A 57,671-nucleotide genomic window follows, 5' to 3' on the forward strand; every position below is an offset into this window, starting at 1 on the left:
GAATGATCCATGCCCTGCATACTGTCGGCACTCATCTTTGAATGGTCCATGCCCTGCATACTCCCTCCTCCCATACTGGAGTGGTCCATTCCCATATCTTCCATGGTCAACAGTGAACGTGGACGAGCATTAGGCATATGAATACCAGAGGCTTTAGGCATCAATTCATTATGCAGTGTTCCAATCGCAAATCCTGAACGGTCAATCGACTCAGCCTCAATTTGATAATGATTGCCTTTAGGTTCAACGATTACATCATAAGTTTCAGCCGTTCCTATGCGGAACTCATCAACAGCAACAGGTTTCACTGGTTGCCCGTCAGCACTGACAACCGTCATTTTTAAATGAGGAATTCTGACATCAAAAAATGACATTGCTGATGCATTCACAAAGCGTAAACGTACTTTTTCATTTGGTTTAAACATACCCGTCCAATTCTGTTCAGGGGTTTTGCCATTGACCAAAAAGGTATAACCCGTCACATCAGACATATCTGTTTTTAACATACGCATCTGATTCCACATTTTCCGATCAGACCACGTGGTCTTTAAACCATCACGCTGTATTTGTTTCCAAACATCAAAAACCGTTTCTCGTCGATTTTGGTAGTATTCCGCTGAGACTTTTAAATTGTTTTGAATTTGATCACTGGTCTGCTTATGAAAGTCCGATAGCATGACCACGTAATCACGTTCTGTTCGTTCATGCGCTGCCAAAGGTTTTCTATCTTTTGGATAAATGACTAAAGAACCATATAAACCGTCTTGTTCCTGTCCTTTTGAATGCGCGTGATACCAGTAGGTTCCACTTTGACGAACCTTGAACTTATATACATATTCTTCGTTGGGTTTAATTCCATTAAAACCATTAAAACCTGGAACTCCATCCATAATTCCAGGAAGTAACAGACCATGCCAATGAACAGAGGAATCCTGATTTTTTAATTTATTGGTGACACGAATAACAGCATCATCACCTTCTTCAAACTCTAAAAGTGGTGCTGGAAACTGACCATTCACAGTAATACGTTTTAAGGGCTTGCCAATAACATTGACCATTCCTTCATCAATCGTTAATCGATACTCTCTCACTGCCGCCATTCCCCATGTTGAGGAAAACAAACACAATGAGACAAGCAGGCTTTTCGCCAAACGTTTTTGAACTAAATAAATAGACATAACTTAACCTAAATTTTAAAAATAAACTTTACGAATAAAAAGTTTCTAAAATCAGGCTAAGCTTTGGGTGGACGTAAGATTTCTTGCCAAAAACCAGCAAGATGCTGTGCTCTGTAAGTTGCTGGATAAGAAGCACTATTTTGAAAATGATCAGGTATGGTCAATTTGGGGATATCACTATTCAACCAAATCACGGTAGATTGACAGGATAACAAGCTACAATCTTGGCACTTAAACGCTTGTGTTGGCTCAGATTGACTCACTTGCTGATGACAATCATTTTGATCCGTTATCGCTTGATCATTATTTGTATGCTGATTTTGTCCATTTTTATTCTTATTTATATCTGTACAAAGATTTTTAAGCTGTTGTACAGACCCATATTCCTTTTTTGTTTGATGCCCATCGATGTGATGAGATGATGACATCATTTGTTGATGCTGCATACTCATCTGCATGACTTTTGCAGATGCAATAGACACACCACTCCACCCTATGGCAAAAACCATAAGACAAACAAACCACAGCTGTTTGCGGAGTTGTATAAACAAAACTTGAACCTTGTTAAGCCCATCATGAGCCTAAAGCATAGCCAATAATCTCGATTTTGGCAAATATCGCACATTTCAATGCATAAGTACTGATTGGATAAATCTTCAGCACGTTATTTTTTATACAATGCTGAATCATTGAGCAGGTCAATAAACAACACATTTCATAAAAAAAGAGCGCATATGAACTCTTTTTAAACGATTCTTGATGAACGACTAAACAATTGACAACTAATTGTTTAATCTATACCCAGCTTATCCATATGCTTATCAACATAGTTATCCATATAGTTAATCACAATGTTATCCACAGGGTATTTTCAATTTTTGTGGAAAACTTCTAAACTGAAACTTGACCTACTTTGGCTAATTCAGCTCGCATTTCATTGATTACCGCTTGATAGTCGGGTTTTCCAAAAATCGCTGAACCTGCCACAAACATATCTGCACCCGCTTCCGCAATTTCACGAATATTGGCAGGTCCAACGCCCCCATCAATTTCTAAACGAATATCACGACCTGAAGCATCGATAATCTTACGTGCCTCACGGAGTTTTTCTAAAGTCTTTGGAATAAATTTTTGACCGCCAAAACCAGGGTTAACACTCATCAATAAGACTTGATCTACTTTATCCAACACATAATCTAAATAATGTAATGGTGTTGCTGGATTAAATACTAGACCCGCTTTTGCGCCACCATCTTTAATCAGTTGCAAAGAACGATCAATATGGTGTGTTGCCTCAGGGTGAAAGGTAATAATATCCGCACCTGCCTCAAGAAAATCACCAATCATACGATCTACAGGAGAAACCATGAGATGCACATCAATCGGTGCTTTGATGCCATATTTCTTTAATGCCTTACACACCCCAGCACCAAAAGTTAAGTTTGGAACATAATGGTTATCCATCACATCAAAATGGACAACATCTGCGCCTGCAGCCAATACATTTTCAACTTCTTCACCTAAACGGGCAAAATCAGCAGACAAAATTGAAGGGGCAATTAGAAATGGCTTGGACATGAAACAACCTAGCAGATATAAAAATTTTTCCTATTATAACAAACTTACCTTACAAGGTTGATTTAAAAGTAGACAGCTTTAATCTTCATCAGTATTTATAAAATAATTCTAATGCAGACCATCGATGAATCCTGTGTAAATTGTTTCCAACTACAATAAATGATACTGCAAACTTAAAATATTTTCTTTTAAGCATTTTGGATAACCAAAAAAATCAAGGGCTTTAACAAGCCCTTGATCAAATCAGTCGTTATCTAAAGATAGAAGATCATTTGGACTGCTGATGCTTCTCTTGCTGTTTTTTCTCAAAATCGCGAACCATTTGAATGCGTTCTTCAGTTGCAGGATGCGAAGATAATGCATCCAGAATTGCTAAAGACTGATTTTTATCCGACTCTTTTTGCGATGAAGGCGAACTAGCGGATGCCTTTTTATCAGCATTGGCAGTTTGACTCGCATTGTCAGCTTTTTCTGAATCTTCTGTTTCATCACTTAAACGTTGTAAGAAATTGGCAAAATGTGAGACTTCAATGCCCTTTCGATCCATCAACTGTAAAGCATATAGATCAGCTTCAGATTCAAATTTACGTGAATAATTTGCACCAATCATTGCAGCAGGTAATGAAGTAAATAAGTCCGAACTATCTCCCGTCATGGCAATATACAAGACGCTAAGCCCTAAACTGGTTAAGCCTTGTTGTAGGCTATGGCGCTGAATTAAGTGACCTTGCTCGTGCGCCAAGACGCCTAAAATTTCTTGATCACTATGTGCCATTTCGATCAATTCATCCGTGATAATGATGGTATTGTTGGGCAATGCCACCGCATTGGCACCCAAGCGCCCTCCTTCACGAAAAACCAATTTGGCAGGTTTGCCTTCAGCCACTGTATTTAAATATTGTTTGGAAATTAAATCCTTTTGACCTTGAGCCAATTGGCTGGGCGCTGTCCAATTATTTAAAACATAGGTTTCGGCTTCATCCCCTAATTTTTTCAAACTATTTTCAGGCAATTGAAAAGCCACATAATGTGAAGCAGCTGGAACGCCCCATTTGACTAAGGCAAACACAAAAGCAACCACAAAAATCACGCTAAAAATGATCAGGCTTGGTGAACGTTCAAGTTTCCAGATTGAATGCTGAACTTTTTTAGTTCCATAATTAAACCATTCAGGTAATGCTCCATGAAACTCGATACGCGCATCGTCTTTTAATTCAATCACAGGATGTAATTGCCCAAGCGCACCAATCAATGCCATATCTGAATATTGATAGCGCCGATGCTGCTCTAAACGATCACCATAGCGAATCAGAACTTCAGACTCAGATTGAGCTGAAATCTGTGCATGGTGCGGTTTAGACACCACACCATCATAGAAAATAATATCTACTGGTTGTGACATAGATTATTCAACTCATATCATTATAAAGAAATATCAATGTCAAAAATGTCACTGATTTCTTCGGCTAAAGCGCTTTGTTCTTGCTGTGCCAAATTCATCATTTGATCTGGATCATCATGCAAAATTAAGCTCATCGACTCAACCTGATATTTGTGAATACGAATCGCAGCCCAAGCAGACATCAATCCTATGCTTAAAATTTTGACAATCCAGTTTGAGGCAATAATCCATGCGTAACGCCACTGATTGCAATCTGTTTTAAACTGGCTATTGCCCACTGTGGTATTGTTCCATGTGGTAATAAAAAGACGTGCAGCAATCAATGGATAAATAAATAATCCAACCACTGCATACATGATAAATATCCCAGTAATAAAAAAGCTTGGTGAGAAACCTGCAACAGTGCCAATGATGCCGAAATAAACCACAGAAAATGCAATAATTACACCAATCGACATAAAAATAGGCACATAGACAGCCGCCATATAAGCAGACCAATCTGCATTTAATTTAAAGTTTAACTGCCCTGCATATAAATGATTGAGATAATATTTTTTATATAGCCATATCGCTACAGGCGAAAAGATACCCAAAGTAAAAATATACACCAATATGCTCAAGAAAAAGACTTTATAAGACTCTTTAGTGGTTCCAGCAAAATAAAATCGGCTGTTTCCGAATTTACTGTTTCGCGCAGTAAAACGCATAGTTGCACGAATCAACCATGGGACTGCAGCATATAACACAACCAACCCAACCACAGTTGCTATCATTGAATAGTGGGATGAAATGGAAAATGCTGCGTAGATCCCCAATGCGATCAAACGCCCTATTAAAATTTTGGTTGGTATACCCGTAAAGTCAAAGCGTCGCTGAAAAAACTCCGTGTTTCCATAAAAATAACGTAAACGACGAACCTTTGCCCAAGGTGCATACAAACTTAAAGTCACAATGGTCAATAGAATATTGACAATCCATATTCCAAAATACTCCATTGCATCACCATGAAACTTAAAGCGGTGAACTTTAGGGTATTGTTGGTCTGTATATTGCGGAATAATGGGTGGTGTGACCTGTTGATCCACATTCAAATGATCAGGAAATGGAGGTGGAATTTGATCTTGCATATTATTCTCTTTATTCAAATTATGATGGTGAACTCAAGTTTTTCATAATAAAAAATATCAGTGCCAGTGTATATTTTTTCTAAACTGAAAGAAATAGAGTAAAAGCAAACAACTATTTACTTTTACTCAGCATCAATTTGCTTTTTTTAATATTTTGAGATAAATCGTATTCTATTTTTGCAATTGTAAAGCATGGAATTGCAAATGATCATCCATAAAACTTTGGATAAAATAATATCCATGATCATAGCCTTCGTGAAATCTCAGGCTGATCTTTTGCCCAACAGCATTACACGCTTGCTGAAATTTCTCAGGATTCAATTGACTATAAAATTGATCTTTTAAGCCTTGGTCTATCAAAACCTCATCAAACAGTGAACCCTTATTAAGCAACAACTGTGTGGCATCATGTTGGCGCCATACTGATTGGTCATCCCCTAAATAATGGGAAAAAGCTTTTTCACCCCAAGGACATTCACTTGGTGCGCAAATTGGCGCAAAGGCAGACACAGATTTAAAATAATGTGGATATTTCCATGCCAATGTTAAAGCGCCATGTCCTCCCATACTGTGTCCAAAAATACCGATCGCATTTGATTGGATTGGGAATGTTTCAAGCGCCCAAGAATAAAGTTCATCGACGATATAACTTTCCATTTGAAAATGTTCAGACCACGGTGCCTGAGTTGCATTGATATAGAATCCAGCACCTTGTCCCAAATCCCATGAATCGCCTTGAGCAACGTCTTGACCTCGTGGCGAAGTATCTGGCGCAATCAATATTAAACCGAGTTGTGACGCCAAGCGCTGGGCATGCGCCTTAATAATGAATGTTTCCTCAGTACAGGTCAGACCAGCCAGATAAAACAATGCTACACACTTTTGCCCTTTTAAAGCTTGAGGTGGCATATAAACAGCAATTTTGCTTGCACCTTTTAAATAATTCGACTGAATCTGATAAATTCGTTGTTCACCATCAAAACAAATCGTGTTACTTAAAAGTTCCATTGCCATCTCTCTCTAAATTTGGATTTACAAATTGTTTAAGGTTTATAGTCTTATATCACTTACCTGATGCCTAAATGACAATAACCATCAAGGTTTAGCTGGATCTAACTTTTCATTCTGACTTTGTGCGGAAGCAATCACACCTTGTTGTGGAAATAAATGCTGCTCCAATTGAGGCAACATCAACTCCATATTTTTTCCAATCACCCACTGCGGCTCAGATGGATCAAATCCTTGCGCATTTTCCCATTTCGCAACTGTTTCAGATGCTTCTTTAAATGCCGCTTTTAATGAGCCTTGTTCACGCATTGCTTGATCAAAGAACGCTCGACCGAAATAAGTATAATCTGCTTCATTTGAACAACCAAATGAGGCACGATCAGCTGCTGAAGCAGTAATAATTAAGGTATCTGGTGATTGCAGTGCTGAAACAAAACTACCTGAATAGCAGGCTGATATAACAATCACTTTCCAACGAATACCCGATTTATCTAAACTTTCTCTGAGCCATTTTGGATCAACATCGCTTAAATCAATCGGTTCATTTTCCAATTCAAAACGATTCGGTAAACCGTGTGATGTCATATACAGAAACAACACATCACTTTCACGATTCATTTGCTGCCCGATACGGCGTAAGGCGAGATCTATACTGGTTTTTGAAGCGATTGGAGTCTCGTTAATACTTGCAGGATTATTCACCAACTCGATAGAGCGCCCGAATGTTCCAAAACGCGTATCGAATTGCTCTTTAATTCGATCGATCTCAAATTTAAATACATCCTGATAACTTGCCCCTGCCACACCTAAAAAGTACCAGTGTGTTTTGGCAAACTCACCAAACTGAATTTGTTCTAGTGCCTTATTGAGTAAACGACTTTGGGCATAGAACGCATTTTCACTGATACTCGGTGGAACCTCTTCTACTTTCCAAATCGGCTGCTCTTTAATAGACACTTGCCAAGTAAACAGCGTCGCAACCGTAGCAAACATGATCAGTGCACGTTCCCACCACGGCCATTTTAACTCTCTCGAAAACACCCAAACCACTGCAAGGCTCTGCCAAATAAATAAAGCAAAGAACAACAGCGGAATCACATCATAAGTGAAATACGGTAACAGATCATGATTGCCCAGATACTGTAAAAGACACTGAAACAACATGATATGCGTATCAAGTACCAACCATAATAGTGCTGGCACCAACATTAAACGTGGATTATTGGTCCGTTGAGAGAGAAATATCCCAACAATCAAAGCAATAAATGGCCACAAAGCATAACTGACTAAGCCTTGACGATTAAATACCCCACCATCACCTGCGACCAACCAACTAAATAAAGTATTGGCACATGCACCCAACAGCCCCCAAAAAATAAGCTGTAAAATTGACGGACGAACAATTTGTAAAGACTTTCGCGAACCCAAGAATAACCAGATCCCTGCACGTTGGTTACTTTTCAAATCATGCCAAAAGTTAATTGAGGGTTTAAGGTCTATCATATAGATTCTGTTAAGGCAGTCGCTTCAATCAGCCTATCTAGTTTAGGCTTGGCTAAAAAATTATCAATGTTTGATTTAACTATATATCAATAATTCGACTATTATTGAAACAGTTACCAAACTACTCAATAAGATTGCTGTTAAAATAAGCATCAAAACGACAAGCATCCCCTTGCCACTGATGATGGGTTGGTTGATCATTTAAAAATACAGCCAATCGAGGACGTTTTACCACAACCCGTTTGGCAATGTGTTGAGCTAAGACTAAAAGATGATCTCCTAAATCCATTTCACCATCTTCTGGAAGCAGCATGTGCAATAACTGCATTTGCTTTTTGACTTGCGCCTGCTTTTTGACTGCCTGCTGATGTTGATCACGTTGCGGAAACATGGGATCTAAATAAACCACATCGACTGTTTGTTTGTCTTGAATCAATTGCTCTAAATAGACGGTAGAATCCGAAAAAATTAAATCAATTCGCGCAACGACTTTTCCTAGAAATGGATCATTTTCAGCCTGTGCTTTTGCATCCTCAAGCAAAGTAAACAAAATTGGATGACGCTCTACCAAGCGAATATTGGCACCCAGATAAGCCATCAACAAGCTGTCATGACCTAAACCTGCTGTGGCATCGACCAATTTTGGTTTTTCTGAAAGATGACAAGCACGAGCAATCATTTCTGATTTTAAACTGGCACGTTTTAGACGTGGTATTTCAGCTTTCCAATCAGGCTGCATTCTCATGCCATTGGCACATAGACTCAAACCTTGCTCATCAACACACAGTGCGAGTTCAGGGTTTAATCTTAAAAAACGCGCGTTGAGTTTTTCAATCACCTCTATATTAACCACGACTCCACGTAAAGAAAGCACAGTTTGATAAGACTGTGCTTTCTCTAAAAAAGTGGATTCTGTAAATAAGCGAATCTCGCTTACCATAATTTCCAACCTGTTAAAGCAAATAATAAAATGATTAAACCTGATGCAATGCGATACCAAGCAAAGACCATAAAATCACGTTTGGAAACATAAGCCACCAAAACACGAATCAGAATTAATGCAGAAACAAACGAAACCATCAAACCTACAAAAAATACCGTCCAATCTTGAGTAGTTTCATAAATATGATAGTTTTTAAAAAGATCTAATAACCCTGCACCGACAATAACAGGAATACCTAAGAAAAAAGAAAATTCAGTAGATGCCTTACGCGATACACCCAACATCATACCGCCAATAATTGTTGCGCCTGAACGTGAAGTACCTGGAATAAGCGCTAAAACTTGAATCAAACCAATATAGATTGCTTCTTTAATCGTAATATTATCGACTTCAACTGCATTAACTTTAGGTGGATTTTTCTCTACCCACCAAATAATTAAACCACCAACAATTAAGCCAATCGCTACTGAAATATCATTAAACAAAAGTTCTTTTACGATATCACCACAAGTCAAACCCACAATCATGATCGGAATTGAAGCAGCAATAATGCTCACGCCTAAATGTCGACCTTTAGGCTCGCCAGAAAACAGGCCAATAGCAGCTCCCCAAAGCTTGCCCCAATATTCATAAATGACGGCAGCAATTGCCCCCATTTGAATCGCAACAACAAATAAGTCGCTCTTTTCTTTGGTCCAGAAATTCATTAATTCAGATGCAAGAATTAAATGCCCTGTACTTGAAATAGGTAAGAATTCGGTAATACCTTCAACGATACCCATAATGGCTGCTTTGAGTAGCAGTAAAAGATCCATGTTAAATCCTAAAAATTAAAGCGAAAAACGATTATGGCTTGCCTTGTTCTGGTATTTTTTTCCATGCATTATCACGTAAATATACAGGTAATGCCTGTTCAGCACTGAGCCATTGCTGTTTCAATGCATGTTGTCTTGCAATCGTCGCAATATCGTTGGCATTTGCAGTAAGCTGCTGAAATTTAGTCGCTTCAGCATCGACCAATGTTGCACCAGAACCAATTAAAGTATATTTTTGATACGCTGCAGCCTGCTGATAGTCTAATAATTTTTCTTCATCTACAAGTTGCATAATGTTATTTTGATCGAGCTTAAAACTCGCCATATAAACTTCATTCATACGTGCATCTAAAACGGCTGTAACTTCTACCAGTTGAGCATGTTGATATGCTGCCTGAGCCAATGCTTGTAATGTAGACACAGGAATGACAGGAATATCATGTGCCCATGCCAATGCTTGGGTCACTGCGGCATTGATACGTACACCGCTAAAAGAACCAGGTCCACGGCTAAACGCAATCGCAGTCAGCGCTTGATTACTGATTTGGTTTTGCTGAAAGCCTTGCTCAATCATTGGCAAAATCGTTTGAGTCTGTGCCTTTGCTCGCGTATCAAGTTGAAAATAGAGTGTTTGAGTTTCATCAACAATCGAAACGGAACACTGCTCATTGGCAGTTTCCAATGCCAGCAATTTCATGCACAACCTTACTGTATTAAAAATGCTGCCTATGATACTCCACTCATTTCATTAGCGCGAGAACTAAGCGCTAAAGCCTGTCAGATAAAATCCATCAGATCAAATTCATCTACAAAAAATCAAGGCAATAGACTTTTTTCCTGAGCAAAAAAAATGTTAACGCTCTCGATGGCAGTGTTCCGTTGAATATCTTTAACGCATGGATACGACTTAAGCAAACTGATTAAATTTTCTTAAAATATAAGGCGATGAAAGCAATTTATTTATGTTATGTAATTTTACTTAATGGGATGAGTATTGAAGCGAGAGTACAGCATGTACCCCTCGCCCGAGAAAAATAAAGCCTTATTCAAAGACATTATTCATTTTTAAATGACGCTATTCACTTTGAAACAACCATGCTAATCAAACTTAAACTCTTCTAAATTGATAAAATCTTTATAGTGTGAGGCATAATGCATTGCACTCATTTTTAATAAATTAGCTGCATTTTCATCTAAAGTTCGAATGACTTTCCCAGGAGAACCCACCACCAACGAATTATCTGGAATGACTTTACCTTCAGGAATCAAGCTATTGGCACCAATAATACAGTTTTTACCAATCACAGCATGATTTAAAACCACTGCATTGATACCAATCAAACTATTCTCACCGATGGTACAACCATGCAGCATTGCTTGATGTCCAATAGTCACATAATCGCCAACGTGTAATTCAATACCTGCATCAGTGTGTAACACTGCGTTCTCTTGAACATTACTGAAATTCCCTACATGAATTTTCGCATTATCCGCACGAATAACGGCACCAAACCAAACACTGACTTGTTGTCCCAACTCTACTTGACCAATTACAGTTGCATTATCAGCAACCCAACCATCAAAAGGCTCATGTAACGCTTTAGGTGCCAGTCCTTTAAATTTATACATCATCGTGTGATATTCCTTTCAATTTTTCCCTGTAACAATACTTTTAAATATAAAACTTATTTTCGATTAAAGATTTGAGATTTAAATGATGGAGAATTCAATAAAAATGGCCAGTTTTTCTGATAATCCAATCCATATTTAAATAATGAAATTAGAATTCTAGCCGTTAAACCCCAAATAATTTCATTTTCGATTCGCAGGCTAGGAAAATATACAGATTGATGTGCCAATCGCACTTCATAAGGAATGGGTTGTGATTCCATCATTTTTTTAATCGGTGCATAAAAAATACGATCGATTTCAGTCGGTTGTGGAATCAATTGAATATCAGGTGGAATTAACCCCACCACAGGTTTCACCGTAATTCCGCTTTTTGCTCGCTCCATGGGTAAATCACCAATCAGCTTGACATCAAAAGGATTTAACGCAGTTTCTTCCCAAGCTTCACGTAAAGCCACAACAATATTACTGGTATCATTCGGATCACGCTTACCGCCCGGAAATGAAACTTCACCAGCATGGTTTGATAGATATGCAGAACGTCTGGTCAACAAAATTTTAGGATCAGCTTCCTGAGTAATTGCAATCAGAACCGCAGCATTGGCAGGAAATGTTCTTCTGCCAAAACGTAATCTGTTTTGCAATACTTGTGTTAACTCATGATCCTGCATGTATCTCACTCAATATTTTTGTTCTCTTTCTATCATATATGAAATTTTATGGATAAGGCTATAAATGATGCGAAAGTAGAATTTTTCAGTTATGCTGAGTTATCTCACATTTTCAATGAAGCTTATGAGTTTTTGCAGTGTTTGTGGTCATTCGACAATCGAAAAAATTCCTTTAGGTGATCAAAAAATCCGTAAAGTTTGTACACACTGTGGCACTATTCATTATGTCAACCCTAAAGTTATTTGCGGCGCACTTGCCCTTTGGGAAGATAAAGTTTTACTTTGTCGCCGTGCAATAGAACCTCGCTATGGGCTTTGGACATTACCTGCTGGGTATATGGAACTGTTTGAAACCATGGAGCAAGGTGCAGCACGTGAAACACGTGAAGAATCAGAAGCAGAAGTAGAAATCGAACAATTGTACTGTATGTATAATATTCCACGCATTGGACAGATTTATGTGTTGTTTAAAACAAAAATTAAAGATGGTTTTTTTGGTGCTGGAGAAGAAACACTCGAAAGCCGATTATTTGAAGAACATGAAATCCCTTGGAATGATTTAGCATTCCCAAGCGTTGAACGTACATTACGTCATTATTTTGAAGATCGGAAAAATAATATCTTCCCAATGCACTTAGAAACATTAGGAACACGTCTCGACCAAACAGGTTGATTAAAAATTATTTTATTGATAGTCAATTATATAGAGAGCTAAAAAAATCCCCCAATCTCAATTGGGGGATTTTTTTAGCACAATAAGATTATTTGGTTTTCACTGTATAACACTGTGGCAAACTTACCGATAGCGTCCCTTGCTGACGCTTCGCTAACTCTTTTTGTTCTGTAGTAAGCTTATCTTTATTAGTATCTGTATTGTTATAGATTGCCTGATAAACCGCTTGTAAATTGACCCAAGTTGCCTGAATTGTTTTGTCTCCATCCCAACTGGTTATATTCACCCCACTAGAGGTATTTTGTTCATTAATTAATCGTTGAAGGTTTAAACGAATACCGCCAGAAGAGACTGAAGCTTTATTTAAGTCATCGTTGGTAGTCCCACTCGTAGGGGTAACGACTAATCTTTCATTCAATCCCACTAAAGCACCATCAAGACTTCCAAAAATAGGATTGGCTAAAATCATACGCAGTGTAATTGATTTTTCAATATCCCCATTAATATAAGCAGTTCCAGTTGTACCCAGTCGATATTGTTGAACACCTGTTTCTTTATCAATGTAAGTGCTTGGATCGACATCCGCACAGGTATTTGAATTTAAAGTACCATTTCGACCAAGATTAGTACGGATATCCCCATTTTCATCAATCACAATACCTAGGGTTTGAGTATTTGGATTAACTTCAGGATTCGTAAACGTAAATGTAATATTGGCATACAGTGGGAAGTAATATTTTTCTCCTGTTTTTACTGTATTTTTCGTCATGAAAACTCTTCGATCTAGATAGTTCGCAGGATTGGTTTTATAAATATCAATACCACCTGAAAGCTGATCCCCATTGAATGTCTGACGCCACTTGCCATAAACCGTCGTATCTGTCGGAGCAGTGGTCGCACCAGTGGCACGTTTATACATATATTCCGTACCAGCTACATTGGTATTGTTCAGTAATGTACCTTGATAAATGCTCAGTTGATCTGTTGTTGTTTGATCTTTTTTGAATATCAATGGATTGCTGATTTTTCGAGTGAATGGACTGATCCAACCTTGCTGTGGATTGACATCTAATTTTTGTGGAACCACTTGATTGAGTAACAGGAACTTTAACAATGAATCAGCAATGGTGCTACCTTCGACTTTTTGCGGAACACCTATCCATTGCATCGCATAACCTGTCGTATAGCCTTGGCGGTCCGTCACGAGATACATATTGGCTATCGATTCGTTCTTCGTATTTAAGTCACTCTTCCCTGTAAAGCCTTGGATATCAACATTTGCTCCACTAAAAATCAGGAAGTTTGTAGAGTAAATATTAACTAGCGACTGTTGAATCAAACGCTGTGCTGTTAATTGTGCCGAATCGTTATCGACCGTTTCAAGATTAAGCCATGGTTTTAATTTTTCTATATAGCTGCCATCAAGAAAATCAGCAACACCAATATCTGCTGGTAAATCTTTCAGGTTATTTTTTAAATTATCAGATAACTCGATTGGCTGAATATCTCCAACTTGGTTGTTATTTTGCTCTACACCAATCGCTTGGAAAACACGAACCAAGCCAACCATGACTTTAAAAGTATCATCATTCATATCCATACTGGCAGGTGTTTTGCCTGTCATGGCACTTGCGATATCAATCAAACCAATCGCAGCAGGTTGTCCCCTCACCTTTAATGGACGAATTTTATTTAAATCTACATCCCCCAAAACAATTTTACGTTCTGATTGAGAACCCTGAATATAAAATTTTGCCTTATCACCAATTAAACAACCGCCAGAAGCCAAACCACCTTCTAATTTGGTGTTGAAATGATTTCGAGTATCTGTACTACAATCAAAATTTAATCCAGTCACTGGATAATCGACATAAAAACCTAAACATTTTTCATAAGATGCATCACAGCCATTGGTATAAGTGACGATACCTTTGTAAGGATCTTCATTGACTGTTGAACTTTCACCACCACAACCAGTAAGTGCTAAACCTAAACTCGTTAAAACGAAAGGGGCTAATACTCTTTTTTTCATAATCTCGTCCTTACTGAATAACACTCAGCTTAATTTGTCCATGATTTGTTAACTGTTTATTTTCAACATCTATAGCTGAGGATAATGGTGTTAAAAATAGATAAGTCGCTTTTTCTGGTTTTCTCAACACACCTTCCATTGCGGCATATTGTAAATTGTTGTCGTGTGATTCTTCATTTTTAAAGCCACTCACACCTTCAATGACACAGCCTTGTTCATCTAAAAATACAACTAAAGGCCAATAGTAGGTTTGTGTCTTAGAAGAGGATGCGTAGGAGGTCAAAAGTATATTTTGTACCTGAGCATCTAATTTCACCACTTCATAAGCAAAATGCGCTTTAATCGGCGCAACAGGCCATAAACCAATCTCTTGATTTTTAAGTGATAAACCTTTTGCTTTAAGTATTTTTTTACCTGTGAAACAAGCTTGTTCTAAATTATGAACCACTTCGTCTTTAGGTAATCGGAAATAAGTTGAAGATAGCACGACTGGTTTTTTTTCGTCAGCATCTGGATTGCCTCGAATACGGTTTAAGAGACTTGTACTCAGTCCCTTTTGTCGTTCAATTGTTTCATAACGCCCATGTACTGCACCAATCTCTGGGGTCATATAAAATCGCTTTTTCCCCTCGAGATTAAATTCACGATCTTCCAGATATTCATTATTTACATACTTTTCACCATCAATGATGGTGAAGTTTTTGTCTTCAGTTTCTTGGATACTCTGCGTTTTAAGCGCAGCTTTGGAAATTTGTGAGTTCTGAGTCGTTAAACTCTTTTGTTGTTTTTCGACTTGTGTAGCTTCATGTTGTGATTTAGCTATTTCAGCAGTTTTAGTTTCTGGAACAACTACAGCTGTTTTTTCTTGTTCATCTGGCTGTACTGATGACGAAACAGTTTTTTGTGGTTGTGGTTGTGGTTGTGGTTGTGGTTGTGGTTGTGGTTGTGGTGAAACCTTAACAGTTTCTTGCGGCTTTGTTTGGATTTCTGATGAATGCTTAGTTAAAGGTATCACAGATTTTTTTGGCTCTGGTGCACTTGTAGGAAAGTGCTCAGGTTGAGTCACATTTTTATTTTGTGTTGTGCTGGATTGAGGTTGAATAGCCTCAATAGATTTTACAGTTTTATTTTCATTCTTTTCATTATTTTTTTGTTTGGTTTCAGGTTTTGTTGATGATTCAGGTTTTTGGATAATCATCGGATGCCCATCAGGTCCGATAATGGTATAGAAACTGGATGCATAGCAAGCTGATGTGGCTAAGCTCATACCAATTACCAGCCACAAAGAAGTCAAAACTATTTTTTTCTCAGCTTTTAAATGCATTACCATCTCGTTCTGTAGTTAATCCCTAGAATTGTGACTTTGGTATTTGTTTTTACATTCAATCCAGCATATGGGTTGAGCAGTAAATTATCTACCCCTGTTTTATTTGCTAAACTACTGGTATTTGCAGGAATATTATCTCGGCTACGTAAGAAGCCCACAGATAAATCAATATCCGTATCTTCATCAAAACGGTAACCTAAACCTAAACCGAATAATTGAGCATTATTGATCGGCACCATAGTATTTCGTTTATCATCCGGAATCGCACTGGCACGAGGTTCATAACCTGCTCGAAGTTTTAAACGGTCATTGGCCGAATACTCAACACCAACTCCCCAGCTCCATGGTGATTTAAAGCCAAGCGGGAAAGCCAATGAAGTATCTGTGACTTGATTGGATAAAAGTTTAGCAATTTTTAATGCTGAAATTTGGCGATCAAACTCAAATTGGAATTTTTCCCACGCTTTAAAGTCTGTCCACCCAACATCGAAATTCACTTGTAAATCAGGTAAAACCTTATATTTTATCCCTGCTTGGAAATGTGCTGGATATTCTAAATCCATTGCGATCAAACCAGATTCTGTTGGTGGTATATAACCTGGAAACCCAAGAATCGCAGCAAGGATCTGCCCCGTCGCAGATGAGTTTAAGCCTTTAATCAGTTCTCTTGGCGCATTGGCATTATCGATGAAATATTTACCTTTCATACGCATTTTTGCCGAGCTTTGATAGACCATACCAAAACCAAAGTTTTCAGTTGGCTCCCACATTAAACCCAAGTTATAGCTTGGACTCAGACTTTGTTCTAAAGAAACCTGCATTTTCCCGAACTGACCAAAAGGATTCATACCCTCATTGGCATTACAAATACCAAATAGCAAAAGATCCGTGATCATATTGGAGTTATTTCGGAATGGTCCACAAACAGACTCATCCACCATTCGTAATACGCCAATCATTTCATTGGGGAAGCGTAAGTCCGTCTTTAATGCCATGGCATTATATGACATCCCAATCGAAGCTCCCAAAGAGAGTTGATCATTGACTTGATATGCAACAGAAGGTGATAAATATGTAATACGTTCAATGGCAACCTGTTGTCCCATAAAGTTACCGGGATTTTTATCTTCTGAACCAAATCCTGCCACCATCGGTGCATAAGCTGCGGTTGCATAGGTTAATTTTGAACCTGGTGGGTTATATGAAACCCCACCAGTAGGCGCCAATACCGGCCATCCGGGTCCCAAATCTACAACTTTCTTTAAAATAGGAATGTATAAACTTGCATATTCAACATCACCACGTACAGAGTCTTTATAGTCTGTACATAAGCTGGATGGATTATCAGGTGCATCATTACAGATTAAAGGATCATCAGAATAACCAAATACGTTATAACCTGGCGGTGCAGAAAACTCTCGTTGAACATCAAAGTTTGCAATGATACCTTGTACGTCTGTCTGTAGACCTTTAAGTTTCGTCAATCCAGCCGGGTTAAAATGAATTGCACTAATTCCTGGAGGGTCTGCAGTGACAGCATTCCCCATCGTCAATGAACGTATATCTACAGATAGGTTAAGCCCTAAATGTGCAAATACTTGAGTTGAACACCCTGTTAATAAAATTGCTGTTACTAATGGGCGCAAACGTATGTTTTTCATACCTTACACTCCTTAGCGAGCTTTTTTCTTACCAAAGCCAATAATATCTAATGGGAAGGACAATCCAAGTGAAATATCCGGTGAATCCTCAGTTAAACCAATTCCCAATGTACCATTCACAATGGTTTCAGGATTTACACGCACACCTAAAGCAATCGAGAACATACCACTTGATTGATTCGCAGCATCATATTTTTCACGCCCCTTTTCAGGGGTTGCTGGATTTGCCTGATATGTAAAGGAGGTATTCATATTAAATGATTGTTGATATGACATGGTCATAGATACATCATAGTTAAATGAATACGCAAAACCGAAAGAGAATCCGCCTGTCACTCCTGGATCAAATTCTTCTAAAACCCGTTGACCGAGCTGCTGACCACCCTGACCATTGGCATTTCCACCACCACGCACTTGGTTTAAACCAGTTTCTTTAAATCCATAGTTAGCCGAAACAGAGGCAAATAATACAACGGGGTCAATATATTTTCGGGTACTTGCACCGAAACCGACAGAATAATAACCCTTACCTGTAGAGAGATCTGTATTCGGATTAATTTCGTATGGGCTATCCCCTGTTTTTGTCGATACACTACCAAATAAAATCAGCGGTAAACGACCAGCTTTAAGTGGGAACGGTTCCCAACGTGCTCCGAAGTTAATATCCCCTAAACCTGCGGCAGTTGCATCTTTTAAACTATCTGATTTTGCGATAAAAGGTAGAGAGGCGGTAAAGGTTAAATTATCTCGAACGCCATATTGCGCTGTAAAGGTATTGGTAATGGTATGACTTGCATCCTCGTCTACACGAAGTTGGTAAGCAGTACCTTCATTAATCCCCAAATTCAGTTGTGAATCACGATAATATGAATAATCCAAATCATAGAAAGTTGATATTTCACCTTTTTTAATTAAGGAATATTGCCGCTCATTAGATGTAAAAACTTCTTGTAAGTTGGTTTCCTGAGAAGCATCACCTTCTTTCTTTTGTAATGCTTCAGCCGCTTGAGAGCCTGACTTTGGTGCTAAAGATTTTGTTTCATCTTTATTAATCTGTACATCTTCTTTAGCTGGAACAGCTTGATCTACTGCTGCTTCAGCACTTGCATCAACCTCAGTATTTGTTTCAGCCGCATATAAACTTCCAATTGCAAACTGAATACTCACTGCAAGTAAAGTTCTTTTCATCCATTGATTATTCATATTATTCCTATCCCAAAAAATCCAATTCAGTTATGTAATTTTTAGTCCATCTTTTACTTACGTTTATAATAGAGTCGAAGGTAAGTTGTAATTGGCTGATTATAGGTTGCTGACTTGGTATCTAGGTCAATTACTTTACGCATGGTTGATGCTTTATCTGCCAATCTATTGACGTAATCTGTTGAATATTGAGCCTCTACCAATGCATAACGATTAATTGTTGCATCATCAACATGACGCATATCTGCCTCTTGTAAAGCCAACATATTACGTTGTTGGTCTTTAGGCGCATTAATCATAAATAAAGTATTATTTTCCCAAACTTGCTTAAAGCGCTCTTGGTCAAAACTAATATTTCCTAATGCAGGGTCAGCCACATAGACTCGCCCATCTTTATACGCTTTAAATACGACAAAATGTTTAAAGCCTGCATAAGAAATAGGCACAATCACAGGTTGATTTTGATTAATTAAGTCTGTGAATTCCCCTTTAAAGCCGCCGCTCTCATAACCAATCGCAGCCACAAAACGTTTCATATCCAACAGAGAAAAACTTCGACGTTCGATAATACGGTTGTATTCTCCAAAACGTAATAAACCTTCCATGGTTTGTTGTTCAGTTAAATTTGTTCCGACATATCCATTAAGCAATGTCGTGAGCGCCGCAGAGCCACAACTATAGTCATATGCCTGACGGACGATCCCACGGAATTGATTTTCTAAAGCAGGTTTAATCTGTACCATCTCACGATGATTTCGTGAGAATGATGGGTCCCGAGAATCCGCAAGCTCAGTATAATAAACAGCATCCTTTGGCTTGGGTTTTACATCAAGTGCGTGGTTGGCAAAATAGTACATTAATGCCGAACCTAAAGTAATTTCTAACATAATTTTAACTATCAAGTATCGGCAGTATTTTGCCTAAAGTGCTGATTTTATTTTTAGAGTGAACACTCTACATCCCTGAAACTAGAAGATACCGTTTTTTGAAAAAAAAAACAGTCTTTTTTTGAACTTTTGTCGTTTTTAGGGCAGTTTTTTGTAAAAAAAAACGCATGCTCTGCATGCGTCTTTTTACAACTAATCAATTCTAACTTAATGACCTGAGATTGTTAGTTTTACACCATTTGCTGTAGCTGAACCACCGTTATAAAATTTCATTCCACTGATTGCAACATCACCAATCGAAGCAGAACCCGTACCTGTACCTGGAGTGCCTGGAGTTCCCGGTACATAACCTGTACCACCACCTAACACAACTCGACTTAAGTAAATATCAGTACCTGTTGTACTTTTCAACGCAGTTACCGCTAAACCTTGTTGAGTTACCGCAATATCAGCATCCATAGCTAAATCAGCACTACCCGTATCATTAAGTTTGATACCGCCCAATACGATATAACCACCGCCGCCAGCAGATGCATCTTTAAGTGCCAAGTTACTAATTGATAAACCACCGATCATTTTACCAGCAAGCTTAATCATTGCACCCTGCGGTGTATTACCCAATTGAATATTGGCTGTACTTGCACCAACATTTACCGTTAAACCGCTTAAAATTTCAGCAGAGCCTGTATCTGGCTTATAAACACCAGCAGTATTAGTAGTATTGTTAACCTCAATTTTACCTAAACTAACACCTAATGCATTAATTGATGCTGCAACGTTTAGAAATGGTTTGCCAGCATTACCAGCTCCTGCACTACCATCTGTATCAATTGACAAAGTTGCCAGATTACTGTTTGCTGCACCTTGGTTAGTGATTACCACATTATTTAAAGTGATTGCACCCGCTTTATTGGTACCACCAAAACCAGCTTGACCAGCTGTTAAAGTACCTGGTGCCAAACCATCTGTATCAAAAATATGTAATTTAGCGATTTCAATTTTAGATGCATTAATTCCAATATCGATACCGTCCTGACCCGTGGTTGCACTCAGTGCAGCATCATCCATTGCTTGCAGAGCCATTGCATTTGAGCTAATCGCAACAGCAGAAACTAAAGCGAGTTTAGTAAATAATTTCATAATCTGTACTCTCCCAAGAGCATTTTTTTTCATTTTTAACCACTCTCCGTAGTTCCCTGTTGTTTTTAGTTGTTTTACAACTTAGAACACCAATCCTTGAGTAGTCCGTTTTGCCCTTTTAAGTTAACTGTATGTTACTTTTTGTTCAACTGCTGTTTATCAAAAAGGTGATGAAACCGATAAACGGTAAGCAGTTTCACTACATCATGTTATTTTTTTGTTCAACCGCTGTTTATCACAAAGTTGATAAAACCGATAAACGGTAAACAGTTTTTTCACCTTGGTTTTCAGGTAGAATATAGCCGAATCAATCAATTTTTCTTTTTTGAGTTCAATCTCCCTATGTTTCGGAAGTTATTACATTTTCCATCAAACAGCATTGCTACAGTATTACATCGACTTCACTCGCTTTTTGGTTGTGTCTATTTAAAAAATTCAGGGCAAGATGTCATCGCCTTCTTACCTGAAAAGTATTGTATTTCAACTTCACAGCAATATCAGACTTATACACGAAGCGACTTTAGCAATTATAAAAAAGATCAAAATACTAATAAGTTCGATCATTTTTTTTCTTTTAATCCACTCTCCTCTTCGGATAGCGTTGAAAATTTTCAAGGAGGTTATATTGGATTTATCGACTACAATTATGCCAGTGCCCAACATATTGATTCAGCAACAAGAACCCAGCCTAATTTTTATATGGGTGAATATCAAACTTTTATTCACATCGAAAATCAACAATTAGTTTTCTGCAGCTTAGAATCTTGTGCAGAAGAATTTTTCACATTCGTACAGAATCTACTACATACAAATCAAGCACCAAGCACATTTAAACTCAACACGCTTTGTCAAGCGATGTGGACAAAACAAGACTATGCACGAGCTTTTACCCAAGTTCAAGAATACATTAAGGCTGGCGATTGCTATCAAATCAATTTGACACAAGAGTTCAGCGCAAAGGCGCAAGGCTTACTTTTAGATACAGCTGAACGTTTTTGGAAACTGACTGATGCACCTTATTCAGGTTATTTAAAACTTGATGATTTTGAGTTACTGAGTTGTTCACCTGAATTATTTATTGATTTTAAAGCGGATCGTAAAATTATCACTAAGCCCATCAAAGGCACGATGCCACGTTATGATGATCCTGATTTAGATCAACAATCCAAAGATCGGTTAATTCATTCTCAAAAAGATCAGGCCGAAAATGTCATGATCGTTGATTTGTTACGTAATGATTTAAGTGTATATGCCGAAACAGGTTCAGTAAAAACACCTAAACTTTTCAATATTGAGTCTTTTAACCAAGTCCACCACATGGTGAGTGAAGTCACAGCAACATTAAAACCTGAAGTCAATCCATTTGATGTACTCTTAACGGCTTTACCAGGTGGCTCAATCACAGGCGCACCAAAAATTCGAGCAATGCAAATTATTGAAGAGTTAGAGTGTGCTCCGCGTGGTGCTTATTGTGGTTCTTTGGGATATTTTAATTTTGATGGTACAGGATCTTGGAATATTTTGATTCGCTCCATTCAAAAACATCAAAATGATATTTCTGTATGGGCAGGTGGGGGAATCACCATTGCGTCTGACTGCGATGCTGAATATCAGGAATGTTTTGATAAAGTTTCCGCAATGCTTGATCTGCTCAATACTTGGTATCAGCCAAAAGACCAATAAACGGAACGAAATTAATGAGCATGATTCACGCAATATAAATAAAATGGCTTTTGTTTCCCTATCAGCCATTTTATCTACATTACAATCGCAAGGCGACATCCATGTCGACCACATGCAACAATTACAGTTATGACAAGATATCCTGCTTTAAAGTATCAACAAGCCGTTGATTTTGCTCATCTGTACCTATCGTAATCCTTAAGAACTGGTTAATACGAGGCTTATTAAAATAACGGACAATAATCCCCCTTTCACGCAACGCCTGTGCAAGTTCACCAGCATCTTTAGACGGTAAAGATGCAAATATAAAATTCGCTTTAGATGGCAGCACTTTAAAGCCTATCGCTTCTAAGTCTGCAACCAGTTTGTCGCGACTGAGAATCACTTTTTGACATTGCGCTTCAAAGTATTCTTGATCTTCAAATGACGCAACGGCAGCAGCAATGGCAAAACGATCAATCGGATAGGAGTTAAAACTATTTTTAACAGCTTCTAATGCTGCAATGAGATGTGGCTGTGCAATCGCAAATCCAACGCGTAATCCCGCTAAAGAACGAGATTTTGAAGTCGTTTGACAGACCACTAAATTCTCATATTTTTCAACCAGCTTTACCGCAGATTCCGCTCCAAAGTCAACATAAGCCTCATCAATCACCACCACAACATCTGGATTGGATTGTAAAACTTCTTCAATAGCATCTAAACCCAATGCAATACTGGTGGGCGCATTTGGATTGGTAATAATAATTCCACCATTAGGCTGTTTATAATCATCCACCACGATTTCAAACTGCTCATTTAGAGGAATGATTTTTGTTTGAGCAGAAAGCCCAAAAAACTGACTATAAACAGGATAAAAACTATAGGTAATATCTGGATATAAAATAGGCTGATCTTGTACGAAAAAAGCCTTAAAAATATGGGCTAGAACTTCATCTGAACCGTTGCCGACAAAAACATTGGCAATATTGACATGCTGTTGTTGAGCAATTGCTTGTTTCAATACAGTTGCATCGGGATCTGGATAAAGTCGTAATGCATCCGCGGAATTTTCCAAAACAGCTTCAACCGCTTCAACCACTTTCGGCGATGGCGGATAAGGGTTTTCATTGGTATTCAGTTTTAATAAATTTTGAATTTTAGGCTGTTCTCCTGGGACATACGGATCTAACTCACGTACCTCAGGACTCCAAAAACGCATTTGTTCAGGACGAATCTTTGACATTTTCTTATCTCTTATTTGTCTCATCTGTCTCTTACACCACTTTAAGTGCAACTCACTAAAAGCGCATTGAGAGAAGGTAATTCAAAGCTATCAAAATAAATGCTTTAGACCCAGCACTCTACTTTAAATAGCTTCCTCTCTTTTGCTTTGAGAGGAATTTGTATTACATGATCAGTGAGGTATTCAATTTAATTACTGGTAACGGTATCGTGCAGATCGTGCATGTGCATCCAAATCCTCTTGCTGAGCAAGAAGATCTGCTGTTTTCGCCAGTGGTTTAACCCCCTGCTCAGAACACATGATTAAACTCGAACGTTTCTGGAAATCATAAACACCCAAAGGTGATGAAAAGCGTGCTGTGCCTGATGTTGGCAATACATGGTTAGGACCTGCACAATAATCACCAATCGCTTCAGGTGTATAACGTCCCATAAAAATCGCACCTGCATGGCGAATGCTTTCTGACATCAATTGTGCCTCATCCAAACACAACTCTAAATGTTCTGGCGCAACTTGATTAATTAAATCAATCGCTTCTTGACGGTTTTTAACCAAAACCAAAGCACCACGATTCGCAATCGATGTTCGCGCAATTTCTGCTTTTGGCAAAGCAGCCAAATGCGCTTCAATTGCCAGCTCCACATCATTTAAAAGCTGCTCATCCGGTGTAATAAAAATTGCCTGTGCAACAGCATCATGCTCTGCTTGTGACAATACATCCATCGCCAACCACTCTGGATTATTTTCACCTTCTGCATACACTAAAATTTCAGAAGGTCCAGCAATCATATCAATTCCCACTTGACCAAAAACCGCACGTTTTGCAGCGGCAACAAAACGATTGCCGGGTCCAGTGATTTTATCCACCTGTGGAATTGTTTCTGTACCATAAGCCAATGCCGCAACTGCTTGAGCACCTCCAATGGTAAATACACGATGTACTCCAGCCAGATATGCAGCAGCCAAGACCAAAGGGTTTAATTCACCATTCGGCGCAGGTACAACCATGATAATTTCTTGTACGCCAGCAACATGTGCAGGTATGGCATTCATCAGCACAGAAGATGGATAAGATGCCAAACCACCTGGAACATAAATCCCAACACGATCTAAAGGTGTTACTTTTTGACCCAAGGTATTGCCCAAATCATCAATATAAGTCCAACCTTCTTGTTTTTGTGCTTGATGAAATGAACGAATACGTTGTGCTGCCATTTCTAAGACGTCACGAATTTCAACCGTTAAGCCCTCAAATGCAGCTTTCAATTGGGTTTGTGACAGTTCTAGATCTGAAAATTGATGCGCTGGATGTCGATCGAACTGTTGAGTGAGTTTTAATACATGTGCATCGCCATGCTGACGCACATCTGCAATAATTTGGTCTACTGTTTTTAAAAGCTCAGGATCACTCACTGTTTCAAAAGCTAACAAGTCAGCAAAGACTTGTTTAAAGTTCTGCTCTTGAGTCGATAAACGTCGCATCAATTTACCCACAAGGTTGTTTAAGAAAGATTTAGTTTACCTTGTTTTGAACATCTTGTGGGCAAAGATCACATGGTCAATTTAACTTAGTTTGATAGGAAAGTCTGATGAGAAACACTGTTGATCATACAAAATCTGATTTAAGTACTTACATCTGGATAATCCCAGTCACTATCTGCCTGAATTAACCAATTCAATGCACCATGTCTTTCAACAACAACCGATGAATTTAGATTTGCAGGTGCTTGCTGTTGTTTTAAACGCGCATCCACACAAGCCCAATCATAACGATAAATTAAATCTGCCTGATCTAAAATTTCCTCAATCTCACGTAATTTCACTTTGCTCATAAAAGCATCAAATGTTTCACAGGAGGTCACCGCTTGAATCGCAAAATCACAATCAATAATATGATCAGGATAAGTGAGCTCATCCACGAGACCTAAAGCCCATAACAAGACCCAATAAGCTTCGTATTTCCAAACCATATTAACAACGTCTTGTTCCGATACATCACGCTTTAAAATCGCCTGCTCTTTTTTGGTCAATTCCGCTAAAACTTGCATTTTTTTTAAAATATCAAATACAAATTCCTGCGTTTCATCATCGTATTGATCGTTGTTTAGATCACAAGCCACCTGAATGACCCATAAACAAGCAATCGCTCGTTTTGCAATCTCTTCAGCTGTACGCATTTGCACTTCTTCCACAGATTCGATCACAGGTAAGTGATCAATATAGGGAATTGAATTTTGCTTAAGGATCTGTATAGATTGATTTTTACGTTGTTGAGGCGTTTTCATCTGAGCTTTTATATATGAATGACTATGATGTTTTATCATAAACCGTATTTAGGTTATGCCATAATTTGTTAAAAATTTGATTTTGATTATAAAAAAACACCACTCTAGTTTGAGTGGTGTTTTTGATTATACATTGACTTGAGGATATTATTTTTGCTGTTCACGCTCTTCCACTGCTTTTTCAAGCTGTGCAAGTATAGGATTTAATAAAGTTTGCTTACGCTTAAAGCTTGCTTTATTCACAATCAAACGTGAAGACACTTTACAAATTTCTTCCAAAGGTTCTAAACCATTGGCACGCAAAGTATTTCCTGTATCAACCACGTCTACAATGTAATCCCCTAAACCTACCAAAGGCGCCAACTCCATTGAGCCATAAAGTTTAATCACATCGACTTGCTCACCTAGGCTTGCATAGTATTGACGAGTTAAATTGACATATTTTGTGGCAATCTTTAAACGTCCTTTAGGACGTACCATGCCCACTTTACCTGCAGTCATTAACTTACAATTGGCAATTTTTAAATCTAATGGTTCATAGACATTTTGAGCGCCATGTTCCATTAGCACATCTTTACCTGCGACACCAATATCTGCTGCGCCATTTTCAACATAAGTTGGCACATCAGAAGCGCGTAAAATTAAAATACGAACTTGTTTATGTGTGGTTGGGAAGATTAACTTACGCGATTTATCAGGGTCTTCCAGTAAGTTAATTCCCGCAGTTTCAAGTAAAGGAAGCGTCTCTTTGAGAATACGTCCTTTACTCAATGCCAAAGTCAAACCATGATCAAAATTGCCCATAACGTCAAAATTTGGATCATCGTTTCTCATATCGCTCATTAACTTGTCTCGCTCACTCGCTTAATTTGGGCACCTAGACCTTGTAATTTTGCTTCAATATTCTCATAACCACGGTCAATATGATAAATACGATCAACAATGGTTTCGCCTTCAGCTGCCAAAGCAGCCAAAACTAAAGAAAATGAAGCACGCAGGTCAGTTGCCATTACAGGTGCAGCAGATAGTTTTTCTACACCTGTCACAATAGCATCATTACCTTCAACCTGAATATTTGCACCCATACGAGCCAATTCAGGAACATGCATAAAACGATTTTCAAAAATCGTTTCAGAAATTGTTGCGAAGCCACGACCAATTGCATTTACAGCCATGATCTGTGCTTGCATGTCTGTTGGAAACTCTGGATGAGGTAAAGTACGGAAACTGACTGCTTTTGGACGTTTGCCCATCATATCAAGCTCAATCCAGTCTTCACCACGAGTGACTTCCGCACCCATTTCTTCAAATTTATCTAAAACAGATTCAAGCAAATTTGGATCAGTATGGGTGGTTTTTACTTTACCGCCAGTGATTGCCGCAGCAGCCAAATATGAACCAGTTTCAATACGATCAGCAACCACTGAATACTCACAACCGTGTAGGCTTTCAACACCTGTAACCACCAAAGTGTCTGTATCCAAACCTTCGATTTTTGCGCCCATTTTAATCAGCATTTGCGCTAAATCTGTAATTTCAGGTTCGCGTGCAGCATTACGAATCGTCGTGACCCCATCAGCCAAAACAGCTGCGGTTAAAATATTTTCAGTTCCACCGACCGTCACCATATCAAAGATGACTTCACCACCTTTTAAACGCCCATCGACTTTGGCATGTACATAACCCGCTTCGACCTCAATTTGCGCACCTAAAGCTTCCAACGCTTTTAAATGCTGGTCTACAGGGCGTGAGCCAATCGCACAACCACCTGGAAGTGAGACTTTTGCACTCCCATAGCGCGCTAATAATGGTCCAAGCACCAAAATTGATGCACGCATGGTTTTTACCAATTCATAAGGTGCAAATTGATTATCCAGAGTAGAGGTGTCCGCAATCACGGTTTCTCCCTCGTAACTCATGGTGACGCCAAGACCACCAATCAATTTAACCAAGGTACGGACATCTTTTAAATTTGGGACATTTCTTAAAGTAATTGGTGTGTCTGCAAGAATCATTGCAGCCAACAAAGGTAATGCCGCATTTTTTGCACCCGAAATGCGTACTTCGCCTTCGAGTTTTACACCGCCTTGAATGACAAATTTATCCATTGACGCTTAAGCTCCAAACATACTGGCTTTGCGCCATTCTTCTTTAGTCATCGCACGAATAGTGACCGCATGTACTTCACCACTAGCAATATAACTGTTAAGTGGTGCATAAACAGCTTGTTGACGAGGAACAGGACGTTTCCCTTCAAACTGATCATCGACAATACGGAGATCAAATTTACCTGCTTGTCCACTGACAGCAACTTCAGCATCAGGAAAAGCTGCTTTTAAGATTTCAGTGAGCTGTTCACTATTCATTGCATCGACCTCTTATTAGGACTAACAGTGTAAAAACTGGCTATTTTACTATAACTCACTAAAATAATTCATTAGCTGGTACAAAAAATATAGATAAAAAAAAGAGGTATTTTCAACCTCTTTCTAAAATGTTTAAAAATATTGAAGTTTAAGTCGCTAAAATATTCATCGGCTGATAATCCAGCTGCATTTTACGATGCTTATCTAATTGTCTTTTTAATTTATCGGTCAGCTTAGTAATGGCATTATACATATCATCCGCAGTTGCTTGCGCAAAAAGCTCGATCCCGGGCAAACGAACAATCGCTTCTGCGATATGATTTGCACTGCCTTTTTTTGATCTTTTATCTAATTGATGATCTTTACTTAATTTCACCTGCATACTGTTCACTTGATCGATATGCTTTGTCATCTGCGCGAATCTATCTCGAATATTTTCTTCTATTGCAGGTGTAATGGTTAAATGATGTCCACGAATTGTAATTTGCATAGCTTTATCCCTCTCCTTTTATAGGAATATGAAAGTCATAACCAAAACGATTTCATGACAGAATTCACCAAGGAAAAAACTGTGCTTAATATCATGCAATCATTTAAGTTACTCCAAAAGACAAACAAGCGATTCATTATTTCGTCATAATGAATCATTAGAATAGCCACACTTTAAAAACTAGATCAAGACTTTTCTGTCTGATGACGATGGAATATGTAACGATTCGCGATATTTTGCGACCGTACGTCGTGCAACATCGATTCCATCCTCTTTTAACAAATTAGCAATCGTATTATCAGACAATGGTTTACGAGGATTTTCATCCGCCACCAGTTTTTTAATTTTGGCACGAATTGCTGTTGATGATGCTTCACCACCCGAAGTCGTTCCTACATGGCTTGAAAAGAAATATTTCAACTCAAACAAACCCAATGGTGTGAGTAAAAACTTATTCGTGGTGACTCGCGACACTGTTGATTCGTGTAATTCAACTTCTTCAGCCACATCTCTCAACACCAAAGGCTTCATACCTTCTGCACCAATTTCTAAAAATTCACGTTGATGCTGTACGATACAACTGGCGACTTTTAATAACGTTTTATGTCGCTCATCGACACTTTTGATAAAGTTTTTAGCTTCCAGCATTTGATTACGTAAATACTGATTCTCATCACTTTGATCTGCACGTTTGATCATGCCTGAATAAAAAGAGTTGATTCTCAACTTAGGCAAAACATCTGGATTCAGCTGAACATGCCAGTGATTATTCTTTTTGGAAACTACCACATCAGGAATTTGGTAATCTGATTCTTTTTGCTCAAACTCTGCCCCAGGATATGGCTTCATGGTTTTGAGCAATTCAATTGCTGATTTCAATGATTCAGCATTTAATCCCGTTTGCTTAATCAATTTATTGAGATCATTACTGACCAAAAGCTCATAATGTTTTAATAACATCAAGGCTTCTTTCCTAAACAAAGTCGTTATAGGGAGAGCCTCGATTTGCACAAAAAGACATTCTGCAAGATTTCGTGCTCCAATACCTATCGGTTCAAGCCGTTGAATATGCTTTAAGACAACCAAAACCTCGTCTTCTTCTACTTCAATGTCATAGTCCATTTGTTGTAGCAAATGTTGAACAGAACTGACAATTTCATCGATATCCGCCTCCAAAAAACCTTTTTCATCCAAGGCATCCACAATGCAATACGCAATTAACCTATCGACTGGGGAAAAATGTAACAAATTCACTTGTCCCAGCATATGCTCTTTTAATGATGCATTGGAATGGCGATTGTCTTCACGGTCTTCAAACTCTGGACGCTCAATTGCAGTAGATTGATGGGTATATACATCATCCCAATCAGTATCAACAGGTAACTCGTCAGGCAAATGATTGGCATTTAAAGCATCTGAAAGTTCATACTCTTGTTGTTCTTGCTGTACACTTTCCAAACTTTCATGTGTTTCTTCTTCAACTTTTTCAAGCAAAGGATTACTGTCCAGTTGAATTTGAATTTCCTGTTCAAGTTCTAAGCTCGATAATTGTAGTAATCGAATGGCTTGTTGCAGTTGTGGCGTAAGCGACAACGAGTTTGCAACTTTTAATCCAACCGATAACTTCATACCTATACTTCCCACAGTGCTCTATTTCACTTTGTTTTGCTTTAGTGAATAAAGCAAAATTCATGCCTATTCATTTTTTATACCACAGTAACCATGGGACGACTAGCAAAAAAAATGAATAAATCACATAAAAATATTTATTATTTATAAGTTAAAGTTAAATTTTAAAAATGTATTATTTTTATGAATAACTTATCGAATAGTCACATATTGGTACTGGTGAAATAGCCATCAAATATCTAAATATAGTTTAAAAAACTATAAGCAAAAATAAATGAGCTTAGGGCTATTTATTTCAAAATATTTAAATAAAATAGGTTTCGCTTTGTGATACCAATCACATTTCTAGTTTTGCTAAATTTATTATTTTTATCCTTTACTTATTGGAATAGTGAGTATAAAAATAATGATATAAAGAAATATGATGGATCATTCTTTCAAGGAAAAGCATTGGCACGATAACTGCTTAATTTAAGGACAAGCACTATTGTAATGCCAAAATAATCATGTAATGGAGAACTCAAAATGACACAATCTACAAAAGCACTATCAAAAAAAGTATTCACCACTGCGCTTGGCGTACTTATGGCTGGTGGCGCTTTTTCACAAGTTCAAGCTGCTGATACTTTGGCAAAAATCAAGCAATCAGGAAAAGTCATCATTGGTTATCGTGAGTCTTCAGATCCAATTTCCTATGTTGTTGGTGGTAAACCAATGGGTTATGCGGTTGATATCTGTAACAACTTTGCCAACGAACTTAAAAAAACCCTTAAAATGCCTAATCTTAAAGTGGAATATAAGGCTGTTACTTCATCTACACGTATTCCAGAAATGCTGGCAGGCAATATTGATATGGAGTGTGGAACAACCACCAACTCTATTCAACGCCAACAACAAGTAAGCTTCTCTACCAACTACTATGCGACAGAAGTACGCATGGCAGTCAAAGCAAATGCACCAATTAAATCAATAGCAGATTTAAATGGTAAAGCTGTAGTGACAACACAAGGAACTACATCTGATAAATACATCAAAATGGGTGAAAAAGGTGAAAAGGTCAACGTAAACAACGTTTACGGTAAAGATCATTCTGATTCATTCGCAATGGTGGCATCAGGACGTGCAGCAGCATTTGTTATGGATGACAATATTCTTGCAGGTCTCATTGCGAAATCTTCAAATCCGAAAGACTTTAAAATTGTAGGTCCAGTGCTTTCTTCTGAGCCTTACGGCATTATGCTTCCTAAAGGTGATGCAGCATATAAAGCCATTGCGGATAAGACTGTCACTACAATGTGGAAAAATGGTCAAATGGCCGCTTTATATAAAAAGTGGTTCCAATCTCCAATTGCGCCAAAGAATGTGAACTTAAATATGCCAATGAGTTCATCCTACTTAAAACTTAAAGCCAATCCTACAGACGCTGGCATTAATTAATTCCGTGCTCAAATCACAGTTTATAGATCAGGCTTAAATCAAGGTCTGGTCTATAAGTTTTTTACAAAATTAAAAATACAAAGGAGCACACATGTCAGTAGGCTCACTTAACTGGACAGCATATTGTCTCCCCTCAAATGAATATAGTTTGGATAAGGCTGCATGGGCTGAATCCGTCTGTAAAGCTATAGGTGGTGAAAGTTACTCTCCTGTTGCTGATGCACCAACATGGTTACAACTCTTAGGTTCAGGTGTCTGGACCATGGTTTGGACTGCGGTACTTGCATTTTTTATCGCTTTCCTGCTGGGTTCGTTAATCGGAATCTTGCGTACGATTCCCAACAAGCCACTTGCCTTTATTGGCACATGTTATGTCGAACTGTTTCGAAATATTCCTCTGATTGTCCAACTCTTTTTCTGGGCATTCGTTTTTCCAGAACTACTCCCACTCAGCCTCAGCACAGGCAGTGGTGAAATGGTACATGGTGGATGGTGGCAAAATATTCTCAATGACAATCCAGCCGCAGTTGGGGTTTTTGCATTAGGATTGTACACAGCAGCACGTATCGCAGAACAAGTCCGCTCAGGGATCAATACAGTTTCCAGAGGTCAAAAAAATGCAGCTTTTGCAATTGGTCTTACCCAAAGCCAAAGCTATCGTTATGTCATTCTTCCTGTTGCATATCGAATTGTATGGCCGACACTCACTTCCGAAGCAATGAATATTTTCAAAAACTCTGCCGTGCTGTATGCACTCAGTGTTTTAAATTTCTTTGCTTATACCAAAACGATGCGAGAAGAAACATCACAAGATATTGTGATTCTTATTCTTTCAACACCAGTCTATTTGGTCATTACCTACACCATTAAGCTTATTATGGCGTGGATTGAAAAAAGAATGGCTGTTCCTGGTCTTGGTTCAGGAGGTAAATAGTCATGGATTTTAGTATTTTACAAAATCACGATGTGATTCAAACACTGATTGCAGGGTTTAAGTTTACCGTTACTGTGACGATTTTATCTATTATTGGCGGGATTCTGATTGGCACGCCTTTAGCCATGATGCGTTTATCCGACAATAAAGTCGCCAGTAATTTTGCTAAAGCATATGTTGACTTTTTCCGTGGTGTTCCACTGATTCAGGTCATTTTTATTTTCTATTTTTTATTGCCTAAATTCTTTGAGTTTCAATCTGATACCTATTATGGACCACTCTTTTCCAGTGTCGTCACCTTTGCAATTTTTGAAGCTGCATTCTTTTCAGAAATTGTTCGTTCAGGTATTCAGTCTGTCTCAAAAGGTCAAGTCAATGCAGGTTATGCCTTAGGATTCACTTATGGACAAACTATGTCCAATGTCGTACTGCCTCAAGCATTTAGAAATATGCTACCTGTTATATTGACTCAATCTATCGTACTTTTCCAAGACGTCTCTTTGGTGTATGTGATCAGTGCGCCAGACTTCCTAGGCAATGCAAATACTTTAGCAAATACGTATGGTGCTGAAACCAAAGCAACCTTCTACCTGATTGTAGCAGTTGTTTACTTCTGTATCTCCTTTGCGCTTTCAAGACTTGTGAAGCGTTTACATCAAAAAATAGCAATAATTCGATAATTGGAGAATCAATATGCCAATGATAGAAATACAACATATCTCAAAATGGTATGGAGATTTTCAGGTTCTCACAGATTGCACCACATCCATTGAAAAAGGTGAAGTTGTGGTCGTTTGTGGACCATCTGGTTCTGGAAAATCCACACTGATTAAGACAGTCAATGCATTAGAACCTTTCCAAGAAGGCAATATTATTGTTGATGGAACAGCGCTCAAAGATTCAAAAACTGATCTGGCACAGTTTCGCTCTCGTGTTGGTATGGTATTCCAACACTTTGAATTGTTTCCGCATATGACCGTTTTAGACAATTTAGTCATTGGGCAAATCAAAGTATTGAAACGTTCTAAATCTGAAGCTGAGAAAAAAGCCTTACAATATTTAGATCGTGTCGGTTTAGCAGCACATAAGAACAAGTTTCCTGGACAACTGTCAGGTGGTCAGCAACAACGTGTTGCGATTGCCCGAGGTTTGTGTATGGATCCAGTATGTATGTTATTTGACGAACCGACTTCTGCACTTGATCCAGAAATGGTTGGCGAAGTTCTTGAAGTTATGAGTCAGCTGGCAAAAGAAGGGATGACCATGATGTGCGTAACCCATGAGATGGGCTTTGCACGCAAAGTGTCAAGCCGAGTGATTTTCATGGATCAAGGTAAAATTTTAGAAGACTGTGCAACCGATGACTTCTTTAATAAACCAGATGAGCGTCATGAAAGAACCAAGTTCTTCTTAGACAAGATTTCAATGGTACATTGATATTTAGGCTTTAAAACAAAACCCCAATTAAAATTGGGGTTTTGTTTTTTAACAAGAACAATAAATTATTAGGGTCTGTGGACAATTCGTCTATGTTTGCGACTAGGTGTGTTTTTTAGGCGATTCTAGGCACGAAATACGAAATTTAGTCATTCTAAATGAGTAGTTCGTAACGACGAAGCGACAAAAAAACACGCTAGTCCCGAAGGGTTGTGGCTAAAATTATCTCAGGCTACGTTATGAAACTTAAAAATAGTCTCGCTATTCTCTTCATTTCATGCCTTGCCTGCTCAATTTTAACCTACAACGCAAGCCATTTATGAAATGTCCACAGCCCCTAAGGTTTTACTGTATTTTGAGTAAAGTTGGGCGATCTTGGTCCGTATAACAAGCCTTTTTGTTGGCTTAAATTAGGGGAATACAACTGCGAACTCACAACACCAGATAAGGCATAAGCTTTATCAGATAAGTGATTAGAAATCTGATCCACCACAGCGCCCACTAAAGCCCCTAGTAAACCTGCGTTGCTATTATCATTGGATTGCTGAAGTCGCTCCTCACCTTGCCAAAGTAAAGTTCCAGATGCGAGGTCCACCAACTTTGCTTCTACAGCAACTGTCGAAACAGATTGAATCACCTGATACTTAGAACCATATTCGTTGACTTTGATATAAAGTGCAGCATCAGCCCCAAAAATCTCTTTTAACTTTTGAGGAGCAATTGCTTGCGCATCAAATCCATTGGTGACCCCATTCTCTTTAAACATGGTATCAACCACAGAAATGGGGAACACATAATAACCCGCCTCAGCAACCGGAAGTGCCACCGTTGACCAATATCCATAAGTTGCACGCGTATCAGGCGAGTTATTAATGGGTGGTAGTACCAAAATCGACTTAGGTTGATGCGCATGATATGCAGCCAAATCTCGGTTGTTTTTGGGTGCCACTGCGCAGCCAGTAAAAAGCATCGCGAAACAGCTCAAAATCAGCAATTGTTTCATTTTCTTCATGGCGTCTTAACCTCAACAGATCGAGTGGTCATTTTCTTAAGTAAACGATCCATCAATACTGTGGACTCAGGGTAAACTTGACGCTCCAATTCAAAATACTCAATTGCACGTGGAGCATTATTGATATTTAAGTTTAATAAACCCAAATGTGCATATAAACCAGGCGGTACTGCTTCGTTTTTGGCTTTTGCTTTTTCAATATCTTTCTCAAGCAGCAAAATTTGCTGCTGAGGTGAAGTTTTTTCAGGAACGCTCAACATCAGGTAAGTTTGTTGAGGAAATCCTCCCCAACGATATAGAGACTTTGGTCCAGAAGCGCAGCCGACTAAACTTAAGGTCGCCAAGCAACTGATCAAGAATAAAACAATTTTCATGGGTTGATTCAAACCTATTGTGTTGACCACTTGTTGGTTTGGATATCATTCACAAGATTATTGACAGCTTCACGAACGGCCAAATCTAAAACCTTACCATTGAGTGTTGAATCATATGATGCGGTTGAACCAAAACCTAAAACTTCTCGTTCACTCAGCGCATATTCACCTGCACCCTGCACAGAATGTACAACTTCTGCAGTTTTTACATCCACCACATTGATATTGACTTTTGCATACGCAATTTGTGTCTTGCCACGACCAAGTAAACCAAATAATTGATGATCACCCACTTCTTTACGACCAAACTCAGAAACATCTCCAGTCAAAACAAAACGAGCACCTTTAATCGACTGAGCAGCCTTACCAAATCCAGCTTCTTGTTGTAATTCAGAAAGATTATCTCGATTCAGTACAGAGAAGTATCCTGTTTGCTGTAAATGCGTTTCTAAAATTGTTTTTGCTTGACCACCTAAGCGATCAACATTGTCAGAAAAAATGCCGCGCATATAGCTTGAGCGATTATCAAACTTACCAATCGAGATTGGTGTTTTAACGCCTGTATATTTCATCGTTGTCGTCGCAGCAGTCACTTGCGGTGCTTGAATCGTTTTTGAAGTTTCAGTGGTTGAACAAGCACTCAGAACTAACCCATTTAGGGCAGCAATAAATAATATTTTTTTCAAGGTTACATCTCTCTATGGTCAAAGCCATTATAATTTTCAAGCCAATTATAACAAGCAAATACTAAATTAACTATTTAATTTAATTAACAAAATAAAAGAACTTCAATAACAGGCGCTGTTTTTATAGAATAATCACTTGATTATTTCAATCCAAAAATCAACTTTAGCCCCAGTACAGTCATCACACCGCCAGCAGCTCGGTCAAATACTTTCTTAAATTTTAAATATACACGGCGTGGTCTTTCTGCTGACAATGCAACAGCAACCAAGGAGTACCACCCAACATCGATAAAGAAACACAAAATGGGTAAAACAAAATAATAATAGGTTGGAATTTCTTTAGGTAAAAGTGCGGTAAAAATACTCGCCAAAATAATGGCAATTTTAGGATTACTCAACTGTGTGATCAAACCCAAGCGATAAGCTTGTTGATAGCTCATACTAAACGAAGAGCCAGATGCTTGTTCCATTGGATCTTTGGCATGTTTTATAATTTTATAAGCCAGCCAAAGTAAATACAGCCCACCACAGAGTTTTAAAACTAAATAGGCAGATGGCACTGCCAGTAATATGGCTTGTAAGCCCATCACTGCAAGAAAGCCAAATAATGCTGCACCAGTTCCTGTACCCAATGCTGTAAATAATCCGTGTTTACGAGAAATCGCAATTGAATTTTTAGCGACATACACAAATGTAGGACCAGGACTGATTGCACCCAACATTAACGCTAGCGCAATAGAGCCTAAAATCAATAACGATTCCAAGAGTTACCTCGTCACAAAGAGTATTTAAAGAAGCTTATTTTAAGCCACAAGCGTTTTTTGAAGATACAAAAAAATTGATTATTTCACTATGAAGTTTTTCTATAGTTTAAAACCATATCGAATTCATCCACTTTGTTCTATACAGTTGTGAATTATTCTCAAATACAATAGCTTTGACTCATTTTAGAGCAAAAGCTCAATAAAAAATTATTTTTCAATAACTTGTATCATATCAAAAAATTAATAGATCGCGTTGAAATATTCTGAAAATCCATAAAACTGTAGATTTTGATCACAAAAAATAACTTTCCTTTTCACTCTTTTTTAAGCTATAAAAACCCATAATAAAACTATGGTTTTAATTTATACATCATCAAAATTTCATATTCAGGGGTAAAAATGAACAACTATAAACCTAATCATTTAGATGCTAAACAAGCACATCTTTGGATTGTTGGCGGTGGTATCGCAGGTATGGCAGCAGCTGCATTTGCGATCCGTGATGCCAAGGTTCCTGCTCAAAATATTCATATCCTAGAAGAACTGGATGTATCTGGTGGATCTATGGATGGTGCACACACACCCAATACATCTCAAGCATGGGTCACTCGCGGTGGACGTATGCTTACTGATGAAACTTATTTATGTCTATGGGATTTGTTTTCCAGTATTCCGTCTTTAGAAAATCCTGATATTTCTGTTCGTGAAGAGTGTCGTGAATTCAATGAGCAGATTAAAACTCATGCCCAAGCTCGCTTGATCAATGCACAACATGTTATTTCTGATGCATCTAAACTGGGTTTAAATACCTTACATCGTGCACAAATGTTACGTTTATTGGCATCAAAAGAAGAAAAAATTGGCAGTCGTCGTATAGATGAGTTCTTTGATGAAACCTTCTTTGAAACAAATTTCTGGCGTATGTGGCGTACAACATTCGCTTTCCAGAAATGGCACAGTGCAGCAGAACTGCGTCGCTATTTTCTACGCTTTATTCAAGAACTGCCCCGTATTCATACGCTCGCAGGCGTAAAAAGAACCAAATATAACCAATATGACTCAATGATTTTACCATTACAACGCTGGCTGGTAGAGCAAGGCGTCGATGTTCGTTTTGGACATTATGTAACTGATGCTGATTTCCAAACCGATGAGAAAACCTCAGAACGACGAGCGACACGCTTATATATCAACCTCCCTGAAGGTGCTGAGCAAATCGATTTAAAAGAAAAAGATCTGGCTATATTTACTTTAGGTTCGATTACAGCTGATTCCCGTTATGGTGGCAATGATGATGTGCCAGCACTTATTCGTGATCGTCTTGATCATGGCTGGACATTGTGGGAAACCTTGGCAAAAAAAGCGCCTGACTTTGGTCGTCCAATGACTTTTTATGGCAACATCGATGAACATAAATGGGAATCTTTCACCCTCACCATGCATGATGATGTGCTGTTAAATCGGATTATTGAATATACCGGTAATCAACCTGGCACAGGTGCATTGATGACTTGGTTTGAGTCTGGTTGGCATTTATCGATTGTTGTCCCAGCCCAACCACATTTTGCTGATTTACCTCAAGGCACATTTACACTTTGGGGCTATGGTTTCCAAATTGATCAAAATGGGGATTACATCAAAAAGCCGATGTCCCAAGCCACAGGCAATGAGATCCTTACTGAGCTGATTCAACAACTTGGTTTTGATGATATTCTCGAACATGTATTAGCGAATACCACAGTGACAACAGCAATGATGCCTTATGCATCAGCATTATTTGCTTGTCGCAAGTCTGGTGATCGCCCTCAAGTGATTCCTCAAGGTTCTAAAAACTTTGCCTTTTTGGGACAATTCGTTGAAATTGAAGATGATGTTGTTTTTACTGTTGAATATTCAGTTCGTGGTGCAATGCTCGCAATTTATGCATTTTTTGGCGTAGAACGTGAAATTCCCGATATTTATAATGGTTTACTTGATCCTAAAGTCGGATTAAAAGCATTAGAAACAGTCTTTCATTAAGTCAATTTAATTCAACCCATAGATCAACTTTGATCTGTGGGTTGAATATTTTCAAAATACGCTTCTATGGTTGTATTTCGGTTGGTGTATCGCGAGCAGTTAAGCGGTAATCTTTTTCATATACTGGCATTCCTGCAATATGAATGGAGCGAACTTCAGTCTTGGTCGGTGTAGGAGGTTTTTTTTCACATCCAACTAACAACACCACCAATATTGCACTCAAACCCATGGATAGCTTTTTCATAGCATCTCCTCTACTTTTTGTTTTATTTATCCTTTGAGCATAACAGTTTTGATTAAAAATACAGCTTTTTTTTATTTCAAATGTTTTCTATTGGTCTAAAACTTTATTCTTTACAAGGGTGTTTCAAGTAAGCAGTGATTTCTTCAGCATTTTTATTGGCATAACGATAATTAAAACGTCCTTGTTCATCAAATTTCATATCACTAAAGTACTGCGAAGCATCCACCCATACAGATTCGGCTTGGGGATATTCATTAGGTTTTAATTGTATTTTATTAAGTGCTGTCGAGCGAAACATTTTCTGAAAAATAATTGTAGGTGCATCTTTGAACTCAAATCGAGCAATACACCCCGACTTTTCATCTACCGCAACAACATCATTCAAGGCTTGAACTACACCATCTTTGGAGATAAACAAACTATGATGAAGATTGAAGGTATACCCATAACTTAAATGCAAAAAATCGTTGGTCTGATGTTCAAAATTTAAACCTCGTTCCCAATCCACAACCAAAGGTAGTCTGTAATCATCACCTTCATACAGCACAAAATCACAATGCTTATTGGCATCCTCATCACATGATTCTTGAATAACAGAAAACTGCCCAATGTTTGCCACAGTACGTTTAAATGTTTCAGCATGACTATTTACTGTGTAAAACATCAGGCTCAATATTATGATTAAACATCTTTTCATTGTTATTTTTGACATGGTGTATAAATCAAATTTTACTCAATACCAAATATACCGCTTCACTGGTGAATGTGCCATCCTTCTGAATTTGGTAATATTTGCGTACATGATCTGATATTGTAGATTGCAAATAGCGAATCGTGCTGATGCCATCTTCAGGTGTTTGCATCCGCTCTACCCAACTACGAAAATTTAACGCTAAACTTTGTTTCTCAATGATTTCGACTTTAAAGCCTGCCTGTTCCACAAAAGCCATCCATTCAGATAAATTATAGTTTCGGACATGGCTTGGATCTCGAATCATTTCAATGGTTTGAATAAAGGTATCTAAGACAGGATTGGAGTTACCAATAATATCAAACATGATCACTTTGCCATTCACACGCAATACTCGGTAAATTTCATGGAGTGCCTGCGTGATATTTTGCCAATGATGTGCAGAATAACGACTAATCACACAATCGAAATGCTCTGCAGGAAAATCCAATTTTTCTGCTGCACCAACCTGTCCAACCACATGATCAAATCCCTTTTGTTGAGATTGCGTGGTCACAAGATTGACCATTTCGGGGGTAATATCATAAGCAATTACTTGCTCTACAATGGGTGCAACTTGATAGCTCACATGCCCACCACCACAACCTAAATCCAAGACTCGCTTAAAGTCATGCTGTTGGATTAAGTTTTGCATTTTTGCAAACTCGTCCCCCTGAGCATGTACAGCACTATTTAAATAAGCTTCTGATTTAGTTTGATATTGTTTTTGATTGACTTGATGTTGAGTGACCATAATAGATTCCTTTTGGTTGAATAAATCTACAATAGTCAACTTAATTCAAAAATAAAAATGATGCTTTTTAATAAAATTAATAACTTTATTTTATTAACCCTAACTCATAATGACCCGATAATCGGACTGACATGGGTTTTGAATAATGACATCTTGCATGCCCATTTCACCTTCAATTTTAATATTATAATTAAAAGAAAAATTGCCATTATCATTAAAATTTGCAGTGGTTGGATAACTGAATTGTTTGAATTGAGGCACTTTATTGTTGAGCACTAAACGGACTCGAAAATCAGGAACACTATAAAAAACCAAGGAATTTGGCATATTTTTTAAATTTGATTCATAGGTGACAAAACAGCTCTGTGAGGCATTCATAGCAAGAAAACTACCATAATCTTTTTGCTGGTTTTTATCATTCACCACCATAAGGTTATGATCACCACCCGTTGCTCCCATCAGAAAACCCATTAAGTTGGAATTAAACTGATAAACATGTGCGGTTTTACTCCATTGTTCTAGTAATACCTTGCGCTTGCCTTTAGCATCATACAGTACATAATCACAGATATAATTGTCCTTAGCACATGATTCTGCTTTAATTTTTACCTTTCCTGCATGTCCCAAAATCTGATCTTGTTCAGTATCTACTTCGACAGCGGCATTACTCTGTGCAAAAATCAAACCACTGGTTAAGACACTGATTACAAATAAACAATTCTTTATTATTCTTGACATATCACTTTCCTAAAGTCCAAGCATTTTTAAATATAAACACATTCATGATGCTTGATTTTAAAATACTATTCTAATTTTTTAAACATACTGAACTTTTCGATTTATAGTCTTTCCCCCAAGTTCGATAGCCTTGGGTATCAATATGGTAGCGGTTATTCCCATACACCCCTAGCCCCATTTTATAATTTTTGCCTTCCACTTTCCAAAAATGACACATTTTTTTAATCAATAATTCGCGATCTTTTTCAACCGTTTCTTTAGGAGACAATACGTGAAAATCTACCGCATAATTACTTAAATGCTTGCTCTTCCCTGCACCGCCAACACACTTATTTAATTCAGGTGCACGATAGATCGCTGTGATGGTATAGGTTTTAAAATATCCATTACGATTTAACTTTTCCACCAGTTGTAAACTACTCACCACGTTTTTCCAATTAGCTTTGGGAGGAACAGCAAAACGTTTGGGATAGCATTGTTCAGGCATATAGTTTCGAGTCGTGGTAAGTTCCATTAAGCTTGGCGGATGTTTTAGATACTGCGATATAAATTGATAATAATCTGCCAATAAATGAGGGTCTTGTTGAGCCTTCCAAACTTTGAATTGTTGTTCAATTTGTTGTTCTGATGTTTTTTTTGAAGACGATGAATGTTCAGCATTTTTTTCAGATGGTGTACAGCCATTCAAAGCCACCCAACTGATACAGCTCATAATGATGAATATTAATTTAGAATTTTTCACAATGACAGCACACGTATTGTTTTATTTTAAAAAATAAATAAATAAAAACTTGGATTTTGACTAGTTATGATTTGAATCACAAAGATATTCTAACCAATCCCATCCACAATAAGCGCTGACTTTACAAAAAATCACACAGATAATGATTTACAACGGACAAAAATGTCCGTTAAATATCACTATAAAATTAACTCTCTCTATCGCTATGCGTAAACGCCAACAACAGGCAGCAAAAAATCGTGAGGATTTACTCGATGCTGCTCTCACAATTTTCCGCAAACAAGGGATACGTGCGCCTCTACAGTTAGTGATTGATCAGGCTGGAGTAGGCAGAGCCACTTTCTATCGTAACTTTCAGGATCGTCGAGAACTGGTGGTTGCGTTAATGGAACAAGCTCTGACTCGCTTAGATGAACGGGCAAAAAGTTTTTCCGAATATCCAGACGGTCTGATTCGTTTGATTCGTAATCATGTTGAGAATTTACCTTATCTGACCGCCTTAATGGAATATTGGCGTGTGATAGATCGTAATGATCCAGTGATGGTGGATATCTACCAACGGCGAGATGCAATTTTACAACCGTTGATTGACCAAGCAATTGCACATCAAATTTGCCGTCCTGATCTCACCCCAAAAGACTATGCACTGATTACAGGAATTTTACGTGCCTCATTTCAAGGTCTCACTGATGAGGAACAGGTGCAACTTGCCACAAGAGCTGTTGATTTGCTGATTGATGGTATCAAGGCGTAATTGGGACTGCTATGGATAAATCACCACGTATACTTGAACCTGCACCCGATTGGACGCCTGAAGAACGTCCAACCTTACCCGGTTCGCCTGCTGTTATTGCACATCCAACCTATAAAAAACTGATTTATTTTTTTATTGGCTTATTTGTGGCAATTTCAGGAAGTTTAAGTAATGGATTTATTACCGCAAACCTCCCCCTGATTCAAGGTGAATATTCGCTCACTCCGTCAGAAGCTGCATGGATTCCTGCGGCTTATGTCATGGCAAATATCAGTTCCAACATGATTTTGTTTAAAGCAAGACAACAATATGGTCTACGGCTTTTTTCCGAAATCGGATTGGTCTTGTTTATCTGCGTTTTGGTTTTACATATTTTTGTTCATACGTTTGAAATGGCACTGTTTGTTCGTGTCATCAGTGGTCTGGCTGCAGCCCCACTCAGCTCACTGGGTATGTACTACATTATGCAAGCCTTTCGACGGGAAAATTTCGGACGTGGAATCTATCTTGCACTGGGCTTCCAACAGTTGGGCATTCCACTGGCTTGGATCATTTCTCCATCACTGGTCGATGTCAATGACTGGGTGGTGTTATATACCTTTGAGCTGGGTTTGGCGATCTGTTGTTTGGCGATGGTGGTCTCTTTAAAACTGCCGCGTAGTTTAAGAATTGAAGTATTTGAAAAGCAAGATTTTTTGACCTTTGCCCTATTAGCCCCAGGATTTGCCCTACTCTGTATCGTACTTAGCCAAGGTCCTATTCTTTGGTGGTTTGAAGTTAAATGGTTGGGTTATGCTCTCATTGCAGGATTTAGCCTAATTATTATTGGGCTGACCTATGAACATTACCGGGTTAATCCATTGATTATTACCCGTTGGCTGGGTTCAGCAAGCACATTAAAATTTGTTTTTGGTGCATTGGCAATTCGTTTACTGATGTCAGAGCAAAGCTATGCTGCTGTGAATTTCTTAAAGACCATGGGCATGGGTCCAGATCAGTTCGTTACACTATATAGCGTGATTTTTTTAGGAATTGCTTCGGGGACTATTTTTAGTGCATTGACCTTTAAACGAGAACGAATTTCATGGCATCTGGTCGGTGCTGTGATTTTGGTCCTGATCGCTTGTGCTTTGGATTATCACCTGACCAGTGATGTGCGACCAGAAAACTTCTATCGTAGTCAGTTTATCGTGGGTTTTGCCAGTGGTATGTTTATTGGTCCTTTATTATTGACAGGATTTATCAGTGTCTTACAAAAAGGTCCAACGCATATGGTTACTTTTGTGGTGCTATTCTCAGCAACACAAAGTTTTGGTGGCTTAATTGGAAATTCGTTCTTTTCAACCTATCAACAATTGCGTACACAAAATTATCGTGCAGAAATTGTCAGTGATTTATCGCCAACAGACCCTTTAGTTGCACAGCGCCTTGCTTTGTATCAGCAATCTGCCAATAAATATACAATTGATCAAGCATTAGAACAGAATCAAGCTTATCGTAACCTTAACCAGATTGTGACACGTGAAGCTCAGGTACGTGCGTATAATGATGTGATTGCATTAAATGGAATATTTGCCATTTTACTGTTGATTTGGAGTAGTTTTAATATTACTTGGACACGTTACCAACTCAAAAAACAGCAACAAGCCCTCAATAGCAGTTAGACAACGCTCATGATTTTTATCAACTCAATACCCCATGACGTCATTCTATGCATTAAAAATATTTGAGAACTCTTATGTCACAAGATCAAAAACCAACTGAACCAGCAACGCCAGCACCTGCACAGCAGGCATCCGCAGCAGCTGTAACGCCACCGCCATCAAGTAAATTAATTCCTACCGCCAAAAGAACCTTATTGATTATGTTTTTGGTGTTGTTGGTCGGGATCGCGGTAATTATGCGTGCTTGGAAAATTGGTCCATTTGACAGTGCAATAGAGTCAACTGATAACAGCTATATCAAGGGTAAAACGACTGTTCTATCTTCGCAAATTAATGGTTATATCAAAGATGTCTTGGTCACTGACTTCGATCACGTTAAAAAAGGTCAGGCATTGATGCATATTGATACCACCACTTATGATCAAAAAGTTACTCAGGCTGAAGCAGGTGTTGACCAAGCCAATACAACTTTAGCCAATCAAAGCCAAGCGATTGAACAGCGCAAAGCTGATATTGTTGCGGCACAAGCCAAAGTGGAACAAGCCAAAGCAAGCTATGAGCTATCTACAGCACAACTTCGTCGTTATCAACAATTAGGCAACAGTGGTGCGACCTCTAAAACCGAACAGGACAAAGCCGCAGCAGATGTAAAAAACAATTTGGCATTATTAAAGCAGGCTGAGGCAAACGTTTTAGTCGCTCAAGAAGCCTTAAAAACAGCACAAGTTGCTGAATCAGGGCTCAAAGCACAAGTGACCAATGCCAAAGCACAATTTGACCAAGCCGTTACGACTAAAGACTATAGTGTAATTTCAGCGCCAATGGATGGGCAGTTAGGTGAAGTTACACCTCGTGTCGGACAATATGTTTCAGCAGGAACACAGTTAATGTATCTGATTCCACAACAAACATGGGTGATTGCCAACTTTAAAGAAACTCAAATCGCGGATATGCGTATTGGACAGAAGGCAAGCTTTACGGTGGATGCAATGAAGCATCAAAAATTTACTGGGCACGTTGAACAAATTTCACCTGCTGCTGGTGCTGAATTTAGCGTATTGAAACCTGACAATACCACTGGAAACTTTACCAAAGTTGTACAGCGTATTTCAGTCAGGATTGCGATTGATCCAAATCAAAAAGGTCTAGAGTTTTTACGCCCGGGAATGTCTGTAGTGACTTCTGTTGATACACGATCGTAGTGAATAGAGATAACTAAATAGCGTTTTACCAAGTATGTTTACTCAATTCTTTATTCCACTGGGCAGATTTGAGTAAACTAACGTGTAAATACACTTTCCTGTACTTAAGATGACGATGTTTGATCCTATTGCCCAAACAATTTCTGACCAGCACTTAAACTTAGCTTGTTCTGTGCAACTCACGGTCAGACGTCTTGATCAAATTCACCCCAATATTTCTGGCAATAAGTTTTTTAAACTTAAATATAATTTCGTTGAAGCTCAACGCCTTGGCTTTAAAAAAATTCTGACTTTTGGTGGTGCATACTCTAATCATATTGCCGCCACAGCTTATGCAGCACAATTATTTGGCTTTAAAAGTATTGGAATCATTCGTGGTGAGGAATTAGCGAGTAAAACATATAATCCTACCCTCATGCTTGCTCAAAAAATGGGCATGGATTTTAAATTTGTTTCACGTGAAAATTACAAGCTAAAGCAAGATCCTGAATTTAATCAGCAACTCCAAGTTGAGTATCCCGATACCTATATTATTCCTGAAGGCGGTACAAATGCTTTGGCAATACAAGGTTGTCAGGAGATTTTAAAGCCTCAAGACGGTACTCAATATGATGTGATTTGCTGTGCTGTCGGTACAGGCGGAACAATTGCAGGCATTATTGAGCGCAGCGCGCCTGAACAACATATTCTCGGCTTCTCAGCTTTAAAAGGAGATTTTCTTAAACAAGAGATCCAACAGTGGACCCAGCGAACTAATTGGTCACTTACCGATGCATATTGTTGTGGTGGTTATGCCAAAACAACACCAGAATTACTCAGATTCATTCATCATTTTGAGCAAGAGTATCAATTACCATTGGAACATATTTATACAGGTAAAATGTTCTATGGGATATTTGATCTGATCTCTAAAGGCTATTTTGTCGAAAACAGCAGAATTCTGTTGATTCATACTGGCGGTTTACAAGGGCGTCTCACAATATAATACACTAACAATTGTTCTGAAAAATTGCCTAAATTTGTCTATAATCCCCTGCTTGTCATTTTCATGAGTGTGTTATGTCTTCGAACCAATACGATGTGGTAGTCCTTGGTGCAGGTGCTTCAGGGTTAATGCTTGCAGCCAAAGCTGCTGCACGTGGGCGTAAAGTCTTGGTCGTAGAGAAAGCTAATAAAGTCGGTAAAAAAATCCTCATGTCTGGTGGTGGAAAGTGTAATTTCACCAACCTTTATGTCGAACCTGACAATTTTATTTCACATAATCCGCATTTTGTTATTTCTGCCCTTAGTCGTTATACCAATTGGGATTTTATTGGTCTGGTTTGTGAATACGGTATCGACTATGAAGAACGTAAACACGGACAACTATTTACCCTGAATGGCGCCAAAGAAATTTTAGCCATGCTACTCAAGGAATGTGAAAAAACTCATTTGGTTGACATCAAAACCAGTTGTGAAGTCAAAGCGGTAACGTGTAGTGCGGAAGATCATTTTCAGGTTGCAACCAATATAGGCTATTTTCAAGCTGAGTCTGTTGTGGTTGCTTCAGGTGGTTTATCTATACCCACTTTAGGAGGCTCAGGGATTGGCTATGAAATTGCTAAACAGTTTGGTCATCACATCTTTCCAACACGCGCTGGCTTAGTCCCCTTTACATTCTCAGATCAATTTAAAGAAGTGACCACACGTCTGAGTGGTAATGCGGTTGAAGCAACACTTTCCAACGATCTCAATAGTTTTACTGAAGCACTGTTGTTTACCCATCGTGGTTTAAGTGGTCCAAGTTCATTACAACTGTCCAACTACTGGAATGCAGGGCAGACTTTTAATATCGATTTTTTACCAAGTCTCGGATTGTTTGATTTCTTCAAGGCAAAAAAACAAACTCAGCCTAAAGTTTTGCTGAGAACATTATTGACTGAACACTTACCAAAAAGTGTGGTGATTGAATTACAAAATCTGGTTTGGTCAACATGGGCAGAAACAGCCATCGGACAACTCAGTGATGAAAAGCTTGAGCACATTGCCAAGCAATTACATCAATTCGAGGTCAAACCTTCGGGTACAGAAGGTTATCGAACAGCTGAGGTGACTTTAGGTGGGGTAGATACTACTGAGGTTTCTTCCAAAACCATGGAAAGTAAAAAGCAAAAAGGTTTGTTTTTTATTGGTGAAGTCCTAGATGTCACTGGGCATCTCGGTGGGTTTAATTTTCAATGGGCATGGGCTTCAGCACATGCCGCATCTGAATATGTTTAATCCATCCTCACTCAAATTTATCCAATTATTCTAAATAGTCGGTTTTAAACAAAATAAGTTGATTTTGGATTTGCTGTTTTTGAGTCACACGTTGAATCGCCAAATCCATACTATTTTGTCGGTCTTTTTTAGCAAATAAAGACTGATGAATTTTTTGTACAAAATGGATTATTTTCATTTCTATTTCCTTTAAAAATGACTTTTATTCAGCTCGATTGGTGTTTTACTTGTTGCATATGAATGATTTAAATTTAGACAATAAATCAGCCGATGTCTATCTCTTTTCAAGAAAAAACATCATATAAACAACTTCACACATGCCTAATCAATCACGATTGGGATTTATTTTGAGATTCATCTTGTTTTTCAACATAATCCGCTTGTTGCTTCTTCGGTTTTGCAAAAACAAATTTATATGCACTTGCTAAAAAACCAACCGTAATACCTGCGATCACAATTGGAGCAATAAAATTATTTGGCTTTTTCTTGGACATCTCAATCTCCCTTATTTTTTGACCTTAGAATAAAAAATCGATCAAGCTTTAATCCTGATCGATCTTTGTAAGGATTTACATGTTAATTCGGGTCATCTTTATCCTCTTTAAATGAATCGGTTAAAGATTTATATTCATTTTCGATCGTAGGTGTATCCGCTGTAACTTGACTAGAGTCTGTTGCCGGAGTGACAACGGAATCTGTATTTTTTTGATTTAGAGGATTCGGTTGATTTGCTTGTTGTTTTGCTTTGTCAATCAAATCTGTTAAAACACGTTCAGCAGGTTGACGACCACCTAAACCGAATGCCAAAGCAAATGCTACAGCCACAGAACCTAAGGTTAAGCCAAATGCAAGATTGACAATAGAGTCTGCGATACCCATGGCTTTTAGGCCCATTGCAATCACTAAGCCCATGATCAATACACGAACAAGATTTCCTAACCATCGCGAGCTGTTATATTCTCCACGTTGTACAACATTTGCCACGATATTGGCCAACCAGAAACCAATAACCAATATCACTGCACCCAAGAGAATATTCGCACCAAAGTGAATGAACATCGAGATCAGACCACTGACCTGCTCAAAACCAAGTCGATTCGCAGCTTCTGAAACTGCAAACAACATAGTAAAGAACACGATTAAATATCCAATGATGCAAGAAACTTTAGTTTCACCTAAAAAACGTTGCACATCTAATTTAGCAGGAATTGAATCTACACCTGTTCCTGCAACAACTTCAGCAACCAAACGCCCTACAAAACGAGACACCACATAGGCAACGATTAAAATTAATCCCGCTGCAATAATATGTGGAATCGCATACATAATTTCACCGAGCATCATTGTTGCAGGTTGTGAAATTGCCTGTATACCTAAAGCTTCAAATGCCACGATTAAAGCAGTAATCATGACCACAGCAAAAACAAATGAACCTAAAAACTTAGATAAGCCCTGATCTGAGTTTTTAAATAGCCCCACTTTTTCAGCTTGGCTTTGTAAATTTAAGCTACTGATTAAGCCCTCTACGATCCCACGCACAATTTTTGCCAAAATATAACCGACAAAAACAATTACACCTGCAATGAAAATATTAGGTAAATAAGAGATGGCTTCATTCAACATAGATTGAACAGGAACCAATAATCCTTGTAAGCCTAAAATCGACAGAACAATCGGCAGGAACAACAACAAAATCAACCAGTAAACAATATCAGCAATGTTATGACTGATTGGGCTAACACCCACATCTGCACTTAGCTTTTCATCAAGTTGAGTACGATCCAAAGCTTTTTTTAGCCCAACCTTGACGAGGTTTGCTACAATCCAACCAATGAATCCTATTGCTACAGCAGCCAATAGTTGCGGGATAAACAATAAGAATTGTTGAATCATCAAACTGAATGGGCTACTCACACTGTTCAAATTCAGTACATTGAGCGCGCCAATGACAGCAATGACCATGACCACCCAGAAAATAATTCTGGAAAGGATACTTTCGATGTTTGAACGATGCCCTGTGGCAGAAGATAATTTCGAATTTGTTCCCAGTTTCTCTAGGATTTTTCTAAAACCTGCTGCGACAATTAATGCAATAATCCATCCGACAATCAGGATAGCTACAGCGGCTAAAATTGGGTGAAATTGATTCCAATAATACATGGCATCAAAATTCCCCTGAGTGTGTAAAATTTCATTCATTTTTATTCCCTCAAGTCATAGATTTATAACAATTTGAGTGTGCTCAAATGACTCCAAGCATCATTCTTATTTTCAACAGAAAGCGTGATGAACTACTCTTTTACTTTATAATTTGCTTATATAACGATCAATTTTTACTGCATAAATACAACAAAACAAAGCATAAATACTAAGCAGAATCAAAAAACCCTAGCTTGCTGACTAGGGTTTCTGCTTAATGTATAGTTTAAATTATTGATAAGTTTTAAATTAGAGCCAATCGGCCGCCATATAAATAAGCAATGATACGAGAAATAATCCCACAAGAATAAGCATATAAATTGGTAGGCGATTCTTATGTGTAATCTCTTCATTACTGGTTACGTAAGATGGTTTATTGAAATCGTGTCTCATGACATCCACCTCCATCAACTTGATGTATTTTTATACTATCAGTCTATTCATCAACTTTGTGTAAAATATTTTAAGTAAAAGTAAATTTTAATCTAAAGCGGTAAGAGACAGATAAATGGGCTATAATATATACCCCCATTTTTGTTGACTATTGTATATATGGCATATCAACGACAAAGTGTCGCACTCGATTTAGACACCGATGTCACTCATCAATGCTTCTTACATACATCTAGAGATGATCATTTAATCGGAATCATTGAGTTTAGTAAGCCTAGCTATATTTTAAAGTGGGGAGATCTGGAATATTTCCGTAGACGTACTGATGAATTTTCAGTAATGCCCTTCCCCGAATGTATCAATGCCATGATCATTGACATTCGTAATATCAACTCCTTTCTTGACAATGAAGTTCCTATTATTCCTTGGCGCTTACTCGAAGAAGACTGTCCAATACGTCTCGTCGTGCCTCAAGATCGTTTAGAACATTATGCTGGTATTTTTGAACCCACTTGGCTGACCACTGATATTGAAGTCGCGATTCAGGAGTTACGTGAATTTATGGATATGTTTGTGCATTGATCTTTAGCTAGCACACCAGCAAACCTAATTTTCATTCTCAAACATTTTTGCCGCCATTCGTTTTGCTTGCGTTCCATAAAACCAATAAGTAATTAAAAAGAGAGGAACGGCAAGCAAAAGAAGCATAATAAGTATCGTGCTCAAAAATCGGATATTTTGCATATAGGCAATGAATGATTGCCAAATTTCAGGGTCGTTGCGAGAAAAAAACCAGACGCCCGTGAAAACGCCCAATATATTATAACTCCAGAAAATGAGCGTAAAACCTAAGGTTAAATTTCTACGTTCTTGATCGGTTGGTGCTCGACGTTGTTGTTTTAGAAAACGATACAATACAATAATCATGGCAAGTAAATAAGGTAGCGCAGTGAACACACCTGCAATCTCATTGGGTAAAATTGCCGCCAATATGCCAGCAATCATTGTTAACACTAAACAAAGTAGAAAAAACCATAAAAAATATTTATTTAAAGAGACCATAGTGTCAACTTAAATTGCAATGAGACCGACATTATAAAATTTTTTAAATTTTTTTTCATTTTCTTGTCAACCAATCAGAAACTGTTGTCGTTATATAAGTATAAGGTCTGCAGCAACCAAGTTTATTGCACGGCATCCGCAGTTAAATTTGGAGACCTTAACTCCCCCAGAGAGACTAAAAACTTATGCTTCTTCAAGATTTAGAATAGCAGCCTGAATCTTTATAAACGAAGTATTTTGGCCGACGATTTACTCATCACTCGAATCGTCGGCTTTTGTTTTTTTACATTTGACCTTTTCTATGTCTTGTGTAAAAAATGGCGTGGAATTTATGAAAGTTGTTTGAGCTTAAGTTGTTGCGATACTTTTAAAATTGCCAAGAATCCTGCGACAGTAAAAGCCAACATCAATATCCCCATATTGAATAAGTGATTCCAAACTAAAAAGTTCAACACCACACCACCCAATAAACCACAAGCAAACTGCATACTGCCCATAATTGCACTGGCTGTACCTGCTCTTGAACCTTGTTCTGACATTGCAAGTGCCATCGCATTAGGTCCTGTAAAACCGATCCCTGAAACAGTCAAGAATAAACCCAGCATAACAACCACTAACGGCGCGTGAGACATTAAACCCGCTCCCACAATAATTAATGCACCTGCAACCTGAATCAATCCCCCCATGGTTAAACGGCGGATCACTGAAAAACGATTGGCTAAACGTTTATTGATTGAGGACAGTAAAATAATACCAAAAGCATTAAAACCAAAAGCAATTGCGAACTGTTGTTGTGTTAAATGATAGCCATCCATCAATACCGCTGCTGCGGAGCTGATATAACAAAATAGCGCAGCCCCTGTAAAACAACCTGCCATCATTGGAAAGCGAAAACTTCGATCTTTAAAAATAGCAGCATATAAAATAAAAACCTGACTAAAATTCAGTTGAAGTCTACGTGATGGCGCTAAAGTTTCTTTAAATAAGAAATGAACACAGGCTAAGCAGATCAAACCAATTAAAAATAAAGCAACAAATACTGTTTGCCAGTGAAAGAAATACAGAATTGCAGCACCTATAGATGGCGCAAGAATAGGCGCGATTCCCATCACAATCATCATGCTGGCAAAAGCTTGAGCAGAACCTTGAACATCTAAACGATCTCGAATGGCTGCACGTGCCATGACCACACCTACACAACCGCCCAAAGCCTGTAAAATTCGCGCAGCAATCAATGACCAATGATCAGGAGCTAAAACGCATAATAAGCTGGCAAAAGCGAATAAGGTCATACCAAAGTAAAGTGGCTTTTTACGACCTATGCGGTCGCTGATTGGACCATAGATCAATTGTCCTACAGCCAAACCCAAGAAATACGCAGGTAAAGTATTGGCAACTTGCTGGGTGGTGACATTAAAATCTTGCGCCATTTGTGGGAGTGCTGGCAAATACATATCGATAGATAAAGGACCTAACGAGGTAAATAGTGCCAAAAGCATAATCCAACCTGTTGAATACTGTTGACCAGCGTTTTTTTCAGACATAGATCGTTTATAATTTCATACTAAATATTGCGAACAAGTTTACACTGTCCATTGTAAGATGTGTCACAAAGATAAGTGAAAAATCACCTCAGCAATAAAACAAGCACCCCAGCAATAACACCGTATCGATTGAATAAGGATTTCCTTTGAACACATGGCTGTTAAAACTACGAAAAGCCACCTATAACACAAGTTTCATGTATAACTTGAGGATGGTCATCGCCTTTACAGGCACTGCTTTTGTCCCTTATTTATTGGGTCAGCAGTTGATGACCATTCCATTGACCTTGGGTGTGGTTGCCGCAGGTCTGAGTGATATTGATGACCGCTTTTCAGTGCGGATCATGAATTTGATTTATACCTATATTGGATTCTTTATCACCGCTGCCTCAGTGAGTTTGTTATTCCCTTATCCTGTACTTTTTGCTTTAGGTTTAATTGTTTCTTGTATCGGATGGATTTTATTGGGTTCTTTGGGACGACGCTATGCCACCATTTCTTATGGTTGCTTGGTCGTTTCAGTTTATTCTATGCTTGGCGTTCATCTTTTTGAGCATTGGTATATCCAACCTAGTCTGTTAGTGATTGGGGCGATTTGGTACGGTCTCATTTCCACCATCAGTTTTTTGCTCTTCCCAGTACGTCAGGTTCAAGACAAGCTGTCCCAATGTTTTTCATCATTGGGGAATTTTCTTTTTTCCAAATCTAACTTATTTGATGTCGATATGACAGCGACCAGTTACCAAGACAGCATGATTAGCCTGTCCATGGAGAATGGTCAGCTGATTAGCATTTTTAACGATATGCGCACAGCACTACTCACCCGTCTCAAAGGCGACCGTGGGCAACGTGATACACGGCGTAGCTTGCAATATTACTTTGTAGCGCAAGATATACATGAGCGTGCGGATTCAGCACACATTGATTATCAAAAACTGGCAAAAATGTTTGAACATAGTGATGTTTTATTTCGCTTTCAACGTATTTTGGCACTACAAGGCAAAGCATGTAAGGATTTAAGTGATAGCATTTTACATCGGACCACATACCAACATAACGCCCGCTTTGAATATGCCTTTAAAAATTTAAAACAGTCGTTAAATAAGCTCAGAAAAGAAGAACACTATGACCTCATTTGGATCAACTCATTATTTGCACTTTATCAAAACTTAAAATCCATCGATGCCCAATTACAGAACTTAGAGACTGAACGTCATATTAAATATGATCAAAATAAAAATGTTGAACAACAACTGAAAGATGATGATTTAAAAGGCTGGGATGATATTGTTATCCGCATTAAACAAAATTTAACCCCAGAATCGGTCTTGTTTAGACATGCGATTCGGGTTTCTGTGGTTTTATTTATCGGTTACGTTTTTGTGCAATTGACCAATATTCAATATGGTTATTGGATCTTATTAACAGCACTCTTTGTCAGCCAACCAAATTTCAATGCCACCAAACGCCGCCTAAGATTACGTATTGTGGGGACACTCGGTGGCATTATTTTAGGTTATGCCATCTTATTCTTTGTACCTTCCATCGAAGGGCAACTGTTGTTGCTTGTGATAAGTGGTGTGTTATTTTTCGACCTCCGCAGTAAACAATACGCACAAGCTACAGCGTTCATTACCATCATGGCACTGATCAACTTTAACTTAGATGGGTTGGGCTTTGAAGCAGCTCTACCTCGTATGATTGATACGGTAATTGGGTGTGCCTTGGCATGGTTTGGCGTGAGTTTTATTTTTCCAGATTGGAGATTCCGTCGTTTGCCAAGAACCATTCAACGTTCTCTGGAAGCGCAATGTAATTATTTGGCTGATGTTGTTACTCAATATCATCAGGGACGTAACAACAGTTTGAACTATCGAATTGTTCGTCGAGCAGCCCACAATACAGATGCTGAAGTTGCATCATTGATTTCAACTTTAGCAACGGAACCAGATTTTGACCAAAGTCAAAAAACATTGGCTTTTGAGTTTTTATGCTTAAATCATACTTTCCTTAGTTACATCGCTGCATTGGGTGCACATCGTGAAAAAATCCAGGATCAGCAAGTTTTAAATCTACTGGATCAAGCTTTGGATGATATCCGTGGTGCCTTGTTACGGGATGAAATGCCTGATTTAACAGCACATAATATGCTGCAAGCGATTCGTACCCGTTTGGGGCAGTCAGAAGCAGATGACTCTAAGTCATTGATTATTCTTCAACAACTTTCATTAATGTTTAGTATCCTCAAACAATTGAGTAGCCTCAAACAAAATTTAAGCCATGCCCGTGACGATCAATCTACAGAATTAGCTTCTTTATAAAAGAGCGTAAAATTTGCCTAGATATTTGGTACAATAGGCGCACTAAATCTTGGGATTTAGTGCTAAACTCTGACTAGATTTACATACATTACTGACACTATGACTGCCAAGAATATTTACGCTTATACCTTACAACCAGTTCCATACGAAGTATCGGAAGCCGAACAACGTAGTGCTCAACTTGCGATTTGGCGCAGTACCAATAAAATTGGGACTAAAGCTTGGGCAATCATGGGTGTCGCTGTTGTCCTTTCCATCTTGGGTATTGCGTTAATTAAAAACTACTCGACCATTATTTTTTGGGTTATTCTTGCCTGTGTGGCGATTTATCTCTTAGTGCGCAAATTTGGGCTTGAATGGTATGTAAAACGTAAGATGAATGAGTTTCCAGTTCAAGAAATCAAAGGTGTCAAACTCGGTGTACAGCCAAGCGGTATCGTAATGCGTCAGCAAATGGGCGTACAAGAAGGTGTCGGTACGATTGGCTGGAAAGATGTTTATGAATGGTATAACACACCAGAATTTTTACTTGTGAATTTTAAAGTAAAAGGTCAGCAAGGTGCGTATATTTTACCTAAGCGTATGGACAGCAAAAATTTTCCATTCGAGACTTTACGCAAACATCTTAAAGAATCAGTTGGTGAAGCAAAAACACTGTAAACAGTAAAGACTTCACAAAACCTCCATCGTTGGAGGTTTTTTTACATTTATGATGACTATTTTAATAAAAATGATAATGAGAATAAATATTATCTGCAAAATTCATTATCTCTCCAAGATATTCAGCTATAATCTGTAATCAAACAATTCTTCCCTTTCCATCACCATGTTTAAAAAGACTTTTTTCCAAATACACTGGTTTTTAGGCATTACAGCGGGCTTGATCCTTTCGATTATGGGGGTTACTGGTGCAATCTATTCTTATGAACAACCGATTCAAAGATGGTTAAATCCAGACAGTTTTACTGTAAAAGTTGAAAATCATGCAAAGTTAACTCCTGCTGAAATTTATCAACATTTTCAAGTTCAAAATCCTGAAATGAAGATTAACAGTATCACTGTCGCCAAAGCACCTGAAGAAGCGTCAAATATTAATATTGTTAAAGAAGGTGCACGTAGAGGGTATACCATGATGGTTAACCCCTATACAGCAGAAATCTTGCCTGAAGTTAAAGGCAAAGATTTTTTCCAATTTATCCAGCAACTTCACCGTAATCTCACTGTAGGCGAAGTCGGCAAACAGATTACAGGTGCAAGTACATTGATGCTGATCTTCTTTGTACTCAGTGGCTTATATCTTCGCTGGCCAAAAAAACATTCTTTCAAACAATGGTTTGCAATAAAGCCTAAACTCAAAGGTCGTAATTTCCTTTGGGATTTGCATGCAGTGGTTGGAACTTGGGTTGTTATTTTCTATTTACTTCTAGCATGTACAGGGTTGTATTGGTCATATGACTGGTGGCGTGACGGGATGTTCAAGGTGATGGGCGTTGAAAGACCTCAACCCGAAATGCAAGCACCTCGCATGGGTGAAGGCAAAGGGCGCCAAAGCAATACCGCAGACCCGCAACCAACACGCACACCGTCCAATCTTTCAGCACAAGGACGTGATCAACATCCGCGTGGTGGTCATCGAGAAGCAAATGAAGGGCTAAAACCTGAACAGATTCAACAAGTCCTAATACAAACATGGAATGGTTTTAATTCACAAATCAAACGTGATTATTCGACCCTAACAATTTCGATTCCTAAAAAAGCTGATGGTAAGGTCGAACTGACATTTGTTGATGCAATTCCTCAACACGAGCGCGCACGAAACAAAGCGATTTATGATTATCAAAAAGCTCAAATTGAAAAAGTTGATTTATATGAAGTTAAACCGCTGAATGAAAAAATCATGAGCAGTATGTTACCTGTTCATCGCGGTAGCTTTTTTGGTCCAGTGTT

At 38.3% G+C, this 57,671-nt stretch carries 56 protein-coding genes and 1 pseudogene (1 of these 57 cut by a window edge); 17 read left to right on the forward strand and 40 right to left on the reverse strand.

Annotation, left to right across the window (positions count from 1 at the left end):
• The 12 genes from F938_RS16610 to F938_RS16665 form a co-directional block, all read right to left on the reverse strand.
• A partial coding sequence (locus tag F938_RS16610; RefSeq protein WP_005033639.1) for a multicopper oxidase domain-containing protein occupies positions 1-1,178 on the reverse strand: 1,178 nt, incomplete at its 3' end.
• Between the two features lie 56 nt (positions 1,179-1,234).
• Positions 1,235-1,660 carry a hypothetical protein gene (locus tag F938_RS16615; RefSeq protein ID WP_228129519.1) on the reverse strand — a complete coding sequence of 142 codons (426 nt, stop codon included), beginning with the start codon at positions 1,658-1,660 and terminating at the stop codon, positions 1,235-1,237.
• A gap of 409 nt (positions 1,661-2,069) precedes the next feature.
• The gene (rpe, locus tag F938_RS16620; protein ID WP_005033643.1) at positions 2,070-2,756 is read right to left on the reverse strand and encodes a ribulose-phosphate 3-epimerase; all 687 of its coding nucleotides are present in this window, start codon (positions 2,754-2,756) and stop codon (positions 2,070-2,072) included.
• A 268-nt stretch (positions 2,757-3,024) separates the two neighbouring features.
• Positions 3,025-4,158, reverse strand: a complete 1,134-nt coding sequence (locus F938_RS16625) for a M48 family metallopeptidase (RefSeq protein WP_005033646.1) — start codon at positions 4,156-4,158, stop codon at positions 3,025-3,027.
• 20 nt (positions 4,159-4,178) lie between these two features.
• A complete protein-coding gene (locus tag F938_RS16630; protein WP_005033649.1) occupies positions 4,179-5,285 on the reverse strand; it encodes a YjgN family protein in 1,107 nt (368 codons plus the stop codon).
• 171 nt (positions 5,286-5,456) lie between these two features.
• On the reverse strand, positions 5,457-6,293 hold the full coding sequence (gene fghA, locus F938_RS16635; RefSeq protein WP_005033651.1) for an S-formylglutathione hydrolase: 837 nt from the start codon (positions 6,291-6,293) through the stop codon (positions 5,457-5,459).
• Between the two features lie 87 nt (positions 6,294-6,380).
• Positions 6,381-7,796 (reverse strand): C13 family peptidase, encoded by a 1,416-nt coding sequence (locus F938_RS16640; protein WP_005033652.1) that lies wholly within the window; start codon positions 7,794-7,796, stop codon positions 6,381-6,383.
• Positions 7,797-7,917: 121 nt separating this feature from the next.
• Positions 7,918-8,736, reverse strand: a complete 819-nt coding sequence (locus F938_RS16645) for a class I SAM-dependent methyltransferase (protein WP_005033654.1) — start codon at positions 8,734-8,736, stop codon at positions 7,918-7,920.
• Complete coding sequence (locus F938_RS16650) at positions 8,730-9,554, reverse strand: undecaprenyl-diphosphate phosphatase (RefSeq protein ID WP_005033656.1); 825 nt, start codon at positions 9,552-9,554, stop codon at positions 8,730-8,732. Before F938_RS16650 ends, F938_RS16645 begins: the two co-directional genes overlap by 7 nt.
• A 31-nt stretch (positions 9,555-9,585) precedes the next feature.
• A complete protein-coding gene (gene tsaB / locus F938_RS16655) occupies positions 9,586-10,251 on the reverse strand; it encodes a tRNA (adenosine(37)-N6)-threonylcarbamoyltransferase complex dimerization subunit type 1 TsaB (protein ID WP_005033659.1) in 666 nt (221 codons plus the stop codon).
• 401 nt (positions 10,252-10,652) lie between these two features.
• Positions 10,653-11,186, reverse strand: a complete 534-nt coding sequence (locus tag F938_RS16660) for a gamma carbonic anhydrase family protein (RefSeq protein ID WP_004830067.1) — start codon at positions 11,184-11,186, stop codon at positions 10,653-10,655.
• A gap of 53 nt (positions 11,187-11,239) precedes the next feature.
• Complete coding sequence (locus tag F938_RS16665) at positions 11,240-11,854, reverse strand: CoA pyrophosphatase (protein WP_005033661.1); 615 nt, start codon at positions 11,852-11,854, stop codon at positions 11,240-11,242.
• 124 nt (positions 11,855-11,978) lie between these two features.
• On the opposite strand from F938_RS16665, the gene F938_RS16670 reads away from it, so the two are divergent.
• Positions 11,979-12,527 (forward strand): NUDIX hydrolase, encoded by a 549-nt coding sequence (locus F938_RS16670; RefSeq protein WP_010591032.1) that lies wholly within the window; start codon positions 11,979-11,981, stop codon positions 12,525-12,527.
• A gap of 88 nt (positions 12,528-12,615) precedes the next feature.
• On the opposite strand, the gene filF is transcribed toward F938_RS16670, so the two are convergent.
• Genes filF through filB form a run of 5 tightly spaced genes read right to left on the reverse strand, consistent with a single transcriptional unit; the run spans position 12,616 to position 19,637 of the window.
• Positions 12,616-14,559, reverse strand: a complete 1,944-nt coding sequence (gene filF / locus F938_RS16675; protein WP_005033665.1) for a putative pilus system protein FilF — start codon at positions 14,557-14,559, stop codon at positions 12,616-12,618.
• 10 nt (positions 14,560-14,569) lie between these two features.
• Positions 14,570-15,883 carry a putative pilus assembly protein FilE gene (gene filE / locus F938_RS16680; protein WP_005033667.1) on the reverse strand — a complete coding sequence of 438 codons (1,314 nt, stop codon included), beginning with the start codon at positions 15,881-15,883 and terminating at the stop codon, positions 14,570-14,572.
• Entirely contained in the window at positions 15,883-17,547 is a 1,665-nt protein-coding gene (gene filD, locus F938_RS16685; protein WP_005033670.1) for a putative pilus system OmpP1/FadL family transporter FilD, read from the reverse strand. Before filD ends, filE begins: the two co-directional genes overlap by 1 nt.
• A 12-nt stretch (positions 17,548-17,559) precedes the next feature.
• The gene (gene filC, locus F938_RS16690; RefSeq protein WP_005033673.1) at positions 17,560-18,750 is read right to left on the reverse strand and encodes a putative pilus system protein FilC; all 1,191 of its coding nucleotides are present in this window, start codon (positions 18,748-18,750) and stop codon (positions 17,560-17,562) included.
• Between the two features lie 53 nt (positions 18,751-18,803).
• A complete protein-coding gene (gene filB / locus F938_RS16695; RefSeq protein ID WP_005033675.1) occupies positions 18,804-19,637 on the reverse strand; it encodes a putative pilus system C39 family peptidase FilB in 834 nt (277 codons plus the stop codon).
• 123 nt (positions 19,638-19,760) lie between these two features.
• On the opposite strand from filB, the pseudogene F938_RS25040 reads away from it, so the two are divergent.
• Positions 19,761-19,856: pseudogene (locus F938_RS25040) on the forward strand (hypothetical protein); the annotation flags it as partial.
• Here F938_RS25040 and filA read toward each other — a convergent pair.
• Positions 19,845-20,777 (reverse strand): putative pilus system protein FilA, encoded by a 933-nt coding sequence (gene filA / locus F938_RS16700; protein WP_005033676.1) that lies wholly within the window; start codon positions 20,775-20,777, stop codon positions 19,845-19,847. The pseudogene F938_RS25040 and the gene filA sit on opposite strands and share 12 nt — an antisense overlap.
• Before the next feature lie 342 nt (positions 20,778-21,119).
• Between filA and F938_RS16705 the strand changes: the two genes are divergently transcribed.
• Positions 21,120-22,460 (forward strand): anthranilate synthase component I family protein, encoded by a 1,341-nt coding sequence (locus tag F938_RS16705; RefSeq protein ID WP_005033677.1) that lies wholly within the window; start codon positions 21,120-21,122, stop codon positions 22,458-22,460.
• A 127-nt stretch (positions 22,461-22,587) separates the two neighbouring features.
• On the opposite strand, the gene hisC is transcribed toward F938_RS16705, so the two are convergent.
• From hisC to F938_RS16745, 8 genes are all read right to left on the reverse strand, one after another.
• The gene (gene hisC / locus F938_RS16710; protein WP_005033678.1) at positions 22,588-23,685 is read right to left on the reverse strand and encodes a histidinol-phosphate transaminase; all 1,098 of its coding nucleotides are present in this window, start codon (positions 23,683-23,685) and stop codon (positions 22,588-22,590) included.
• 192 nt (positions 23,686-23,877) lie between these two features.
• The gene (gene hisD / locus F938_RS16715; protein ID WP_080740837.1) at positions 23,878-25,179 is read right to left on the reverse strand and encodes a histidinol dehydrogenase; all 1,302 of its coding nucleotides are present in this window, start codon (positions 25,177-25,179) and stop codon (positions 23,878-23,880) included.
• Between the two features lie 128 nt (positions 25,180-25,307).
• The gene (locus F938_RS16720) at positions 25,308-25,970 is read right to left on the reverse strand and encodes a DUF4272 domain-containing protein (RefSeq protein ID WP_010591016.1); all 663 of its coding nucleotides are present in this window, start codon (positions 25,968-25,970) and stop codon (positions 25,308-25,310) included.
• 147 nt (positions 25,971-26,117) lie between these two features.
• Complete coding sequence (gene hisG, locus F938_RS16725; RefSeq protein ID WP_004830084.1) at positions 26,118-26,813, reverse strand: ATP phosphoribosyltransferase; 696 nt, start codon at positions 26,811-26,813, stop codon at positions 26,118-26,120.
• Positions 26,813-28,078: a UDP-N-acetylglucosamine 1-carboxyvinyltransferase gene (murA, locus tag F938_RS16730; protein WP_004830086.1), complete on the reverse strand. Its 1,266-nt coding sequence runs from the start codon at positions 28,076-28,078 to the stop codon at positions 26,813-26,815. The genes hisG and murA overlap by 1 nt, the downstream gene beginning before the upstream one ends.
• A 6-nt stretch (positions 28,079-28,084) precedes the next feature.
• Positions 28,085-28,336: a BolA family iron metabolism protein IbaG gene (gene ibaG, locus F938_RS16735; protein WP_004830087.1), complete on the reverse strand. Its 252-nt coding sequence runs from the start codon at positions 28,334-28,336 to the stop codon at positions 28,085-28,087.
• Positions 28,337-28,484: 148 nt separating this feature from the next.
• Positions 28,485-28,826: a ribosome hibernation-promoting factor, HPF/YfiA family gene (gene hpf, locus F938_RS16740; protein ID WP_004830088.1), complete on the reverse strand. Its 342-nt coding sequence runs from the start codon at positions 28,824-28,826 to the stop codon at positions 28,485-28,487.
• Between the two features lie 180 nt (positions 28,827-29,006).
• On the reverse strand, positions 29,007-30,455 hold the full coding sequence (locus F938_RS16745; protein ID WP_004830090.1) for an RNA polymerase factor sigma-54: 1,449 nt from the start codon (positions 30,453-30,455) through the stop codon (positions 29,007-29,009).
• 525 nt (positions 30,456-30,980) lie between these two features.
• Between F938_RS16745 and F938_RS16750 the strand changes: the two genes are divergently transcribed.
• The 4 genes from F938_RS16750 to F938_RS16765 all read left to right on the forward strand — a co-directional run bounded on the left by F938_RS16750 (position 30,981) and on the right by F938_RS16765 (position 34,263).
• Positions 30,981-31,892 (forward strand): amino acid ABC transporter substrate-binding protein, encoded by a 912-nt coding sequence (locus tag F938_RS16750; RefSeq protein ID WP_004830092.1) that lies wholly within the window; start codon positions 30,981-30,983, stop codon positions 31,890-31,892.
• Positions 31,893-31,983: 91 nt separating this feature from the next.
• A complete protein-coding gene (locus F938_RS16755) occupies positions 31,984-32,826 on the forward strand; it encodes an amino acid ABC transporter permease (protein ID WP_004830094.1) in 843 nt (280 codons plus the stop codon).
• Positions 32,827-32,828: 2 nt separating this feature from the next.
• Positions 32,829-33,506 (forward strand): amino acid ABC transporter permease, encoded by a 678-nt coding sequence (locus tag F938_RS16760; protein WP_004830097.1) that lies wholly within the window; start codon positions 32,829-32,831, stop codon positions 33,504-33,506.
• 13 nt (positions 33,507-33,519) lie between these two features.
• A complete protein-coding gene (locus F938_RS16765; protein ID WP_004830099.1) occupies positions 33,520-34,263 on the forward strand; it encodes an amino acid ABC transporter ATP-binding protein in 744 nt (247 codons plus the stop codon).
• Positions 34,264-34,600: 337 nt separating this feature from the next.
• On the opposite strand, the gene F938_RS16770 is transcribed toward F938_RS16765, so the two are convergent.
• From F938_RS16770 to F938_RS16785, 4 genes are all read right to left on the reverse strand, one after another.
• Positions 34,601-35,275 (reverse strand): DUF799 domain-containing protein, encoded by a 675-nt coding sequence (locus F938_RS16770; protein ID WP_004830101.1) that lies wholly within the window; start codon positions 35,273-35,275, stop codon positions 34,601-34,603.
• Entirely contained in the window at positions 35,272-35,649 is a 378-nt protein-coding gene (locus F938_RS16775; protein ID WP_004830102.1) for a DUF4810 domain-containing protein, read from the reverse strand. Before F938_RS16775 ends, F938_RS16770 begins: the two co-directional genes overlap by 4 nt.
• 14 nt (positions 35,650-35,663) lie before the next feature.
• Positions 35,664-36,335, reverse strand: coding sequence for a CsgG/HfaB family protein (locus tag F938_RS16780; RefSeq protein WP_004830104.1), 672 nt, complete (start codon positions 36,333-36,335; stop codon positions 35,664-35,666).
• 140 nt (positions 36,336-36,475) lie between these two features.
• Entirely contained in the window at positions 36,476-37,099 is a 624-nt protein-coding gene (locus tag F938_RS16785) for a LysE family translocator (protein WP_004830107.1), read from the reverse strand.
• 399 nt (positions 37,100-37,498) lie between these two features.
• On the opposite strand from F938_RS16785, the gene F938_RS16790 reads away from it, so the two are divergent.
• A complete protein-coding gene (locus F938_RS16790) occupies positions 37,499-39,118 on the forward strand; it encodes an oleate hydratase (protein ID WP_005033682.1) in 1,620 nt (539 codons plus the stop codon).
• Positions 39,119-39,182: 64 nt separating this feature from the next.
• Here F938_RS16790 and F938_RS16795 read toward each other — a convergent pair whose 3' ends face one another.
• The 5 genes from F938_RS16795 to F938_RS16815 form a co-directional block, all read right to left on the reverse strand.
• Complete coding sequence (locus tag F938_RS16795; protein WP_005033683.1) at positions 39,183-39,362, reverse strand: NF038215 family lipoprotein; 180 nt, start codon at positions 39,360-39,362, stop codon at positions 39,183-39,185.
• A 103-nt stretch (positions 39,363-39,465) separates the two neighbouring features.
• Complete coding sequence (locus F938_RS16800) at positions 39,466-40,026, reverse strand: hypothetical protein (RefSeq protein ID WP_005033685.1); 561 nt, start codon at positions 40,024-40,026, stop codon at positions 39,466-39,468.
• Between the two features lie 58 nt (positions 40,027-40,084).
• On the reverse strand, positions 40,085-40,846 hold the full coding sequence (locus F938_RS16805; protein ID WP_005033686.1) for a class I SAM-dependent methyltransferase: 762 nt from the start codon (positions 40,844-40,846) through the stop codon (positions 40,085-40,087).
• A 99-nt stretch (positions 40,847-40,945) separates the two neighbouring features.
• The gene (locus tag F938_RS16810) at positions 40,946-41,584 is read right to left on the reverse strand and encodes a hypothetical protein (RefSeq protein WP_005033687.1); all 639 of its coding nucleotides are present in this window, start codon (positions 41,582-41,584) and stop codon (positions 40,946-40,948) included.
• A 70-nt stretch (positions 41,585-41,654) separates the two neighbouring features.
• Positions 41,655-42,326: a D-Ala-D-Ala carboxypeptidase family metallohydrolase gene (locus F938_RS16815; protein WP_228129520.1), complete on the reverse strand. Its 672-nt coding sequence runs from the start codon at positions 42,324-42,326 to the stop codon at positions 41,655-41,657.
• A 205-nt stretch (positions 42,327-42,531) separates the two neighbouring features.
• Here F938_RS16815 and F938_RS16820 point away from each other — a divergent pair, with 205 nt between their 5' ends.
• The 5 genes from F938_RS16820 (at position 42,532) to F938_RS16840 (ending at position 48,205) form a co-directional block, all read left to right on the forward strand.
• A complete protein-coding gene (locus F938_RS16820) occupies positions 42,532-43,080 on the forward strand; it encodes a TetR/AcrR family transcriptional regulator (protein WP_005033691.1) in 549 nt (182 codons plus the stop codon).
• An 11-nt stretch (positions 43,081-43,091) separates the two neighbouring features.
• Positions 43,092-44,744: an MFS transporter gene (locus F938_RS16825; RefSeq protein WP_005033692.1), complete on the forward strand. Its 1,653-nt coding sequence runs from the start codon at positions 43,092-43,094 to the stop codon at positions 44,742-44,744.
• Between the two features lie 74 nt (positions 44,745-44,818).
• Entirely contained in the window at positions 44,819-45,946 is a 1,128-nt protein-coding gene (locus F938_RS16830) for an HlyD family secretion protein (RefSeq protein ID WP_005033693.1), read from the forward strand.
• A 115-nt stretch (positions 45,947-46,061) separates the two neighbouring features.
• Complete coding sequence (locus F938_RS16835) at positions 46,062-46,931, forward strand: 1-aminocyclopropane-1-carboxylate deaminase/D-cysteine desulfhydrase (protein ID WP_010591011.1); 870 nt, start codon at positions 46,062-46,064, stop codon at positions 46,929-46,931.
• A gap of 74 nt (positions 46,932-47,005) precedes the next feature.
• A complete protein-coding gene (locus F938_RS16840) occupies positions 47,006-48,205 on the forward strand; it encodes a BaiN/RdsA family NAD(P)/FAD-dependent oxidoreductase (protein WP_005033698.1) in 1,200 nt (399 codons plus the stop codon).
• A gap of 25 nt (positions 48,206-48,230) precedes the next feature.
• On the opposite strand, the gene F938_RS24535 is transcribed toward F938_RS16840, so the two are convergent.
• The 3 genes from F938_RS24535 to F938_RS16845 form a co-directional block, all read right to left on the reverse strand.
• On the reverse strand, positions 48,231-48,383 hold the full coding sequence (locus F938_RS24535; protein ID WP_004830121.1) for a hypothetical protein: 153 nt from the start codon (positions 48,381-48,383) through the stop codon (positions 48,231-48,233).
• Positions 48,384-48,534: 151 nt separating this feature from the next.
• Positions 48,535-48,699 carry a hypothetical protein gene (locus F938_RS24540; RefSeq protein WP_004830122.1) on the reverse strand — a complete coding sequence of 55 codons (165 nt, stop codon included), beginning with the start codon at positions 48,697-48,699 and terminating at the stop codon, positions 48,535-48,537.
• Positions 48,700-48,781: 82 nt separating this feature from the next.
• A complete protein-coding gene (locus tag F938_RS16845; RefSeq protein WP_004830123.1) occupies positions 48,782-50,404 on the reverse strand; it encodes a mechanosensitive ion channel in 1,623 nt (540 codons plus the stop codon).
• A gap of 552 nt (positions 50,405-50,956) precedes the next feature.
• On the opposite strand from F938_RS16845, the gene F938_RS16850 reads away from it, so the two are divergent.
• Positions 50,957-51,379 (forward strand): hypothetical protein, encoded by a 423-nt coding sequence (locus F938_RS16850; protein WP_004830127.1) that lies wholly within the window; start codon positions 50,957-50,959, stop codon positions 51,377-51,379.
• 24 nt (positions 51,380-51,403) lie between these two features.
• Here the strand turns inward: F938_RS16850 and F938_RS16855 are convergent, their stop codons facing one another.
• Complete coding sequence (locus F938_RS16855) at positions 51,404-51,859, reverse strand: ABZJ_00895 family protein (protein WP_005033702.1); 456 nt, start codon at positions 51,857-51,859, stop codon at positions 51,404-51,406.
• Between the two features lie 329 nt (positions 51,860-52,188).
• Positions 52,189-53,403: a multidrug effflux MFS transporter gene (locus F938_RS16860; protein ID WP_005033703.1), complete on the reverse strand. Its 1,215-nt coding sequence runs from the start codon at positions 53,401-53,403 to the stop codon at positions 52,189-52,191.
• Between the two features lie 146 nt (positions 53,404-53,549).
• Between F938_RS16860 and yccS the strand changes: the two genes are divergently transcribed.
• The 3 genes from yccS to F938_RS16875 all read left to right on the forward strand — a co-directional run.
• Positions 53,550-55,724 (forward strand): YccS family putative transporter, encoded by a 2,175-nt coding sequence (gene yccS / locus F938_RS16865; protein WP_080633136.1) that lies wholly within the window; start codon positions 53,550-53,552, stop codon positions 55,722-55,724.
• A 99-nt stretch (positions 55,725-55,823) separates the two neighbouring features.
• Positions 55,824-56,384, forward strand: coding sequence for an SdpI family protein (locus F938_RS16870; protein WP_004830134.1), 561 nt, complete (start codon positions 55,824-55,826; stop codon positions 56,382-56,384).
• 166 nt (positions 56,385-56,550) lie between these two features.
• Positions 56,551-57,671 carry the start of a PepSY domain-containing protein gene (locus F938_RS16875; RefSeq protein WP_005033707.1) on the forward strand. 1,522 nt of this gene lie beyond the right edge of the window, so the window shows 1,121 of its 2,643 coding nt (coding positions 1-1,121); its start codon is at positions 56,551-56,553; its stop codon lies off the right edge, out of view.

Origin of the sequence: Acinetobacter bereziniae LMG 1003 = CIP 70.12 (assembly GCF_000368925.1) — a bacterium.
Taxonomy (GTDB): domain Bacteria; phylum Pseudomonadota; class Gammaproteobacteria; order Pseudomonadales; family Moraxellaceae; genus Acinetobacter; species Acinetobacter bereziniae.

Excerpts from the sequence above, each read along its gene's own strand:
- filF (WP_005033665.1), bottom strand. The coding sequence starts at position 14,559 with ATGAAAAAAAGAGTATTAGCCCCTTTCGTTTTAACGAGTTTAGGTTTA.
- hisC (WP_005033678.1), bottom strand. The coding sequence starts at position 23,685 with ATGTCAAAGATTCGTCCTGAACAAATGCGTTTTTGGAGTCCTGAGGTA.
- F938_RS16650 (WP_005033656.1), bottom strand. The coding sequence starts at position 9,554 with ATGGATCTTTTACTGCTACTCAAAGCAGCCATTATGGGTATCGTTGAA.
- F938_RS16855 (WP_005033702.1), bottom strand. The coding sequence starts at position 51,859 with ATGGTCTCTTTAAATAAATATTTTTTATGGTTTTTTCTACTTTGTTTA.
- F938_RS16705 (WP_005033677.1), top strand. The coding sequence starts at position 21,120 with ATGTTTCGGAAGTTATTACATTTTCCATCAAACAGCATTGCTACAGTA.
- F938_RS16870 (WP_004830134.1), top strand. The coding sequence starts at position 55,824 with ATGACTGCCAAGAATATTTACGCTTATACCTTACAACCAGTTCCATAC.
- F938_RS16745 (WP_004830090.1), bottom strand. The coding sequence starts at position 30,455 with ATGAAGTTATCGGTTGGATTAAAAGTTGCAAACTCGTTGTCGCTTACG.
- F938_RS16645 (WP_005033654.1), bottom strand. The coding sequence starts at position 8,736 with ATGGTAAGCGAGATTCGCTTATTTACAGAATCCACTTTTTTAGAGAAA.
- F938_RS16830 (WP_005033693.1), top strand. The coding sequence starts at position 44,819 with ATGTCACAAGATCAAAAACCAACTGAACCAGCAACGCCAGCACCTGCA.
- filA (WP_005033676.1), bottom strand. The coding sequence starts at position 20,777 with ATGAAATTATTTACTAAACTCGCTTTAGTTTCTGCTGTTGCGATTAGC.
- F938_RS16805 (WP_005033686.1), bottom strand. The coding sequence starts at position 40,846 with ATGGTCACTCAACATCAAGTCAATCAAAAACAATATCAAACTAAATCA.
- F938_RS16860 (WP_005033703.1), bottom strand. The coding sequence starts at position 53,403 with ATGTCTGAAAAAAACGCTGGTCAACAGTATTCAACAGGTTGGATTATG.
- F938_RS16630 (WP_005033649.1), bottom strand. The coding sequence starts at position 5,285 with ATGCAAGATCAAATTCCACCTCCATTTCCTGATCATTTGAATGTGGAT.
- hisG (WP_004830084.1), bottom strand. The coding sequence starts at position 26,813 with ATGAGCGATATGAGAAACGATGATCCAAATTTTGACGTTATGGGCAAT.
- F938_RS16755 (WP_004830094.1), top strand. The coding sequence starts at position 31,984 with ATGTCAGTAGGCTCACTTAACTGGACAGCATATTGTCTCCCCTCAAAT.
- filE (WP_005033667.1), bottom strand. The coding sequence starts at position 15,883 with ATGCATTTAAAAGCTGAGAAAAAAATAGTTTTGACTTCTTTGTGGCTG.
- fghA (WP_005033651.1), bottom strand. The coding sequence starts at position 6,293 with ATGGAACTTTTAAGTAACACGATTTGTTTTGATGGTGAACAACGAATT.
- F938_RS16825 (WP_005033692.1), top strand. The coding sequence starts at position 43,092 with ATGGATAAATCACCACGTATACTTGAACCTGCACCCGATTGGACGCCT.
- F938_RS16660 (WP_004830067.1), bottom strand. The coding sequence starts at position 11,186 with ATGATGTATAAATTTAAAGGACTGGCACCTAAAGCGTTACATGAGCCT.
- F938_RS24540 (WP_004830122.1), bottom strand. The coding sequence starts at position 48,699 with ATGTCCAAGAAAAAGCCAAATAATTTTATTGCTCCAATTGTGATCGCA.
- F938_RS16670 (WP_010591032.1), top strand. The coding sequence starts at position 11,979 with ATGAGTTTTTGCAGTGTTTGTGGTCATTCGACAATCGAAAAAATTCCT.
- rpe (WP_005033643.1), bottom strand. The coding sequence starts at position 2,756 with ATGTCCAAGCCATTTCTAATTGCCCCTTCAATTTTGTCTGCTGATTTT.
- F938_RS16795 (WP_005033683.1), bottom strand. The coding sequence starts at position 39,362 with ATGAAAAAGCTATCCATGGGTTTGAGTGCAATATTGGTGGTGTTGTTA.
- F938_RS16750 (WP_004830092.1), top strand. The coding sequence starts at position 30,981 with ATGACACAATCTACAAAAGCACTATCAAAAAAAGTATTCACCACTGCG.
- murA (WP_004830086.1), bottom strand. The coding sequence starts at position 28,078 with ATGGATAAATTTGTCATTCAAGGCGGTGTAAAACTCGAAGGCGAAGTA.
- F938_RS16840 (WP_005033698.1), top strand. The coding sequence starts at position 47,006 with ATGTCTTCGAACCAATACGATGTGGTAGTCCTTGGTGCAGGTGCTTCA.
- F938_RS16720 (WP_010591016.1), bottom strand. The coding sequence starts at position 25,970 with ATGAAAACGCCTCAACAACGTAAAAATCAATCTATACAGATCCTTAAG.
- F938_RS16640 (WP_005033652.1), bottom strand. The coding sequence starts at position 7,796 with ATGATAGACCTTAAACCCTCAATTAACTTTTGGCATGATTTGAAAAGT.
- F938_RS16760 (WP_004830097.1), top strand. The coding sequence starts at position 32,829 with ATGGATTTTAGTATTTTACAAAATCACGATGTGATTCAAACACTGATT.
- F938_RS16665 (WP_005033661.1), bottom strand. The coding sequence starts at position 11,854 with ATGCAGGATCATGAGTTAACACAAGTATTGCAAAACAGATTACGTTTT.
- F938_RS16765 (WP_004830099.1), top strand. The coding sequence starts at position 33,520 with ATGCCAATGATAGAAATACAACATATCTCAAAATGGTATGGAGATTTT.
- filC (WP_005033673.1), bottom strand. The coding sequence starts at position 18,750 with ATGAATAATCAATGGATGAAAAGAACTTTACTTGCAGTGAGTATTCAG.
- F938_RS16835 (WP_010591011.1), top strand. The coding sequence starts at position 46,062 with ATGTTTGATCCTATTGCCCAAACAATTTCTGACCAGCACTTAAACTTA.
- F938_RS16790 (WP_005033682.1), top strand. The coding sequence starts at position 37,499 with ATGAACAACTATAAACCTAATCATTTAGATGCTAAACAAGCACATCTT.
- F938_RS24535 (WP_004830121.1), bottom strand. The coding sequence starts at position 48,383 with ATGAAAATAATCCATTTTGTACAAAAAATTCATCAGTCTTTATTTGCT.
- filD (WP_005033670.1), bottom strand. The coding sequence starts at position 17,547 with ATGAAAAACATACGTTTGCGCCCATTAGTAACAGCAATTTTATTAACA.
- F938_RS16800 (WP_005033685.1), bottom strand. The coding sequence starts at position 40,026 with ATGTTTTACACAGTAAATAGTCATGCTGAAACATTTAAACGTACTGTG.
- filB (WP_005033675.1), bottom strand. The coding sequence starts at position 19,637 with ATGTTAGAAATTACTTTAGGTTCGGCATTAATGTACTATTTTGCCAAC.
- F938_RS16850 (WP_004830127.1), top strand. The coding sequence starts at position 50,957 with ATGGCATATCAACGACAAAGTGTCGCACTCGATTTAGACACCGATGTC.
- F938_RS16845 (WP_004830123.1), bottom strand. The coding sequence starts at position 50,404 with ATGAATGAAATTTTACACACTCAGGGGAATTTTGATGCCATGTATTAT.
- F938_RS16820 (WP_005033691.1), top strand. The coding sequence starts at position 42,532 with ATGCGTAAACGCCAACAACAGGCAGCAAAAAATCGTGAGGATTTACTC.
- F938_RS16810 (WP_005033687.1), bottom strand. The coding sequence starts at position 41,584 with ATGTCAAGAATAATAAAGAATTGTTTATTTGTAATCAGTGTCTTAACC.
- F938_RS16770 (WP_004830101.1), bottom strand. The coding sequence starts at position 35,275 with ATGAAGAAAATGAAACAATTGCTGATTTTGAGCTGTTTCGCGATGCTT.
- ibaG (WP_004830087.1), bottom strand. The coding sequence starts at position 28,336 with ATGAATAGTGAACAGCTCACTGAAATCTTAAAAGCAGCTTTTCCTGAT.
- tsaB (WP_005033659.1), bottom strand. The coding sequence starts at position 10,251 with ATGAAATTGCTGGCATTGGAAACTGCCAATGAGCAGTGTTCCGTTTCG.
- F938_RS16775 (WP_004830102.1), bottom strand. The coding sequence starts at position 35,649 with ATGAAAATTGTTTTATTCTTGATCAGTTGCTTGGCGACCTTAAGTTTA.
- hpf (WP_004830088.1), bottom strand. The coding sequence starts at position 28,826 with ATGCAAATTACAATTCGTGGACATCATTTAACCATTACACCTGCAATA.
- F938_RS16625 (WP_005033646.1), bottom strand. The coding sequence starts at position 4,158 with ATGTCACAACCAGTAGATATTATTTTCTATGATGGTGTGGTGTCTAAA.